This window comes from Stenotrophomonas sp. Steno-Z2 (assembly GCF_056393235.1).
Genome location: NZ_JBWJOY010000001.1, coordinates 788556 through 842847, shown reverse-complemented (window position 1 = coordinate 842847; position 54292 = coordinate 788556). Strand labels below are relative to the sequence as shown.

Sequence of the window (54292 nt, the reverse complement as noted above, 5' to 3'; positions counted from 1 at the left end):
GCTTCGCGCGGGGCCAGCTCCAGGGTGATGTTGGAATAGCCGGGATTTTCCTCATCGGCGGGTTGTTCGCCGATGCGGGTGCCGGTGGCCAGCACGTTGATGTTCTCCAGCAGCGGCAGCACGCGCGCGCCGCCGCCTTCCTCGTCCACGGTCAACAGGATGTCGACGTGGTCACCGGGGGCGACCATGCCGGAGATGGAATTGGTTTCGTCCACCGACATCGTGTAGGCCACGTTGCCGCTCTTGATGACCGAGGAGAACTGGTCGTACAGCGGCACCAGGGCAGCTCCCGGGACCGGTGCGCCCTTGGCAAGCGGTGCGCGCAGGACACGGCCGACGTACTGGTCATAGTTGTCCGGCGTGATCGCGTCGGCAGGTACCAGGTCGACCGGGACCGGGCGCGCGGCGAGGTCATCGGAAGTGATCTGCATGCCTTGTTCGAGGTTCTGCTTGGGGACGGCGACGACAACCGTCTCGCCATCGTCCCGGGTGCGTTCGGCCACGGTCTTCTGTACGTAGTTCACCGCCAGCATCGCGGCCAGGCCGCCCAGCGCAAGGGCGACGAGGATGAAGACGATGTTGCGGTTCGGCTTGATGTTGATCTTCTTCATACCCATCCAAGCGAGAGTGCGTAGACGAAGCTCGAATAGGCCTTGCGCAGCGCCTGTACCAGTTCGAGGATGATGTTGGGCTCGGCCACCAGGACGATGATCCCGAGCGCGGTGATGGCGGTGTATTCGATGAGCGCCGCGCCGCGCTGCGCGCGCCAGCTTGCCGGTAGATGCGTCATGGCGTGGCTATCTCGATATCTGGTTGACCACCATGTCGGTGGTCTCGCCATTGCGGTTGAAGGTAAGGGTCATCTGTTCCTTGCCGTTGCTGTAATTGGCGATGCAGCTCAATGCCATCATCGGGCAGGGCTTGCTGTCCTGGCTGCGCCAGCCACGTCCGGGCAGGCGCGACCGGTAGAACGCATCGGCCTGGAACGGCGACATGCGCACGTTCATGGCCAGCGTCCGCCCAGGTTCGTCGAGGTAGACGGTATCGGTCACCACCTGGGTGCCGGCCGGCTTGAGGAAATCGGCGCCCGGCTCGGTCCTTGGGGCTTCCTTCAGCACCTCGATGATGCCGATCTGGCCTTCGCTGCCGGTGGCGCCGCCGGTGATTTCGATGGTGAAGAAGTGCTTGTTGGTGCCGTGCGCGACGATCCTCTTGCTGCCAAGGTCGGTGACGGTCACCTGCCCGGGCCACAATTGTTCGTAGTACCGCACCAGCTGCGCCGGGGGCAGCTGGCTCTTGAAGCGCGCCGCGCGCATCGGCACGCCGTTGTGGATCATGTGCCGCGACACCCACTCGCCCTGGCTGTCATCGGGCAGCGGCAGGTCCGGCCAGCTGGCCGCGGCCGGGGACGCGCCGGCGAAGCTCAGTGCCAGCACGCACAGGGCATCAAGGGCGCGGCGCATAACGCTCCAGCTTGTCCATGGGAACCACGTCCGGTTCGATATGGCCGGGCTTCAGGTCGCCCAGCACGCCGAACAGGGGCAGCGACGACACTCCCTGCAGCATCTTCGAGCCCTCCTCGAGGTTGCTGGTCGGCACCAGGTTGCGGAGCTGTGCCTTCACCGAGCGCGGGTGGTTGCCGCTGATGCCGGCGCCGGCGGCATTCCACGGATCGGTCAACAGGGCGCTGGTGGTCCGCATGCGCAGGCCGATGGTGTCGAACGGTTCCAGGTAGGTGGCGGCATGGCCGTCGGTGGTGCGCAGGTCGCGGATCCGCATGTCCATGCTGGCCGTGATCAGGCCGCGCTCGTTCGGCGGAAACGGACCGGGCAGTCTGGAGATCACCCCGGTGAGCTTGCCCATGATTCCCGGCTCGCGGTCATTGCGGTACGTGCCGAGGTCGATGTCGCTACGCTGCAGCAGGGGCTGGTCGGAAAAAGTGTTGAGCAGCGGGTCGTCCAGGCGCTCGGTGCTGCTGGCCGGCACGCTGCTGGTGATCTTGCTGTCGGCGGCGCCGAAGTGGCGCGCGATCAGCTGTGGGCGGACCTGCGCGTTGCCGGGCACGGCATACGAACGCGAGGCGGTTGCCTCCCATGCGGCCGCGCGCGTGGCCTGCTGCGCCTGCTGGCGGATGTGGATGTACTTTCCCAGGACCGGAATCAACAGGAACAGCGGGACCAGTACCAGGCAGAGCACGGTCATCTCCACCATGCTCTGGCCGCGCTGCAGGCGGGGGGCGCTCATCGGGGTTTCTCCGTCGCGGCGGCCGGCGCGGCGAAGGCCTGGCCGACACTGAAGGCCTGGGTGGTCACACGGTAGCCGTTGCCATCGCCGGGCTCGGCTTCCAGCACGATGCCGTTGCGCGACGGCCGGTAGTCGTCGCCGCGGGTGGAACCGAATCCCCACGCGCGACCGCCGGACCAGACGCAGAAACGCGCCTGGTCCGGCGAGGTCCATTCGTCACAGGGCTGGCCGGCCACCTGCCTTGCGGCCGGGCCGCGGAAGCCTTCCGGCGCCTGTTCGTCCTCGGCGGCGATGGCGAAACGCTGCAGCGCGTCGGCGCCTTCCTGCGGTTGCTCCTCGCGTTCGCCGGTGGCCAGATCCTGCTCGACGAACGAAGCGGCGGTGGTGCTGGAGAAAGTGCCGTTCAACTCAAGTTTGAACTGGCAGATGCCATCGGGCGCTTCCTGGCCGGCGTCCCAGCTGCGCGTCTGGAAGGTCTCGCTCTTGCCGTCCAGCCACATTTCGTAGCGGGTAACGCCGACCAGGGCCGCGTCCGCCTCGCTCAGGCGGCGGGTGGGAATGCCACCGGCCTCGCAGGCACGCACGGCTTCCAGGTAGGCCGCACGCCGCCCGTTCTGGCCGTCGATGAGCAGCTCGGCGGTCTGGTCCAGGTGGATGGGCGGCATGTCCCTGACTGCAGCGGGCTCGCTGCTGCCGCTGGCGTCGTTGTTGCAGGCAGCCAGCGCCAGGGCGGTGGAAACGGCAAGAGAGGCACAGCGCAGGCTGCGCAGTGGCGGGGGCATGCAGATCATAGGCGGGTGATTCCGAGCAGCACTTCCACAGAGTCCGGCGTGTCGGTCAGACGCGCCTGCCAGTACGGGCTGAACAGGTTGCCCACTTCCAGCCGGTTGTCCCCGCGCCGGAACAACGCATAGTTCGGCGGGCGATTGAAGTAGACCTGCCCGGAGGCATAGGCCGAGATCTTGCCGCCGGCCGCCTTGTCCTCCATCGCCATCGGCGAGCCGGCTGGGCCACCGATGCCATCGATCGCCGCGCTGGTGCGTGCCTTGGCGACATCGGTCTCCACATGCACGGTGAAGATCGGGCCGGTGTTCTTGGCAGGATCGGCGCGGCTGCCCGGCTCGGTGTACGGACGCAGCGCCTGGCCCGGCTTCACGTCGTCATAGTCGCGCAGCCCGTTGTAGCCGGTGAAATACGCGCCCTTCTTCTTGCCGCCATCCAGGCCCACGTTCGGATCGCCGTCGATGAAGCTGCTGGCGATGCGGTTCTCGCCGCGGATGTTGCCGTAGGGGCGGTAGCGGCGGTTGTTGTTGAACGGCGACACCCAGCCGCTGCCGTTGCCGATGCCGGGCATGAAGCGCTGCTGCTGGTAACGTTCGACCGCCTGCGCGCCGCCCCAGCCCAGCGGAATGTCGAAGTCATCCAGCGGCCAGGGCAGGCTGACTTCCAGTCCCATCGCGTCGGCGGCCACCCAGCGGTCGTAGTCGACCATGTCGGTGCCGCCGGACTGGTTGAACTTGATCAGGAACAGGTTCAGGTCATGATCGCTGCGGCTCCACGAGAACGGGTCGCGCGACTGCATCACCACGTTGCGGAAGCGGTCGGCGCCCTGCCGGTCCCGCGCCGAACCGCCACCGCGCGAGCGCGGGATGCGGTAGCTCTGCAGGAAGTTGTTGTTGGCGCTGAACAGCTGGGAGCCAAGCACGCCGGCGCCTACCGCGCTGAGCGTGGCATCGGGTGAGTTCCGGCGGATCACGTCTCTGGCTACGAGAACGCCATCCGCGCCCGCCACGTAATCGAGGATCGTGCGCGACGCGGTGGCCAGGGCGCCATTGAGCGTATCCAGCGCCGTCACCGCCGCCTGCGCCAGCCCGTGATAGGCGCGTCGTATGCCCTTGAGTGTCTGGCCGATGGCCTTGAAGACGCTTGAAAGCGCCTGGAATATCGGCCCCACGTACGGAATCTTGGCCAGTACGCTCATCACCTTTTCCAGCACGATGGTGGTCGTGTGGAACTGGTTCGTCCACGAGTAGAGGCCGATGACCTGCGCGATCGCGACCTCGTTGGCCACCCGCGCACGGTTGGAATAGGCCGCGAAGTTGAGCGCCCGCGCCTGCTGCACGGCAACGCTGTAGGCGGCAGCGTCGGCGGCGTTGACCAGCTCGACCTTCTTGTTGACGGTCTGCCCGGTATCGAACAGCACGATGACGCCAACGCATAACACCAGCAGCATCACCAGGCCGAGCACCATTGCCTGTCCAGCCATGCCGCGTCGCTGGCGGAACGGCTGGATTCTCTGGGTATGGAACGAATGTGCTCTGGCACGAAGTCTCATGACGTTTCACCGGGCATGGACCAGCCGTTGGCGCCCGGAAACGGGCACCTTGGGCGAGTAAAGGCGACGGAAAACATCACGCGCAGCGGCGACTGCGCGTGATGTCAGGAGAAGGGGGGACTTACTTGTTCGAGTAAGCGTCCATGCCCTTGTCTTTGTCGGCTTCCTGCTGGGCCTTGTTGGAGACGTTCTTGGCCCGGTTGATCGACTGCGATGCGCTCTGGCCGGAAAGTTCCTTGGCCATGCCGGCGACCTGGCTGCGTGCGGTGCCGCCGAAATAGGTGAAGGCGGCGATGGCGGCGATGGCTACCAGTGCGGTGATGATGATGTACTCGGTCATGCCCTGACCGCGTTGCTTGAAACCGAACTTGCGGGGCGTGCTGCGCATGATTTTCTCCATTTCTGCATCGGTGCTGTCACGGATCCATGTGTGGCTGTGGCAGAAATCACCGACATTGTCGTGGGATTGAAGACAACGACATCAGTCGAAAATTACGCCCCCTGAACTGATGTGGCAGCGATATAAGCACGGGCGTGTTGCATGTTCAAGACAAAAGTTATTAACAAAAGTGAGTGCGGCGTTAAGTCATGACTTCACCAGTTCGACGCGACGATTGCGTGCCTTTCCTTCTTCGCTGCTGTTGTCCGCGATCGGCTGGGTATCGCCGAAACCCCTTGATTCAAGCCTTTTTTCGTCGATTCCGGCAGTGATGATGAAATCGCGGACAGCCGCCGCGCGACGTTGCGAAAGCTGCAGGTTGTGTTGCGCATCGCCGGTATTGTCGGTGTGGCCGTTGATGGAGAGATGCAATCCGGTATCTTCGTTGAGGAGTGTGACGACCTGCTCAAGTTGCGGCTTGGATGCCGGCAGTATGTTGGCCTGGTCAGTATCGAACTGGACCTGGATGGCGACCCGTCCCGTCGTCTCGATGGATTTCTTCAGCTCGTCCGCCGGAAGTGCCTTGGCCGTCACATCGAGCGGTTTGGTTTCGGCGATGAGCAGGCCGGCGCTGTTGCCGCTGCCGGCAATGTGGATCCAGATGTTGCGGTCCTGGCGGCGGATCACGTAGACCTCGGCGTCCTCGTTGTAGATGTCGCCCAGTGCGTCGACCCGATCCACCGCGGCTTTCGATGCCTGGATGCCATCGATGCCGGCGGCCGGAATCCTGCCGGAGAAGATCTGCTGGCCGCCCAGGCTTGCGATCAGCGCCTGCATGTTGCGGGCCAGTTCCAGTTGCGAGAACGCGTGCCCGTCGTCGGCGACGACGCGCGCGCCGTGCACGCGCCCCTCCACCCATTCCAGGCGGTCTCCGGTCCAGAACGGCACGCGCTCGAACTGGCTGTCGGCGGCGCCTTCCTGGTGATAGCCCGCGGGCATGCCGAGGTAGGGAAACGCGCCCAGCGTGGCATTGGAGAGCGGTACGCTGGCGATATCGAAACCTGCCTGGCTCGCGTCCTGCGGCGCACGGGCCGAGGCTTGCTCCGCAGGTGGTGGCGATCCGGCTGCGTCCTGCGCCGGTGCCGGCGCGGGGGTACGGTTGCAGGCGCTGGCGCAGAGCAGTGCAAGGAGGGACAGGACGAACGTGGCGCGCTTCGGGAGTGGCTTCATGGTGTTCTCCGTCGATGGAGGATGGTCGATGGGGCGTTGCCCGCAGGGACAGGCACGGCCATTTACCGGCAGGGCGACGATGCCATGCCGGTACAGGGGCGGTTCGGGGGAATGGAAGCGAAGGCGTACGCAGCAGGGCGCGGGAGGCCGGGGATGGGGGCAGGTGCCGCTGCGAACATTCAATGCTCCGCTGGTTGGTGATCCAAGAGCCCCCTGCCGGCGCAGCATAACAACACCATCGGATCATCAAAAGACGGATGATCGGAAGGATTCAGGCGGCGCACGCAACCAGTGCCGTCGTTGCAGGCGGCGATATCGGTGGCTGCGGCGCGCACGGGCGCGCGCGTGCCAGCGGATCATCCGGTGTGGCCGCGAGCCGGCGACCGACGGACCGCGCCATTGCCGGAAGGACGGCTCAGGCGCGCGAAGAACGGCTCAGCTGCGCAGCCCCACGCCGCGCCGCAGCAGCCACAGCGACAGCGCGGTGAGCACGACGACGAAGCTCAGCATCAGCGCGTAGGACACCCACGGCGTCACGTCGCTGCTGCCCAGCAGGCCGTAGCGGAATGCGTTGACCATGTAGAAGATCGGGTTGGCCTTGGTCAGCGCCTGCGCCCATCCCGGCAGCAGGGTGACCGAATAGAACACGCCGCCCAGGTAGGTCAGCGGGGTCAGGATGAAGGTCGGCACGATGGCGACGTCGTCGAACTTCTTGGCGTACACCGCGTTGATGAAGCCGGCCAGCGAGAAGATCGTCGAGCCCAGCAGCACCGTGCTCAGGGTCACCAGCGGGTGCGGCACGTGCAGGTGGGTGAAGAGCATCGCGATCAGCAGCACGATGGCGCCGACCATCAGCCCGCGCAGCACCGCGCCGGCGACGTAGCCGCCCAGGATCACCCAGTTCGGCATCGGGCTGACCAGCAGCTCCTCGATGTGGCGGCCGAACTTGGCGCCGAAGAACGAGGAGCTGATGTTGCCGTAGCTGTTCTGGATCACGCTCATCATCACCAGGCCCGGCACGATGAACTGCATGTAGGTGTAGCCGCCCATGTCGCCGATCTTCGAGCCGATCAGGCCGCCGAAGATCAGGAAGTACAGGGTCATGGTGATGGCCGGCGGCACCAGGGTCTGGCCCCAGATGCGCAGGATGCGGTTGACCTCGCGGCGGACGATGGTGCCCAGCGCCACCCAGTTGCGGGCGCGGTCGGTCATGGGGGCGTTGCTCACGGGCGCGGGCGTGCTCATGCGGCGGTGTTCTCCAGGTTGCCGGTAAGGCGCACGAACAGCTCCTCCAGGCGGTTGCTCTTGGTGCGCATCGAGCGCACGCGGATGCCGGCGGCGCCCAGCGTGTCGAACACGCGGTTCAGGTCCATCGCGCGCGGCATCTCCAGGTCCAGGGTGTGCGCGTCGACCGCGCCCAGCTGCGCGCCTTCGATGTGCGGCAGCTGCGCCGGCAGTTCGCCGTCGATGTCGAGCACGAAGCCTTCCACGTCGAGCTTGGCCAGCAGCGCGCGCATCGGTCCCTGCTCGACGATGCGGCCATGGTTGATGATGGCCAGGTTGCGGCACAGCTGCTCGGCTTCCTCCAGGTAATGCGTGGTGAGGATGATGGTGGTGCCGGCGGCGTTGATCTCCTGCAGCGTCTTCCACATGTCGCGGCGGATCTCGATGTCCACGCCGGCGGTGGGTTCGTCCAGGATCAGCAGGCGCGGGCGGGTCATCATCGCGCGGGCGATCATCAGCCGCCGCTTCATGCCGCCGGACAGCGTGCGGCTCATCATCTGCGCCTTGTTCCACAGGTGCGCGCGCCTGAGTTCCTCCTCGGCGCGGACCTCGGCCTCGGCGCGCGGGATGCCGTAGAAGCCGGCGTAGTTGACCAGGATGTCGAACGGCTTTTCGAACAGGTTGAAGTTGATTTCCTGCGGCACCAGCCCGATCAGGCGCATGGTCGCGCTGCGCTCGGCCACCAGGTCGGTGCCGAACACCTGCACCTGGCCCTCGCTCAGGTTCACCAGCGAGGAGACGATGCCGATCAGGGTGGATTTGCCGGCGCCGTTGGGGCCGAGCAGGGCGAAGAAGTCGCCGGGGGCGACCTCCAGCGAGACGCCCTTGAGCGCCTGCACGCCGTTGTCGTAGGTCTTGCGGAGATCGTGCACGCGCAGCGCGGGCGCGGCGGGGGAGATTCGGGAGTCCAAGCTCGGGGCCTTCGCGCCGGGGTGGCGGCGCTGGATGAGTGCGAGCCGCTATTATAGGTGCCCCCGCGGCCCCGGCCCGGTTACACACTGTTGCTCGTGCCTGCACAATTCCCCCTCCGACTGGCCGGTCGCCGCATGCTGGCGCCCACCGTCGGCCACTACCAGTTCATCCGCGACGACGGCCTGCCGCTGGATTTCCAGCCCGGGCAGTTCATCCAGGTGCATTTCGAGTACGCCGACGGCACCGCCACCAAGCGCAGCTATTCGCTGGCGACCATCCACGACCACGTGCTCGGCCCGGGCGATGCGGTGGAGATCGCGGTCAGCTTCGTGCCCGGCGGTGCCGCCACCGCGCTGTTCGAGGGCCTGGAGATCGGCCAGCACGTCACCGCCAGCGGTCCGTTCGGGCGTTTCTGCCTGCAGCCGGGCGACCGCAACGGCCGTTACCTGCTGATCGCCACCGGCACCGGCGTCACCCCGTACCGCTCGATGCTGCCGCTGCTGGCCAGGGCCATGGAAGAGCGTGGCGTCGAGGTGGTGCTGCTGCAGGGCGCGCGCACGCCGGCCGAACTGCTGTACGCCGACGATTTCCGCGCCTTCGCCGACGCCCACCCGGGCTTCCGCTACATGCCCTGCCTGTCGCGCGAACTGCCGGCCGACCCGCACCCGGACGTGCGCAGCGGCTACGTGCAGCAGCAGCTGGCCGGGCTGGCCCCGGACCCGGCGCGCGACATCGCCTACCTGTGCGGCAACCCGGACATGGTCGATGCCTGTTTCGAGGCGCTGAAGGCCGCCGGCCTGCCGGTGCCGCAGGTGCGCCGCGAGAAGTACGTCAGCAGCAAGTAGCGGACGGCCGCTACGGCGGCGAGGAGTTCGCGCCGTTGCTGCCGGGCCCGGCGCGGAGGGGAACGCGGGTCTTGCTGTCCCCGACGGGGCTGTAAAGTCTGCTTGACAGTTGCCGGTCGCCCGCTGCATCCTCCTGTAAAGCGTGCTTGACAGGAGGGGGAGGGTCATGAGCGAAACGGGCAACAGGAAGCAGGCAGGCGCCGCCTGGCTCGGTATCGGAGCGGCCTTCCTGGCCATCGGCGTCGGCGGCCAGACCCCGTTCATCGGTGTCGGCGCGGCCTTCCTCGCGCTGGGCCTGGCCTCCCTGGTGCGTTCGCGCAAGGGCTCCTGAGCCATGGCGCACGCACTCGACCGCTGGATCATCGGCGCTGTCTTCGCCTGCAGCGCGACCGGACTGGCGCTGCTGCGGCTGGTGCCGGGCGACACCGGCCAGACGCTGAGCGGCATCTGCATCGGCATGGCCGTGAGCCTGTCGTTCGTGGCGCTGCTGCGCCGCCAGCTGTCCAGCGCCTGCGACACCGCGCCGCCGGCGCTGCGCCGGCGCTACAGCCGCGAAATGATGGTCGCCATGGGCACCTATGTGGTGCTGCTGGTGCTGTCGATCGCGCTGCTCAAACGCGTGGAGGGCACCGCGCTGCGCGCCTGCATCGCCCTGCTGCCGGTGCCGTCGATCGCGATGACGCTGCGCGCGATGATCCGCTACATCCGCGACGTCGACGAGCTGCAGCAGCGCATCGAGCTGCAGGCGGTCAGCTTCGCCGCGGCCTTCGTGTCGCTGCTCTATCTCACCGGCGGCCTGCTGCAGGCGGCCAGGGTGCTGGACATACCGGCCAGCGCGGCGATGATCTGGGTGTTCCCGATGGTGTGCCTGGCCTATGGCCTGGCCAAGATCGTCGTCTCGCGCCGCTACCACTGAGCGCGCACGCATGGACAACCGACTGCGCGAACTGCGCGAAGCCAGGGGCTGGTCGCAGGGAGAACTGGCCGAACGGCTGGAGGTCTCCCGGCAGACCATCAACGCGCTGGAGACCGGCAAGTACGATCCCAGCCTGCCGCTGGCGTTCCGCATCGCGCGGCTGTTCGACGCCAGGATCGAGGACATTTTCTTTCCCGCCGTCACATGACGCCGCCAGTCGCGTCATGGGCTGGCAGATCCAAAACCGTTCCATCAACCACAAGGGGCCGTTCCGATGATGTCCCGCAAGACCCGTACCCTCCTGGCGGTGGCCGCGCTCGTCGCCGTGCTCGGCTACCGCGCGTTCAAGCCCGCTCCCGACGAGGCCAGGGCCGACAAGGCGCCGTTGCCCGACGCCGCCGTGCAGGCCAGGCCGACGATGCTCGGCAGCCTGGCGTTCCGCCCGTGCACGCTCGACTCGCCGGTCAGCCGCAACAGCCTGGAAGCGCAGTGCACCACCTTCGAGGTCCCCGAGGATCGCAACAACCCGCAGGGCCGGAAGATCGCGCTGAACATCGCGCTGCTGGCGCCGGCCAAGCCGGACGGCGTGCAGCCTGACCCGGTGTTCTTCCTTGCCGGTGGCCCCGGGCAGTCGGCGGTGGAGAGCTATCCGCAGGTGGATCCCGCCTTCGCCGAGGTGCGCAAGCGCCGCAACGTGATCCTGGTGGACCAGCGCGGCACGGGCAGATCGAACCTGCTGTCCTGCGAGGCGCCGGAGAACGATGACATCAGCGTGGAGGCGATGCAGGCCGGCGCCGCCGCGTGCGCGGCGGCGCTGTCGAAGAAGGCCGACCTGCGCCACTACACCACCACCGACGCGGTGGCCGATCTGGAAGCCGTGCGCCAGGCCATCGGCGCGGCGCAGATCAACCTGGTCGGCGTCAGCTACGGCACCCGCGTGGCGCAGCAGTACGCCATGCGCCACCCGGCCAGCACGCGCAGCATCGTGCTCGACTCGGTGGTGCCCAACACCCTGCAGCTGGGCAGCATTTTCGCCCGCAACCTGGACGACGCGCTGGCGCTGCAGTTCGCCCGGTGCACCGGCAACGCCGCGTGCAGGGCGGCGCTGGGCGACCCACGCGCCGAGCTGGATGCGCTGCTGGCCACGCTGCGCGCCAACCCGGTGACGGTGCGCTACCGCGACGCCAGTACCGGCGAGGAGCGCGAGGACGTGCTGCGCGCCGAGACCGTCGCCGGCCTGGTGCGCATGTACGCCTACATGCCGCAGGCCGCGGCGCTGCTGCCCAAGCTGATCCACGAGGCGCGCAACGGCCGCTACGGCGACCTGATGGCGCTGGCGCAGCTGATGCAGGGCGACATGAAGGATGCCATGGCCATGGGCATGCAGCTGTCGGTGATCTGCAGCGAGGACGGCGAGGGCATGGTGGCGCGCGGCGAAGACGAGGGCACCGTGCTCGGCAACCGCATGGCCGAAGGCCTGGCGGCGATGTGCCGGGCATGGCCGAAGGGCCAGGTGCCGGCCGACTTCCACACCGCGCTGTCCGGCGCGGTGCCGGCGCTGGTGCTGGAAGGCGAGTTCGACCCGGTCACGCCGCCGCGCTACGGCGAGGAAGTGGTCAAGGGCCTGTCCAATGGCCGCCTGTTCGTGCTGCGCGGCCAGGGCCACGCGGTGATCGGCGCCGGCTGCATGCCCAAGCTGTTCGCCCAGTTCGTCGACAAGGCCGCCGCCGCCGCGCTCGACGGCACCTGCCTGGAAAAACTGAACTACGTGCCGCCGTTCACCAGCTTCAATGGCTGGGAACCGTGACCGTCCACGCATCACTCAAGGATCCGCTTCCATGATCGTTGCAGAACGACTCCGCAAGACCTTCCCCGGCAAGGGCAAGGACAAGACGCCGGTGATCGCCGTGGACGAGGTGGGCTTCACCGCCCACGACGGCCAGATCACCGGCCTGCTCGGCCCCAACGGCGCCGGCAAGACCACCACGCTGCGCATGCTCTACACGCTGATGACGCCGGAGACCGGCAAGGTGGTGGTGGACGGCGTGGACGCCGCGCTCGACCCGGACACGGTGCGCCGCAGCCTGGGCGTGCTGCCCGACGCGCGCGGCGTGTACAAGCGCCTGACCGCGCGCGAGAACATCGAGTACTTCGGCCAGCTGCACGGCATGGACGCGGCGGCGATCGCCACGCGCGTCACGCGCCTGGCCGCGGCGCTGCAGATGGAGGATTTCCTCGACCGCCCGACCGAAGGCTTCAGCCAGGGCCAGCGCACCAAGACCGCCATCGCCCGCGCGCTGGTGCACGACCCGAAGAACGTGATCCTCGACGAGCCGACCAACGGCCTGGACGTGATGACCACGCGCGGCCTGCGCGGCTTCCTCAAGGAACTGCGCGCCGAAGGCCGCTGCGTGATCTTCTCCAGCCACATCATGCAGGAGGTGGCGGCGCTGTGCGATCGCATCGTCATCGTCGCGCATGGCCGGGTGGTGGCGCAGGGCACGCCCGACGAGCTGCGCGATCACGCCGGCGAAACCAACCTGGAAGACGCGTTCGTCAAGCTGATCGGCAGCGAGGAGGGCCTGCACGCATGAACAAGACCGGATTCATTGGCAGCATGTTCACGGTGATGCGCAAGGAACTGCGCGACTTCGCCCGCGACCGCCGTACCTTCCTGCTGACCCTGTTCACCGCGCCGCTGCTGTACCCGCTGCTGTTCCTGGGCATCGACAAGCTCAGCAGCCTGCGGGTGGAGAACCAGCTGGAGAAGGACATGGCGCTGTCGGTGGTGGGCATGGAGCGCGCGCCCAACCTGGTGGCGTTCCTGGCCAGCCAGGGCATCACCGCCAGCGAGGCGCCGGACGACTACGAGGCGCGCATCCGCGCCCAGCGCGAGGACGTGGCGCTGGTGATCGCCCCGGACTTCGCCGAGGACTGGCACGCCGGCAAGCCGGCCAAGGTCGAGATCGTCGCCGACACCACGCGCCGCACCAGCGACGTGCAGGTGGCGCGCGTGCGCAAGGTGCTGGAAGCCTATGGCCAGTCGGTGGGCGCGCTGCGGCTGCTGGCGCGCGGCGTCAACCCGATGGTGGCCGCGCCGGTCAACGTGGGCACGCGCGACCTGGCCACCGCCGAGGCCAAGCGCGGCATCGTCCTGTCCGTCATCCTGCCGATACTGCTGATGATGTCCGCCTTCATCGGCGGCTCGCACCTGGTCATGGACACCACCGCCGGCGAGCGCGAGCGGCAGTCGCTGGAACCGCTGCTGGCCACGCCGGCGCCGCGTGGCGCCCTGGTCAGCGGCAAGATGCTGGCTTCGACGCTGGTCGGGCTGGCGGCGATCCTGCTGATCCTGCTGTCGTTCAAGTTCAGCGCCAGCATCGCCCGCGGCATGGGTGGCTCGCTGGACGTGAGCTTCATGGCGATGGGCAAACTGGTGCTGGTGCTGCTGCCGCTGGTGCTGATCGGCACCGCGCTGCTGACCTGCCTGGCCGCTGGCGCCAAGAGCATGAAGGAGGCGCAGAGCCACATCGTCTGGCTGATGATGCTGGCGATGATGCCCGGCTATGCGCTGATGGCCTACCCGCTGAAGGACACCCAGCTGTGGCAGTACGCCGTGCCGTTCCTGTCGCAGAACCAGATGCTGGTGAAGGTGACCCGCGGCGAGATGCCGGGCGCCGGGCAGTGGGGCGTCTACCTGGCCGCGTCGCTGCTGCTGACGGTGCTGCTGTGGGCGATGGCGGTGTGGCGCTACCGGCAGGAGAAGCTGGCGATCTCGGGCTGAGCCCGCATCGCCGCCTGGGAAACGAAAGGCCCGGAGCGATCCGGGCCTTTCTGTTTCTGCAGGTGCGCGGCCTGCCGTGCGTGCTTCACCGGGCGCGCTTTCGCCGGCCGGGCGCATGCGGTGCGAGCCCGCATCCATCCATGGAAAATCCCGTACCTGCAGGAAAACAAAGGCCCGGATCGCTCCGGGCCTTTCGTCTTCGCTGGTGCGCAGCCTCGCTGCGCACGCCTGCCGCCGGCAAGCCCCGCGGCTACTGGTTGGGCTGGAACGCCAGCGTGCGGCGGGTGGTGGTGGGGCTGGAGATCGGCTCGAAGCGCCAGCGCTTGACCGCGTTCAGGGCCTCGCGGTCGAACACGCGCGGCGGGTTGGCGCGCAGCACGCGGGCATCGGTGACCGATCCATCGGTGCCGATGGTCAGCTCCACCAGGACTTCGCCGGACGTGCCCGAACGCAGCGCGTCGGCCGGATAGCGCGGCGCCGGCGTGCTCACCGCGCGCAGGCTGGGCGCGGCCGGCTTCGGCGCGGCGGCGACCTGCTGCGCGGCGGCGCGGGCATCGGCCTCGCGCTTGGCGGCGGCCTGGCGCTCGGCTTCCAGCCGCTCGCTTTCCTGGCGCGCCGCTTCCTGGCGTGCGGCCAGCTGCTGCGCGGCGGTGGCTTCGGCCGCCTGCTGCTGCGCCAGGCGCTGCTGTTCGACCAGCTGCTTGGCGCGGGTCTCGGCGTCCTTCCTGACCTTGTCGGTCTCTTCCTGGGTGCGCTTGACCGCCACTTCCATGCCGCGGGTAACGCCCTGCTTGAGCCGCGGCAGCGCAGGCGCCGCCGGGTCCACCTTCTCGATCAGCGCGATCAGGCGCTGCGCCTCGGGAAAGTCCTCGCGCGCCAGGCTCTGCTCGGCGGCGATCAGGGTGTAGGGCTGCAGGTCGGTCAGCGCGCTCTTGACCGCCGCGTCGTCGGGCAGCTTGTCGCGCAGGGCCAGGTAGTACTCCATGGCGTTGTCGCCGGCCGGCGCGTACATGCGGTTCTCGCGCAGGGCGGTGCTGGCCGAATCGCGCAGCTGGTCGGTGCCCATCGACTGCACCTTGGCCGAAACCGCGGGTTCGGCCGGGGGGGCGGCAGCGGGGCCGGCGGGCGCGCCAGCGGCGGCGGCCGGAGCGGAATCGTCCTTGCCCGAGCAGGCCGCCAGGGCGACGGCCAGCAGGGCGGGCGCCAGCAGGCGCGCTTTGCCGTGGATCGTGACGTACGACATCAATCTTCCCCTTGAATCGACGAACGCGAATGGTTGCTCGCCCGGGCCGTCATGGATGCGCGGCGTTTCCCGACGCCGGCCGGACCCGGGGCGAAGGGTGAATCTAGCATTGCCGCCCGGGGTTGCACGAGGCGGGGGCGGCAGACGCCATGGAAACCGATGGCCGCCCCGGGGCGGCGGCCATCGGCAGGACCGGTATCCGGATCAGTGCGCGTTCTGCTTCGAATGCCCGTTGGACATGAGCTTGTCGGTCCAGGCGATGCCCACCGCCGACAGGATGAACACGCAGTGGATGATGGTCTGCCACATCACGCCGGTGGCGGTGAACTTGGTGCAGGTCGCGCCCGTGGCCAGCGCCGACCCGCACAGCGGCAGTCCCAGCTGGCCGGCCTCGATGAAGGTCTTGAGCAGGTGGATCGAGGAGATGCCGATGATCGCCATCGCCAGTTTCACCTTCAGCACCGACGCATTCACGTGGCTGAGCCACTCCGGCTGGTCGGGATGGCCCTGCAGGCCCAGGCGCGAGACGAAGGTCTCGTAGCCGCCGACGATGACCATCACCAGCAGGTTGGAGATCATCACCACGTCGATCAGGCCGAGCACGATCAGCATGATCTGCTGCTCGCCCAGGGCATTGGCGTCGTGGATCAGGTGCCACAGTTCCTTGCCGAACAGGAACACGTAGACGCATTGGGCGACGATCAGGCCGAGGTAGAGCGGCAGCTGCAGCCAGCGCGAGGCGAAGATCAGGGCCGGGAGGGGGCTCAGCGGTTTGTGTTCGGACATGGCAGGGATGCTGCGTTGCGGAAAGGCGGCAGGTTAACGGTCGTCCGGTAGGCTGCCAAGCGCTACCGTATCGATCCCCGGTGACGGTCCCCCACGGAGACGCATTCATGATCGACCTCTACTACTGGCCCACCCCCAATGGCCACAAGATCACCCTGTTCCTGGAAGAAGCCGGGCTGCCGTACCGCCTGGTGCCGGTCAACATCGGCAAGGGCGACCAGTTCCAGCCCGATTTCCTGGCCATCTCGCCCAACAACAAGATGCCGGCCATCGTCGACCACGCCCCGGCCGACGGCGGCGCGCCGCTGAGCGTGTTCGAATCCGGCGCGATCCTGCTGTACCTGGCCGAGAAGACCGGCCGCTTCCTGCCCACCGACCTGCGCGGCCGCGCCGCCGCGCTGGAATGGCTGTTCTGGCAGATGGGCGGGCTGGGGCCGATGAGTGGGCAGATGGGCCATTTCAACGTCTACGCGCCCGAGCGCATCCCCTACGCCATCGAGCGCTACGACAGCGAGGTGCGGCGCCTGCACCGGGTGATGGACAAGCGCCTGTCGCAGTCGCCCTACCTGGCCGGCGACGAATACGGCATCGCCGACATGGCCAGCTACCCGTGGATCGGCGCCTACAGCAAGCTACCGGCCGATTTCGACGCCTTCCCGCACCTGCACCGCTGGCACCAGGCCATCGCCATGCGCCCGGCCACGCAGCGCGCCTACGCGCTGGGCCCGACCGTCAACCCGGACGCGGGCAAGCCGCTGAGCGAGGAGGAGCGGCAGCACCTGTTCGGCAAGCGCTGAGCGGCGGCCGGCATGGGAGGCGCGTCGCCGTGGCTGCGCGCCCGCGTGCCGGCGGCGCGCTCACCACGCCAGCGGCGCGGCTTCCTGTTTCCAGAACAGCCAGCGGCGCAGCTCGCGGTGCGCGCGCACGCCGACCTGCTCGGGGTTGGCCGTGGTGGAGGCCAGGTCGATCAGGTGCACGGTGCCGGAATGGCTGCCCACGGCCAGCATGCGGCCATCGGCGGAAGCCGCCATCGCGCTGATCGTGCTGCCGACATGCTGCTTCCACAGCAGCGTGCCCCCGGCGTCCACCGCGCGCAGATAGCCGTAGGCGTCGCCCAGCACCAGCCCGCCGGCCACCGGCGCACTGGCGTAGATGCGGCCACCGGGATCGACCACGCGCACCGCCGGGTGCTCTTCGTAGAAATCGGTGTCGATCCGGTCGAAAGCTGCAGTGTCCACGGCGATGGTGGCGCCGTTGTAGAAGTGGCAGGCATTGAGCGCCACGTGGCGGCCGTCGGCGAAGAAGGCGGCATGGTGCGGGTACTCGCCATGCGGTCCGATCCCGCAGACGGGCTGGCCGTGACCGTCGAAGATGCGGTGGCGGCCGTCCTGCTGGCCACAGGCGATCCAGTCGCCATCGGGCGAGACCGCCGCATGCACCATGTCCAGGCGCACCGGGTACGGATCTTCCTGGGCCGCCTGTTCCTGCAGCTCGGCGGCGGTCGGCAGCAGGCGCTGGATGCCAGCGGGTCCGCACAGGAACACGCCATCGCCGCGCACCACCACCGCGCGGTGGCCGTCGTTGAACGGAATCAGCTGCTGGATCGCCGCGTCGTCTTCGGCCAGCGCCGCCAGCAACGCAGGAAGCGCTTCATCACCGCGTGGAAGCGGCAGCCTCGCTACTGGAGCAGGTTCGTCGCCGCGCCGGATCTCGATGTGGCCGCCGATGGCCAGGGCGACCAGCTGCCGGTCCGGGCTGGCGCCGAACATGTCCACCGAAGGCAGGGCCTGCGACTCCAGCCCCCGCACCACCAGCACCCGGCCCGGCTCGTACCACGCACCGGTACGCACCAGCAGTCCGCCGTCCGGCAGCCACGCCAGCGCGCCGATGCCCTGGCTGTTGTCCTCCAGCAACGGCAGCAGGGCTTCGTGCAGCGGCGGCCACTGCGCGCGGAACCGCGCGATCGCATCGGCATCCCGCCCGGCATTGGCTGCGCGCAGCTGCTCCATCAGCGTCGGAAGCAGGGCTGACAGGTCGGGCGCGTCGTCGGGGTCGTCCATGCCCTGCCAGTCGCAGGCATCGCCGCGGGCGATGTAGTCGTTGAGGTGGCGGGCATGGGCGTACACGGCGGCCTGCCAGCGCAGGTGCGGGGAGGGAGCGGTCATTGCGGCGGGGGCGTCCGGGGAAACAGGACGGCGATGGAAGCACAGTGGGTTGCTGCCCGTCACGGGCCGGCGGGCGACCCGGCGCGGCGGGCCGATGCGAGCGAGACTGACGGCAGGGGCGCGCGCGGGCGGGCTCGGCTAGGATGGCGCGATCCGTTCTGTCCACGACAGGAAGCCCATGCGCCCCTTGTTCCTTGCCCTTGCCATGATGCTCGCCACGCCCGCCGTCCACGCCGAAAAACTCACCCTGGAAGCCATCACCGGCAACGCGCCGCTGTCCGGGCCGACGCTGATGAAGCCCAAGGTGGCGCCGGACGGCTCGCGCGTGACCTTCCTGCGCGGCAAGGACAGCGACCGCAACCAGCTGGACCTGTGGGAATACGACATCGCCAGCGGCCAGACCCGGCTGCTGGTCGATTCCAAGGTGGTGCTGCCCGGCGCCGAGACCCTGAGCGACGAGGAAAAGGCGCGGCGCGAGCGCCAGCGCATCGCGGCGATGACCGGCATCGTCGATTACCAGTGGTCGCCCGACGCGAAGACCCTGCTGTTCCCGCTCGGCGGCGAGCTGTACCTGTACGACCTGGGCAGGCAGGGCCGCGAGGCGGTGCGCCAGCTCACCCATGGCGAGGGCTTCGCCACCGACCCGAAGATCTCGCCCAAGGGCGGTTTCGTCAGCTTCGTGCGCGAGCGCAACCTGTGGGTGATCGACCTGGCCAGCGGCAGGTCGCTGCAGCTGACCCATGACGGCAGCGCCACCATCGGCAACGGCGTGGCCGAATTCGTCGCCGACGAGGAAATGGACCGCCATACCGGCTACTGGTGGGCGCCGGACGACTCGGCCATCGCCTTCGCCCGCATCGACGAATCGCCGGTGCCGGTGCAGAAGCGCTACGAGATGTACGCCGACCGCGTGGAGATGATCGAGCAGCGCTACCCGGCGGCCGGCGACCGCAACGTGCTGGTCAGGCTCGGCGTGGTGGCGCCGCGCGCCGGTGCAGCGCCGACCTGGGTGGACCTGGGCAAAGAGCAGGACATCTACCTGGCCCGCGTCACCTGGCGCGATCCGCAGCGCCTGACCTTCCAGCGCCAGAGCCGCGACCAGAAGAAGCTGGAGCTGATCGAAACCACGCTGGCCGATGGCCGCCAGCGCACCCTGGTCACCGAGACCAGCCGGACCTGGGTGCCGCTGCACAACGACCTGCGTTTCCTCAAGGACGGGCGCTTCGTGTGGTCGTCCGAGCGCAGCGGTTTCGAACACCTGTACCTGGCCAGCGAGGACGGCGCCACGCTCACCCCGCTGACCTCGGGCGACTGGCCGGTGGACGAACTGCTGGCCGTGGACGAGGACGCCGGCAAGGTCTACTTCCGCGCCGGCGTCGAATCGCCGCTGCGCAGCGAGATCTACGCCGTGCCGCTGGCCGGCGGCGCGCCGGCCAGGCTGTCGCGCGCGGCGGGCATGCACAGCGCCGCGTTCGCCAACAACGCCAGCGTCTACGTGGACAGCTGGTCCAACAGCAGCACGCCGCCGCAGATCGAGCTGTACCGCGCCAATGGCGAAAAGATCGCCACGCTGCTGGACAACGACCTGGCCGACCCGTCGCACCCGTATGCGAAGTACCGCGACGCGCAGCTGCCGGTGGAGTACGGCACGCTCACCGCCGCCGACGGCAGGACCCCGCTGCACTACAGCCTGATCAAGCCCACCGGCTTCGACCCGGCGAAACAGTACCCGGTGGCGGTGTACGTATACGGCGGCCCGGCGTCGCAGACCGTCACCGACAGCTGGCCCGGCCGCGGCGATCACCTGTTCAACCAGTACCTGGCGCAGCACGGCTACGTGGTGTTCTCGCTGGACAACCGCGGCACGCCGCGCCGCGGCCGCGATTTCGGCGGCGCGCTGTACGGCGTGCAGGGCACGGTGGAAGTGGCCGACCAGCTCAAGGGCGTGGAATGGCTGAAGCAGCAACCGTGGGTGGACGCCGCGCGCATCGGCGTGCAGGGCTGGTCCAACGGCGGCTACATGACCCTGATGCTGCTGGCCAAGGCCTCGGACCAGTACGCCTGCGGCGTGGCCGGCGCGCCGGTCACCGACTGGGGCCTGTACGACACGCACTACACCGAGCGCTACATGAACCTGCCGGCGGCCAACCCCGACGGCTACCGCGAAGGGCGCATCCTCAGCCACATCGACGGGCTCACCTCGCCGCTGCTGCTGATCCACGGCATGGCCGACGACAACGTGCTGTTCACCAATTCGACCAGCCTGATGAGCGCGCTGCAGAAGCGCGGCCAGCCGTTCGAGCTGATGACCTACCCGGGCGCCAAGCACGGCCTGTCCGGCAGCAACGCGCTGCACCGCTACCGCATCGCCGAGAACTTCCTCGCGCGCTGCCTCAAGCCCTGAGCGGGCCGGGAGGACACGGATGTCGTCGCTGCCACCTCCGCTGCCGGGCGCGCGGCCGCCCGGCCAGCGGCCGCCGCGCAACTGGCTGCAGCGGAACCTCAGGTGGGCGCTGCCGCTGTTCGCGCTGCTGATCGTCGGCGGCTGGTCGCTGACCTACTGGATGGGGCTGCGGCAGATGGCCGCGCCGCTGGAAAGCAGCGAGCCCTACCGCGAGGCGCTGGCGCGCGCCGGCCGCGACCCGGAAGTGGCCGCCGCGCTCGGCCAGCCGCTGCGGGCCAGGCCGTTTCCGTTCGGCAGCATCAGCCAGTTCGGCGATGGCGGCAGCGCCGAGCTGATGATCCGCATCCAGGGCCCGCGCGGCAGCGGCAGGCTCGACGTGCGCGCGCAGCGCCGCGAAGGGCGCTGGTCCTATCCGCGCCTGGAGGCGGAGCTGCCGGGCCGGCATGCGCCGGTGGACCTGCGCGACGCGCGCGACCGCGACTGCACGATCTTGCCGGGCTGCCGCTGACTGCGTAGGGTCACGGCTCCGCCTCCTGGAGCCGCGCGCATGAAGCCCATCGTCCTCGCTGTCGCCCTTGCCCTGGTCGCGCCGCTGCCGCTGGCCGCGGCCGCCGCGCCTCCCGCCGGCAGCGCTCCCGCCGCGCCGGCCTGGGTAGCGCACAGCAACGAGCTGGCGCAGATCCTGCTGCGCGCGCAGGCACCGTTCCAGCCGGAAACGGCCAGCTTCTTCGGCGTGCCGGGTTATGACGACAAGGTCGTCGACCTGGGCCCGGACAACGCCGCGCGCTACCGCGCCGCGCTGGAGCAGGCACGCGCGCAGCTGCGCGAAAAGCTCCAGCTCGAACGCGACCCCAATGTGCGCCAGGACCTGGAGATCATGATCGCCGCGGCCGAGCGCAACATCGAGGGCAGCCGGCTCGAGGAGCAGCACCTGATGCCGTGGGTGGACGTGCCGCAGGCCGTGTTCGGCGGGCTCAACGGCCTGCTTTCCGACCAGGTCGCGCCGGAACGCCGCGCCCGCGCACTGGACCGGCTCAAGGCCTATATCGGCCAGGCGCCGGGCACGCAGCCGCTGGCCACGCTGGCGCGGCAGCGCTACGCCGGGAAGAGCGGCGTGCCGGGGCTGCTGCAGCCGACCAAGATCGAGGTCGAGCAGGCGCTGGCCAACGTCGATACCTACATCGCCGGCATCGGCAAGCTGTTCGCGAAATACGACATCAAGGGCGCCGACGCGGCGCTGGCCACGCTGTCCACGCAGATGAAGGACTACATCGCCTGGACGCGGCAGGAGGTGCTGCCGCAGGCGCGCGCCGACACGCGCCTGCCGCCGGAGCTGTATGCGTTCCAGCTCAGGAAGGTGGGCGTGGACGTCGACCCGGCGCTGCTGATGCAGCGCGCCCAGCTGGAGTACATGGAAACCCGCGCGATGATGCGCCAGCTGGCGCCGCTGGTGGTGCAGGCCAAGGGCCTCAGGGTGGAGGACGCGAACGACTACGCGGCCGTCATCCGCGCGCTGAAGCAGGACAAGATCGGCGACGACCGGCTCCAGGCGCACTACCGCGGCGTCATCGATGCCATCGACCCGATCATCCGCCAGCAGCGCATCGTCGACGTGCCGCAGCGGCCGCTGCAGATGCGCCTGGGCAGCGAGGCCGAAAGCGCCGCATCGCCGGCGCCGCACTACCTGCCGCCGCCGCTGGTCGGCAACAGCGGCCAGCAGGGCACCTTCGTGCTGCCGCTGGGCAACCCGGCCTCGGGCGGCAAGGCGCAGTACGACGACTTCAACTTCGGCTCGGCGGCATGGACGCTGAGCGCGCACGAGGGCCGCCCGGGCCACGACCTGCAGTTCGCGGCGATGGTCGAGCGCGGCATCTCGCTGGCGCGCACGCTGTTCGCGTTCAATTCGGTCAACGTCGAAGGCTGGGCGCTGTACGCCGAGGCCGAACTGGTGCCGTTCGAACCGCTGGACGGGCAGATGATCGCCCTGCAGTTCCGCCTGCTGCGCGCCGCCCGCGCCATGCTCGACCCGATGCTCAACCTCGGCCTGACCGACCGCGAACAGGCGCGCAGGGTGCTGGTGGATGGCGTCGGCCTGTCCGAGGCCATGGCCACCCAGGAACTGGACCGCTACACCGTGCGTTCGCCCGGCCAGGCCTGCAGCTACTTCTACGGCTACACCCGGATCATGGAACTGCGCATGCGCACCGAACTGGCGCTGGGCGACCGGTTCGACCGCCTGGCCTTCAACAACTTCCTGCTCGACCAGGGCCTGCTGCCGCCGGACCAGCTGGCCGCCGCGGTCGATGAGGTATTCATCCCGGCCCAGCGCCGATAGGAAGAAAGGGCGCCGCGAGGCGCCCTTCCGGCTCTGGCTGGGCCTGGATTCCTCCCGCAGCGGGGCCCTGTGGATACCGGAACCAAAGCTGATTCTCGTAGGAGCGGCTTCAGCCGCGAAACACGCGGAGGTTGAAGCCCCGACAACGTCCCGTCATTGCGATGCGCGTTTCCGCAGGGGCACCACGACACGCAGCAATGAAACGCATCAGCCGTGGGAATCCAGCGCGCAGTGCCCGCCGCTGGAGCCGCTTCTGCCTTGCCGGCTTCGCTACTTGCCCGCGCCCGGCGGCACCCAGATCGCCACGCCCGCGGCGCGCTTCTGCTCGGTGGGGATGCCCATGCTCAGGCCGCCGCCGGTATGCCGGCCGAAACTGCCGGCGCCCACCGACATGCCCACCGGCGAGCGGCCGGCGCCCACGCCCATCAGGATCACGCCATTGGCGCCGAGCGCCGCCGCCTCGCGCTTGAGCCGGGCAATGGCCGCGTCGGTCTGGCCCTGGGTGCCGAAGCCGACCGCGCTGGAGGCTTCCAGCTGGGCGATCTCCACCGAGCCGGCCGGCGGCGTGGAATAGATCTGCACGCTGGCCGGGTCGACCGGCGCGCGCGCCTGGCCCAGCATGACCCTGGAGGTGCTGGCGCAGCCGCCTGCGGCCAGGGCGATGCCCAACGCGATGGCGAACGGGAATTTCATGGTTTCACTCCCCGGTGGGTGTCGGGTGGATCATCGGCGCCCGTGCGTGAATCGGCCGCGAACCGGGCGAACGCTTGATCGCGGCCGTTTCCGGGCTATCTTGCGCGCACTTACCCGCGGAGGAAAGGACATGGGACTGATCAGCCTGATCTGGGGCATCGTGGCGCTGTTGTGGATGGTATTGGCCTTCATCCCGCTGCTGGGCTGGGGCAACTGGTTCCTGATCCCGTTCGCCGCGGTCGGCGCGATCATCGCCGCCGTCGGCCTGCTGTTCACCCGCGCCGGCAACCGTGGCCGGGCCAAGGCCGGGCTTCTGCTGAACGTGGCCGTGATCGTGGTCGGGGTGATCCGCCTGGGCCTGGGCGGCGGCTTCATCTGACCGGCAGGCGTAGAATGGCGGGCCCTGCCGGCAGACGGGTCCGGCGCACAGGGCCCGCAGCAGGCGCGACCACCCCCCGATGATCATCCGACCCCGCCCCCGCGGCTGGCAGCTGCTGTACATCCTGCGCGGTTCGATCGTGCCGGCCATCGCGCCGCGGGTGCTGGCGATCGGCGTGCTGGCGGTGGCCGTGGCCCTGTTCGCCAAGCTGCATCATCCCTTCGCCGCCGATGGCCTGGCGGTGGCGCCGTTCACCCTGCTGGGGCTGGTGCTGTCGATCTTCCTGAGCTTCCGCAACAACGCCTGCCACGAGCGCTGGTGGGAAGGCCGCAAGCTGTGGGGCCAGCTGCTGATCGAGGCGCGCAGCTTCGTGCGCCAGGCCAATGCGCTGCTGGCCGACGACGCGCCGCTGCGCCGGCGCGTGTCGCGGTTGCTGATCGGGTTCGCCCACGCGCTGGCCGCGCGCCTGCGCGGCCGCGACGAGGCCGCCGCGGCCGCGCCATGGCTGGCGCCGGACCAGCAGGCCGCGCTGCAGCGGCGGAACATTCCCGATGGCCTGCTGGCGCTGGTCGCCGCCGAACTGGCCGTGCCACTGCGCACGGGCCGGCTCGATCCCTATCTGTACGCCCGGTTCGAGGAACGCCTGCACGCCCTGTCCACGGTGCAGGCGGCCTGCGAGCGCATCGCCGGCACGCCGCTGCCGTTCGCCTACACCCTGCTGCTGCACCGCTGCGCGTGGCTGTTCTGCGTGCTGCTGCCGTTCGGCCTGGCCGGCGCGCTGGGCTGGGCCACCCCGGTGGTGTCGATGCTGCTGGCCTACGCGTTCTTCGGCCTGGACCAGCTGGGCGAGGAGCTGGAAGAGCCCTTCGGCCTGGAACCCAACGACCTGCCACTGGACGCGATGGTGCGCACCGTCGAGATCGACGTGCTCGACGCGCTGGGCGAACGCCCGCTGCCCGAACCGCTGCAACCGCAGGGCTACCTGCTGCAATAAGCCATTCCCCCGTATCCGGAGTACCGCCATGTTCCATCCCCGCTACCGCCCGCGCCGCATGCGCCACGACGCCTTCTCGCGCCGGCTGATGCGCGAGAACACCTTCACCGCCGACGACCTGATCTGGCCGGTGTTCGTGCACGAACTGGCCGGGCGCGCGCCGGTGGCGTCGATGCCGGGCGTGGAGCGCTTGTCCATCGACGAGCTGCTGCGCGAGGCCGAGCAGGCGCTGGAACTGGGCGTGCCGGTGATCGACCTGTTCCCGGTGGTCGATCCGTCGTGCAAGTCGCTCGATGCCGCCGAGGCCTGGAACCCGGACGGGCTGGCGCAGCGTGCGGTGCGCGCGCTCAAGCAGCGCTTCCCCGAACTGGGGGTGATGACCGACGTGGCGCTGGACCCGTTCACCGTGCACGGCCAGGACGGCATCATCGACGAGCGCGGCTACGTGCTCAACGACGTCACCGTCGATGCGCTGGTGAAGCAGTCGCTGTCGCATGCCGAGGCCGGCGTGGACATCGTCTCGCCCTCGGACATGATGGACGGGCGCATCGGCGCGATCCGCCAGGCGCTGGACGACGCCGGCCACATCAACACGCGCATCATGGCCTATTCGGCCAAGTACGCCTCGGCGTTCTACGGCCCGTTCCGCGACGCGCTGGGCAGCGCCGGCAACCTCGGCAAGGCCGACAAGCACACCTACCAGATGGACCCGGCCAACAGCGACGAGGCGCTGCGCGAGATCGCGCTGGACCTGGAGGAAGGCGCGGACATGGTGATGGTCAAGCCGGGCATGCCGTACCTGGACGTGGTGTACCGGGTGAAGCAGGAGTTCGGCGTGCCGACCTTCGCCTACCACGTCAGCGGCGAGTACGCGATGCTCAAGGCGGCCGCCGCCAACGGCTGGCTGGACGAGCGCCGCTGCGTGATGGAGGCCATGATCGGCTTCAAGCGCGCCGGCGCCGACGGCGTGCTGACCTACTACGCGCCGCAGATCGCGCGCTGGCTGCGGGAAGGCTGAGATGGACGCACCCGGCATGCAGCCCTGGCAGTGGGGGGTGTGGGTGGTCGGCGTGATCGCGTTCGCGCTGGTGATCGGGCTGGTGATCGCCGCCGTGCTGCGCGCCGCGCGGCGTCCGCCGGAACTGCCGTCGGCCGCGCAGCGCCTGCAGCGGCAGTCGCCGCAGCCGCCGGAGATCGAGGCGCGGCTGCGCGAGCTGGCAGGCCTGCGGGAGGCCGGCCGGATCAGCGAGGTCGACTACGAACGGCGCCGTGCCGAAGTGCTCGCCGGCAAGCCGGCCCCGGGCGACGACAGCCGAGCGTAGATGCGGGGCCCGCCCCGCATGAAACCTTGCTCGACGCGCACCACCGCGCGCCATGCACGTGGCGGTGGGCGCATTCGCCTAGCGGCAATCGCCGCCGCCGTCGCTGGCCGGCGCACGCATCCGGTACAGGTCGAAACCGCCGGCGCGCGGCGCGCGCGCGTGGCCGCTGACCAGCAGTTCGCCCGGCGTGCTGGCGTCGGGCAGCGCGGCGCGGGTGTCGCCGTCGGCGGTGTTGAAGGACAGCGCCAACGGTTCGGCGGCGCTCCATTGGCCGTTGCGGCAATGCGACAGCTGCAGCTGCGCGCCACCGCCGCCATTGCCGCGCGCGAACACCAGCGCGCGTCCACCGGCCAGCCAGGCGCCGTCCAGTTCGTCGCCCGCGCCGTTGATGCCGGTCATCGGCCGCGGCGCGGCGAAACCGTCGCCGTCGCGGCGCGCGCTCCACAGGTCCCAGCCGCCGGCCCCGCCGGCGCGGTTGCTGGCCAGCAGCAGGCTGCCGTCGTCCTCGCGCAGGGCGGGCGAGCGTTCGTCGTCGGCGCCGTTGATCGCCGGGCCCAGGTTCTGCGCCGGACCGAAGCCGCCATCGTCCAGCAGCCCCGCGCGGTACAGGTCGAAGCCGCCGTGGCCGCCGCTGCGGTTGGAGGCGAAGTACAGCCAGCGGCCGTCGGCGCTGAGGAACGGATCGACCTCATCGGCCGCGGTAGCGAGCGGCAGCGGGCGCGGTTCGGTCCAGCGCGGGTCCTGCCACGTGGCCTGCCACAGGTCCCAGCCGCCGGCGCCGCCGTCGCGGTTGCTGGCCCAGACCAGGCGCCGGCCGTCGGCCGAGCGCGTGGCGCGCAGTTCGTCGGCGCGGGTGGAGACCACGCCGATGCCTTCGATGCCGAACTCGGCCAGTGCCGTCACCCGCGGCGCAAAGAGTAGACTCGCAGACAGCGCGAGCAGCAGCGATCGGGTCCGCATGGAGGGTTCCGCAAGCCAGGGATCGCGCCAGTCTAGGTCATGCAGAGGATCATCATGAGCGCCGCCCGCTACGCCGTCTTTGGCCAGCCCATCGCCCACTCGCAGTCGCCGCGCATCCAGGCCGCCTTCGGCAGGGCGCAGGGGATCGAGATCGACTACCGCGCCATCGAGGCTTCGCCGCAGGATTTCGCCGCGGCGCTGGAAGCCTTCGCCGCCGACGGCGGCGTGGGCGCCAACGTGACCCTGCCGCACAAGGAAGCGGCGTTCGCGCTGTGCGCCACCACCACCTCGCGTGCGCAGCGCGCCGGCGCGGTCAACACCCTGCTGCGCAAGGGCGCGCGCTGGCATGGCGACAACACCGACGGCATCGGCCTGGTACGCGACCTCACCGGCCGCCACGGCCTGGACCTGCGCGGCCGCCGTGTGCTGCTGCTCGGTGCTGGCGGCGCCGCGCGCGGCGTGGCACCGGCGCTGCTCGACGCCGGCATCCTGGAACTGGTCGTGGCCAACCGCACGCCCGAACGCGCCGACGCCCTGGTCGATGCGATGAGCGAACCAGGCCGCGCCATCTCGGCGTACTGGGATGCGCTGCGCGAGCAGGGCGATTTCGAGCTGATCATCAATGCCACCTCCGCCGGGCGCAGCGACGGCGCGCCCTTCAGCCTGCCGCTGTCGCTGGTCAACAGCCTGACCACGGCGGTGGACCTGAACTATGGCGAGGCGGCGATCCCGTTCCTGGCGTGGGCGCGCGCGGCCGGCTGCCGCAACTACTTCGACGGCCTCGGCATGCTGGTCGAGCAGGCCGCCGAAAGTTTCCAGCAATGGCATGGCGTGCGGCCCGAAACCGACGCGGTCTACGCCGGGCTGCGCGAACGCGCCGCCACCCTGGTCACCGCGGACTGAGCGGCATGGACCAGGCGCAACTGCTCAGCTCGCTGCTGGTATCGGTCGGTTACCGCCTGCCGGTGATGATCGCGCTGGGCGTGGCGCTGGTGCTGCTGCTGGGCGCGCCGAAGGCGATGGCGCGCAGCGCCGCGCTGTGGGCGCTGGCGATCCTGATGGCGACCACGCTGCTCGGCGCGGTGCTGGCGGTGCTGCCGCTGCTGCTGATCGCCGCCGGCAATTTCGACCGCGTCGTCGGGCTCAATACCTGGCTGGGCATCGGCCATTTCGCGCTGTCGCTGCTGGAAGCGGTCGGTTTCGTGCTGCTGGCCTGGGCGCTGGCCAGGGCGCTGCGTAGTCAGGCGAAAGCCTGAGCCGCGCCCGGGTTGGCGCGGACCGGTGCCGGGCGAGCCCGGCACCGAGGGGCGTGTGTCGCGATGTTTCGTACGGGGGCCATGCCCGCCGAGGATGTGGGACCTGCTCCGCATGAACCGTGCCGGTGAAGCCATCCCGGGCGAGCCCGGCACCTGCAGGATTCCAGGCCGGTTGTGCCGGAGCGCTCCATGCGCAGGCAGCCCATGCCCGCCATGGATGCGGGGCTTGCCCCGCATGGAGCTTCGGCTACGGGTCATCGAGTCCCCCATGGCGCGAGATCCATTGGCATCCCCAGTGCGGGTATTCGCGGACGTCGGTTACCAGCCCGGCCCGTAGCGGGTTGGCGACGATGTAGCGTGCCTGTCCCAGCAGGTCTTCATCATCGCGCAGGCGATGGTCGTGGAAGCCGGACTGCCAGATCGCGCCGCCCTGCCCCCGCACCTGGTTGATGGCCCCCGTGGAGCGTGACTTGAAGCGGCGCAGGCAGGCGGAAAGCCCGCCATGGTCGAGGGTGAACAACCAGTGCAGGTGATCGGGCATCACTACCCAGGCGTGGGTCTGGCTGCAGCCCTCCAGATCGCTGCGCAGCATCTGCTGGCGCACGATCTCGGCCAGCGAGGCGTCCCGGAACAACGCCTGCCGGTGGCGGGTGGCAACCGTGACGGCATGGACCGCGCCCTGCGTGGAGTGGTGGCCTTTCCGGAGTCTTGGGCTGGACATGGAGGCACCCTATCGACCAGCAGTGATGGCGTGTATCAGTGATCTCCGTGATGTGTGTCGGAGCGCCATGCGGAGGCATGTACTCGCCATGGATGCGGGGCTTGCCCCGCATGAAGCCGGGCCGGTGAAGGCCCGCGCCGGGCGAGCCCGGCGCCTGCGGGGATGGACCGGGCATCGATATGTTCGTGCCGGAGCCCATGCCCGCCGGGGTGCGGGGCATGAACCCACGCCGGTGAAGCCCTCGTGCCGGGCAAGCCCGGCACCTGCAGGGCGCGTGTCGCGCCGGTATGGGAAAATGCCGGCCATGAACGTAGCAGGCGGCAGGACGGCGTGACGGAGAAAGTGGAAGCGCCGCGGGCGTTGACCGAGGAAGTGAAGGCGGCCATCCGCGACGCCTACGCGAAGCTGCAGGCCAATACCCCCGGTTTCAGCACGCGCCGCTCGCAGAGCCAGATGATCGGGGTGGTCTCGCGCGCGCTGGCCACCGGCGGCGTGGGCGTGGTCGAGGCGCCGACCGGCGTCGGCAAGAGCCTGGGCTACCTGACCGCCGGCGTGCCCATCGCGCTGGCATCGAAGAAGAAGCTGGTGGTCAGCACCGGCACGGTGGCGCTGCAGTCGCAGCTGGTCGAGCGCGACATTCCCAACTTCCTCAAGGCCACCGGCCTGCAGGCCACGGTGGCGCTGGCCAAGGGCCGCACCCGCTACCTGTGCACGCGCAACGCCGCCGAGGCGCAGGGCGAGGGCGCGCAGGACAGCATGTTCGGCGACGACGCGCCGCTCTACGACCGGCCGCTGGCGCCGATCGAGATGGACGTGGCCGGCAGGCTGATGCGCGCCTTCACCGAAGGGCGCTGGAACGGCGACCTGGACAACGCGCCGGAGGCGGTCACGCCCGGCCTGCGCCTGCGCATCACCACGCCGGCCTCGGGCTGCGCCGGACGCCGCTGCGCCTATTCCACGCAGTGCCCGGTGCTGCGCGCGCGCAACGAGGTGCGCGAGGCGCAGATCGTGGTGACCAACCACGCGCTGCTGCTGTCGGCGCTGTCCATCGGCGAGTCCGACAACGGCCAGCCGCTGATCGCCCCGCCCGGCGACATGCTGCTGGTACTGGACGAAGGCCACCACATCGGCAACGTCGCCATCGACCAGGGCGCGGCCAGCCTGCCGCTGGAGGACATGGCGCGGCGTACCGGGCGCCTGCAGATCGTCATCGCCGGCGCGTACCGCGCGGTGGACAAGGACAAGCTCGGCAACCTGCTGCCGAACGAGGCGATCGAAGCGGCCGCGCGCGTCAGCAGGCTGCTCAAGGCCTTCGCCGACGGCATCGCGCAGGTATGGACGCCGGCGCCGGACGAGCGCGAGCCGCTGTGGCGCGCCGCCAACGGCCGCCTGCCGGAGGCATGGAAGCAGCCGATCGAAGAACTGGCCGACGAGACCCGCACCCTGCTCAACTGGGCCACGGCGGCCGCCGCGCAGGTGGCCAAGGGCAAGCCGGAGGACGCCGGCCACGAGCGTCTGCAGCGCAGCCTGGGCATGGCGCTGGAGATGATCCAGCAGCAGTACGACCTGTGGGCCGGCTGGCGCCGCGAGGACAAGGAAGGCCAGCCGCCGATGGCGCGCTGGATCACCCTGACCCGCGACGGCGAGCACGTGCTGCACTGCTCGCCGGTATCGGCGGCGATGGTGCTGCGCAAGCTGCTGTGGGACGAGGTGGATTCGGTGGTGATGACCTCGGCCACGCTCACCGGCGGCGGCGATTTCCAGGCGCTGGCCATCGACAACGGCATTCCGGAAGAGGCGGAGATGGTATCGCTGGCCTCGCCGTTCGACCTGGCCAACCAGGCGCAGCTGGTGGTGCCGCCGTTCCCGGTGACGCCGGACGACCGCGAACGCCACCCGAAGGAGGTGGCGAAGTACCTCGCCGCGGAGCTGGACTGGGACAAGGGCAGCATCGTGCTGTTCACCTCGCGCTGGAAGATGGAGAAGGTGGCCGAGCTGATGCCCGCCACGCTGCGCAGAAAGGTGCTGGTGCAGGGCGAGGGCGCCAAGCAGAAGATGATCGACGAGCACCTGCGCCGCACCGCCGCGGGCGAGGGCTCGGTGCTGTTCGGGCTCAATTCGTTCGGCGAGGGCCTGGACCTGCCGGGCGAGGCCTGCACCACGGTGGTCATCACCCAGGTGCCGTTCGCGGTGCCGACCGATCCGCAGACCTCGACGCTGAGCGAGTGGTTTGAGAGCCGCGGGCTGAATTCCTTCAACCTGATCGCGATCCCGCACGCGCTGCGCACGCTGACCCAGTTCGCCGGGCGCCTGATCCGCACGTCCACCGACACCGGCCGCGTGGTCATCCTCGATTCGCGGCTGCTCACGCGCCGCTACGGCAAACGCATCATCGACGCGCTGCCGCCGTTCAGGCGGGTGATCGGATAGGCGCCCGATGCGCGCAGCCGGATTCGTCGCACGCGCCCCGTAGGAGCGGCTTCAGCCGCGAAAGGGGCTGTACCGCCAGTCCTCGATTCCAGCGAAGGAGGGGGGATTTCAGTAGCGACTTCCCGGGAATGCCCTTTTCGCGGCTGAAGCCGCTCCTACGGCGGCGGGGTCATTCCTCGCGCTTGTTCAGCGCCGAGGTCACCGCCGCGGCGTCCTCGCGCGACAGGAACAGGTATTCCAGCTCGCAGCCGCCGAACCTGTCCTCCAGCTCCTGCATGCGCACCGGATGGCTGCCGAAGCGGTAGTGCTGGCTGCCGTCGTCGGTGTCCTCGACCAGGTAGACGCCGAAGGACGGGGGATTGGTGAGGGTGCCTTCCAGCTTGACGGATGAAGGGTCGATGGCGCGCTGGATGAGGTCTTCGAGGTCGGTCATGGCGTTGCGTGGGGAGTCGGGTCGTGCTTTCGGGGGCAAGTGGAATCGTTGGCGGGGCCGGCGTCAATGCCTTTCGTGCTTCCAGTGGCGGCGCCTGCCCTGTTCCAGCCATTCGATGGCCTGGGCGATGCGCTGCTGGCGGGTGGTTTCGCGCCTGGCCTCGCCGATCCACTCCAGGTAGTCGCGCTGGGCGCCGGGCGCGAAGCCGTCGAACGTGGCCCTGGCCTGCGGTGCCGCGGCCAGCGCCTGCGCGAAGGCCGGCAGCATGGGTAGCGGCGGCCGCGGCGTGCGCTTGAGTGCCGGCGCGCCATCGTCGAGGCGCTGCATGGCCTGGCGCAGCTGGGCGGCGAATTCGCGTTTGCCGGGCAGGTCGGCGACCGACAGCAGCCGGCCGTACTGGCCCATGCCCTCGCCGGCGCCGCGGTCCCCGCCGTCGCGCGACCACAGGTTCAGCGCGGCATGCGCCTTGAACGCGGCCATGCCGCACAGCAGCCTGCCGCGACGCAGGAAGGCGGGCATGCCCCATTTGATAGCTTCCTCGGCATCGGGGCAGGCGGCGTGCACGCGCTGGCGGATCTCGCGCAGGATCGGCTGCGCGAAGGCGGCGGCGCTGGCGATGTAGGCATCGACGCGGGGATCGGGAGTCGGCATGGCGGGCCTCGGTTGGGCGGAGCCTGCCCTCACCCGCGCGCCAATACAAGCCCGCCGCGGAACGGGCCCGGATTTCCGGGCCCGGCGGCGTGCTCAGCCGCCGCGCAGGCGCCGCGCCAGGCCGCTGACCACGGCGATGGCGGCGGTGAGCGCGGCCATCGACAGGAACTGCAGGCGGGTTTCCGGCGCCGACAGCAGCAGCGCGAAGATCAGCACCAGGATCGCCAGCGCCAGCACCGTCAGGTACGGGAAGCCGGCCATGCGGAACGGCAGCGGCGTGCCCAGGCGCTCGGCGCGGCGGCGCAGGATCAGCTGCGAGACCAGGGTGATGGTCCACACCAGCAGGCAGGTCGAGCCGACCACGTTCAGCAGCACCGGCAGCACGCGGTCCGGGTACAGCAGCTCCAGCACGGTGGCGGCGAAACCGAACAGCACGCTGGCCAGCACCGCCAGCACCGGCACCTGGCTGCGGCTGACGCGCGCCAGCCAGCGCGGTGCTTCGCCGCGCGCGGCCAGCGAGTGGATCATGCGCGAGGCGCCGTAGAGGTTGGCGTTGAGCGCCGACAGCAGGGCGATCACCGCGATCAGGGTGATGGCCGCGGCCGCACCGGGGATGTTGGCGACCTGCAGCACCGCGGCGAACGGCGACTTCAGCGATTCGCTGGTCCACGGCACCACGGCGATGATCACGCCGATCGAACCGATGTAGAACACCAGGATGCGCCAGGCCACGGTGCGGATCGCGCGCGCCAGGCTGCGCTCGGGGTCCTGGGTCTCGGCCGCGGCCACCGCCACGATCTCGGTGCCGCCGAAGGCGAACACCACCACCAGCAGCGCCGCGCCGACGCCGGCCAGGCCCTTGGGCGCGAAGCCGCCGTGGTCGAACACGTTGGACAGGCCCGGCGAGGCCACGCCCGGCAGCAGCCCGCACAGCAGGGCGATGCCGACCAGGATGAAGGCGACGATCGCGGCGACCTTGAGGATGGCGAACCAGAACTCGAACTCGCCGTAGTTGCGCACGCCCATCAGGTTGATGACGGTGAACACCACCATGAACGCCAGCGAGGTCAGCGGCACCGACAGCTGCGGCCACAGCGTCGCCAGCAGGCCGGCCGCGCCCACCGATTCGGCGGCGATCACGATCACCAGCTGCACCCACCACAGCCAGCCGATGGTGGCGCCGGCGGTGGCGCCCAGCGCGTCGGCGGCGTACACCGAGAATGCGCCGCTGGCCGGCCGCGCCGCGGCCATCTCGCCCATGGCGTGCATCATGATGATCACCAGCGTGCCGGCGACCAGGTAGGACAGCAGCACCGCCGGGCCGGCGGCCTGGATGCCCACGCCCGAGCCGAGGAACAGGCCGGCGCCGATCGCGCTGCCCAGGCCCATCATGATCAGCTGGCGCGGTTTGAGCGCGCGTTCCAGTTTCTGCGACGGCGGAGCCGGGTCGGCAACGGACGGATTGGCAGGCATCGGCGGGCTTCGGAGGGCGGAAAGGGCGACACCATACCGCGTCGGCCGCCGACCGTGCCTGTTCCGTTGGTTGGGCTGCGCCGTGGCGGGCAGGGGCGCCAGTCCTCCCGTGGAACCGCCTGGAGCGCCGGCCGGCCTGGCCGCCGGCGTCTGTCAACGTGCGGCCGCAGCAATCTTCCCGGCACGGATGGACTACCTTATCCGTCCAACCTTCCGGCCGTGACGGCATTTTCCGAGACAGCAATGACTTTGAAGACCCTCAATCCGTTCGACCTGTTCGATGTGCGTTCGCTGCTGAGCGAGGAGGAGCGCGCCGTGCAGGACTCCGTGGCCCGCTTCACCGACGAGCGCGTGCTGCCGATCATCGGCGACTGCTTCGACCAGGGCCGCTTCCCCACCGAACTGATCCCCGAGATCGCCGACATGGGCCTGCTGGGCAGCTCGCTGCCGGAGCAGTACGGCGGCGCCGGCCTCAACGGCGTCAGCTACGGCCTGATCTGCCAGGAGCTGGAGCGCGGCGACTCGGGCCTGCGCAGCTTCGTCTCGGTGCAGAGCTCGCTGTGCATGTATCCCATCTACGCCTACGGCTCGGAAGAGCAGCGCATGCGCTGGCTGCCGGACATGGCGCGCGGCAAGGTCATCGGCTGCTTCGGCCTGACCGAGGCGCACGGCGGTTCGGACCCGGCCAGCATGAAGACCCGCGCGGTGAAGGACGGCGGCGACTGGGTGATCAACGGTTCCAAGATGTGGATCACCAACGGCTCGGTGGCCGACATCGCCATTGTCTGGGCCAACACCGACGACGGCGTGCAGGGCTTCGTGATCGAGAAGGGCACGCCGGGCTTCACCGCCCAGGAGATCAAGCACAAGATGAGCCTGCGCGCCTCGGTGACCGGCGCGCTGTTCTTCGACAATGTGCGCGTGCCCGATGCCAACCGCCTGCCCAACGTGAAGGGACTGAAGGGCCCGCTGGGCTGCCTGACCCAGGCCCGCTATGGCATCACCTGGGGCCCGATCGGCGCGGCCATCGCCTGCCTGGACGAAGTGCTGGCCTACACCAAGGAGCGCATCCTGTTCGGCCGCCCGGTCGCGGCGACCCAGAGCGCGCAGATCAAGATGGCCGACATGGCCCGGCGCATCACCGCCGGCCAGCTGCTGGTGCTGCAGCTGGGCCGCCTGAAGGACGCCGGGCAGATGCAGCCGCAGCAGGTATCGCTGGCCAAGTGGAACAACTGCCGCCTGGCCATCGACATCGCCCGCGAATGCCGCGACCTGCTCGGCGGCGCCGGCATCACCACCGAGCACGGCGCCATCCGCCATGCGCTGAACCTGGAATCGGTGATCACCTATGAAGGCACCGAGACCGTGCACCAGCTGGTGATCGGCCGCGAGCTGACCGGCATCAACGCGTTCTGAGCAAAGGGCGGCCTGCATGCGATCATGCCGGCCGCTTTTCCCTTGACTGGACATGAAGATACCCCCGCAGTTGCAGGCGCTCGTCGACGACGGCGTCATCGACGAAGTGCTGCGCCCGCTCAAGAGCGGCAAGGAAGCGGCGGTCTATGTCGTCCGCAGCGGCGATGAGATCCGCTGCGCCAAGGTCTACAAGGACATGGCCCAGCGCAGTTTCCAGCAGCGCGTGCAGTACCAGGAAGGGCGCAAGGTGCGTGGTTCGCGCGAGGCGCGCGCCATCGGCAAGGCCAGCAGGTACGGCCGCAGGCAGCAGGAAGCGGCGTGGAAGAACACCGAGGTGGATGCCCTGTACCAGCTGCGCCAGGCCGGCGTGCGCGTTCCCGAGCCGTTCGGCTACTTCCATGGGGTGCTGGTGATGGAACTGGTCACCGATGCTGAAGGCTTCAGCGCCGCGCGCCTGGGCGAGGTCGACCTCGATGGCGGGCGGGCCCGGCAGTTCCACGCGCTGCTGGTGCAGCAGGTCAAGCTGATGCTGTGCTGCGGGCTGGTCCACGGCGACCTGTCGCCCTATAACGTGCTGATCGGCGCGGACGGTCCGGTGGTCATCGATTTTCCGCAGGTGGTCAGCGCGGGCGGCAACAATGCCGCCCGCGCGATGCTGCTGCGCGACGTCAACAACCTCACCGCCTGGCTCGGGCGTTCGGCGCCGGAGCTGTTCGACACCTGGTACGGCGAGGAAATGTGGGAGCTGTTCCAGACGGGTGACCTGCGGCCGGACAGCGTGTTGACCGGTAGATTCACCCCGGATCTGCGCGCGGTCGACCTGGATGGCGTGCGCGACGCCATCAACAACGCCCGTGAGGAGGCCCTCATCCGCCAACAAGGGCGCGAGGCCGCGGAACAGGATTGCTGAGGGGAGATGGGCCGCGCCGGGCGGAGCCACCGGCCGCGGGCAGGGCATGGCGGTGTCATCGCCGGTGCCTGCATGGCAACCTTCGTGTTCCCGGACTGTGCTGCGTGGTGGTCGGATGATGTTGCTCGAAGGAATCCGCGTACTCGACCTGTCGCGCATCCTGGCCGGGCCGTGGGCCACCCAGGTGCTGGCCGACTTCGGTGCCGACGTCATCAAGGTCGAGCGCCCCGGCGCGGGCGACGACACCCGTGGCTGGGGGCCGCCGTTCCTGAAGGATGCCGACGGCCACGACACCACCGAGTCGGCGTATTACCTGTGCGCCAACCGCGGCAAGCGCTCGGTCGCCATCGACTTCACCCTGCCGGAAGGGCAGGCGTTGATCCGCGCGCTGGCCGCGCAGTGCCAGGTGCTGGTGGAGAACTACAAGGTCGGCGGGCTGGCGAAGTACGGGCTGGACTACGCCAGCCTGCGCGCGCTCAACCCGGCCCTGGTGTACTGCTCGATCACCGGCTACGGGCAGGACGGCCCGTACGCGCAGCGCGCCGGCTACGACGCGGCGATCCAGGCCATTGGCGGCCTGATGAGCGTGACCGGCGAGCCGGACGGCACGCCCGGCGGTGGACCGCAGAAGGTAGGCGTGGCCGCCACCGACCTGATGACGGGCATGTACGCGGCCACCGCGATCCTGGCCGCGCTGCGCCATGCCGAACGCAGCGGCCAGGGCCAGCACATCGACCTGGCGCTGCTGGACACGCAGGTGGCATGGCTGGCCAACCAGGCCTCGAACTGGCTGGTCGGCGGCGTCGTGCCGGACCGGCAGGGCACCGCGCATCCGAACATCGTGCCGTACCAGGTGATGCCCGCGGCCGACGGCTATTTCATGCTGGCGGTCGGCAACGACGCGCAGTTCGTGCGCCTGTGCGGGGTGATCGGCGAGCCGCAGCTGGCGGCCGATCCACGTTATGCCACCAACGCCGCGCGCGTGGCGCACCGCACCGGGCTGGTGCCGCTGCTGCAGCAGCGCCTGCGTACGCGCCCGGCCGCGCACTGGCTGGCCGCGCTGGAACAGGTGGGGGTGCCGGCCAACCCGGTCAACCGCATCGACCAGGTGTTCGAGGATGCGCAGGTGCAGGCGCGCGGGCTGCGCATCGAACTGCCGCACGCCGGTGGCGGCAGCGTGGCGATGGTGCGCAACCCGCTGAAGTTCTCGGCCACGCCGCTGCGCTACGGGCACGCGGCGCCGGTGCTGGGGGAGCACACCGAACAGGTGATGCGGGAAATATTGTCGCTGGACGACATCCGTCTGCAGGAACTGCGACTGCAGGGAGTGCTCGGTCGCCAGCGCTGAGCTGGCGAACCGGGCAGCGACCCGTCAGGGCCGGTTTTCGGGCTGGCTGAAGCCGGTCTTGCGCATCGCCTCCATACTGCGCTCGCGCGCGGCATCGCGTTCGGCCACGGTCATGCAGACGGTCTGGGCGCGGTTGCTGCCGGTCAGCTTCTCGCGGCGGCATACCAGGCGGCTGTCCGCACGTGCCTTGGCGAGCAGGGTGTTGACCAGCTCCTGGTCGTTCACGACTTCCACCTGCGCGGTCGGGTGCAGGCTGGACAGGACGGCGTCGTCGCCGAGCGTGCCGCTGATCCGCGACAGCGCATTGACGACCTGGGCGCGGTCGCCCTGGCTCAGCTCGCTATAGGTCCTGTGGTCGGCGAGGTCGGCATGGATGCGCTGGATCTGCGCGGCTGTCGGCTTGCTGGTATCCAGGGCTGGCGCCGTCGTGGAGGCGTGGGCCGGGCCGGCCAGGGCCACTCCAAACAGGGCTGCAACAACAGTGGCTCGAAACATGGTTCTTCCGTGATTGGCGCAGGGATCCGCGCGGAGTGCGGAGCATACTGCATCAATGCAGCGGCGACCCCTGCACCTGCGGAGCTCAGTTCCCGCCGGGAAACCCATGCTGGCGCCAGGCCTCGAACACGACCACGGCGACCGAGTTGGAGAGGTTGAGGCTGCGGTTGTCCGGCTGCATCGGCAGGCGCAGGCGCTGGCCGGCGGGCAGGCTGTCGAGCAGGTCCTGCGGCAGGCCGCGTGTTTCCGGGCCGAACAGGAAGGCATCGCCGTCGGCGAAGCGCACGGTGTCGTAGCGCACGCTGGCGCGGGTGCTCATGGCGAACAGGCGGTTGGGCGCGATGCGCGCCAGCGCGGTGTCCAGGTCGGGGTGGACCTGCAGGCGCGCGTATTCGTGGTAATCCAGGCCGGCCCGCTTGAGCTGCCTGTCGCTGAGGTCGAAGCCGAGCGGTTCGATCAGGTGGAGCCGGGCGCCGGTGTTGGCGCAGAGCCGGATCACGTTGCCGGTGTTGGGCGGGATCTCGGGCTGGAACAGCAGTACATGGAAAACGGGAGGAACGCTCATCGGCGCAGTTTACGCCGGGGTCGTCTCGCTAGAACCTGTCCGCGCCGCCGTGGCCGTTGACGGACGGGGGAGCGGGGCATGCACCGTGCGGATGCGGCACGGACAGGTCCGGATCGGGACGAGGACTCACTTGGCGACCATCCCGTTGGCGACCTGGCCCAGGGTGTCGGCGGCCAGCTCGCCGGCCAGCGCCTTGACCTGCTGGGCGTCCGGGCGAACGGTGATGGCCGGCAGCGAGACCATCCACTGGCCGATGCTGGCGCCGATCGCCACCGGGGTATGCGCGGCCAGCTGGGCGGCGGCCTGCTCGGCAGCCAGTTCGACGATCTGGCCGGCGGTCGGGCGCACCTGCACCGACGACAGGGTGGGAATGGCGCTGGTGCGCTCGTGTTCGGCCTGGGCCAGCTGGTCGGCGGACGGGCGCACCTGCACGGTTTCCAGGGTGACGATGTTGGAGGCATGCGCGGAGGCGGCGAAGCCGGCGGCGACGATGAGGGCGATGGCGAAGGACTTGGTGTTCATGGCGGGGCCTGTTTGGTGTGTGTGAACGGTGGTGTGGTAGTAAGGTAGTACACCAAATCTCGGGATGCAAGGAATTTTTTGCTTTCCTTTGATTTGTTCAGCTTCCAGTCATGAATTGTTTGATTCACCCCGGGCTGCAGGGGTAGATAAAGCAGGATGCGTGCCAACTTTATCCCGTTGATTTGTATGGATATTTCATCGAGAAAAGTGTCCGCTGTCCGGACACCGCCGCCTGGGGCCCTGTGTCCGCGGACAACGGACGGCTGTGCAGGCGGGTCTCCAGCCCGGCGGCCGATGGCGGCCGATGGCGGCCGGGGAGGCGCGGGACGCGGGAAAGGAGGGCGTCTGCGCGCGTCACACCCCACACACCGCCGCGCCGCGGCATGCGCTCACCCATGACCCATGGCGTATGCCGCCCGCTGCGCGCGCGGTTAGGATCGCCGTTCACATTCATTGCTCAAGGAAAGTGGGATGAACGCAGCAACACCCCGGACCGCCCTTCTCGCCGCCGCGCTCGGCATCGCCCTCGGTGGATTCGCCGGCATGCCGCTGGCCGCCGCGGCGAAAGCCCCGGCCGCCGCGCCGGCGGTGGACATCCCGTTCGAGGAGTTCACCCTGCCCAACGGCCTGCGCGTGGTGGTGCACACCGACCGCAAGGCGCCGATCGTGGCGGTCAACATCTGGTACCACGTCGGCGCCAAGGACGAGCCGTCCGGCCGCACCGGCTTCGCCCACCTGTTCGAGCACCTGATGTTCCAGGGCAGCGAGAACCACCATGGCGAGTTCTTCGAGCCCTTCAAGCAGGTCGGCGCCACCGACCAGAACGGCACCACCAACACCGACCGCACCAACTACTTCCAGAACGTGCCCACCACCGCGCTGGACATGGCGCTGTGGATGGAGTCCGACCGCATGGGCCACCTGCTCGGCGCGATCGACCAGGCCGCGCTCGACGAACAGCGCGGCGTGGTGCAGAACGAGAAGCGCCAGGGCGAGAACCAGCCCTACGGCCAGGTGTGGGACAAGCTGACCCGCGCCCTGTACCCGGCCGGCCACCCGTACCACCACGGCGTGATCGGTTCGATGAACGACCTCAACGCCGCCTCGCTGGACGACGTGAAGACCTGGTTCCGCACCTGGTACGGCCCGAACAACGCGGTGCTGGTGCTGGCCGGCGACATCGACGTGGCCACCGCGAAGGAGAAGGTCGCCCGTTACTTCGGCGACATCCCGGCCGGCCCGAGCATGGCCCAGCCGAAGGTGGACGTGGCCCAGCGCGCCGCCTCCACCCGCGAGGTGATGACCGACAAGGTGCCGCAGGCGCGCATCTACCGCGCCTGGAACGTGGCCCAGGTCGGCACCACCGACATCGACCAGCTGCAGCTGTTCGCGCAGGTGCTGGGCGGCGCAAAGTCCTCGCGCCTGGACCAGCGCCTGCTGCACCAGGACAAGCTGGTGGACAACATCGGCACCATGGTCGGCCCGTCGCAGCTGGGCTCGAACTTCATCATCATGGCCACGGTCAAGCAGGGCGTGGACCCGGCAAAGGTCGAAGCGGTCATCGACGAGGAGCTGAAGAAGCTGGTGGCCGAAGGCCCGAGCGCCGATGAGCTGGCGCGCGCCAAGACCGCGTTCCGCGCCGGCTTCATCCGCGGCATCGAGCGGATAGGCGGCTTCGGCGGCAAGGCCGACGCGCTGGCCGAATGCGCCGTCTACGAAGGCGACCCGGGCTGCTTCCGCACCTCGCTGGCCAACATCCAGAACGCCAGCGCCGCCGACCTGAAGGCAGCCGGTGCGAAGTGGCTGGGCGTGGGCGACCACACCCTGGTGGTCGAGCCGGGCGAGCGCGTGGCGCTGGAGGAACTGCCCTCGGGCAAGCCGGCGCCGTTCAACGTGCCGGCGGTCGATCCGAAGTACCAGGCGCTGCCCTCGCAGGTGGACCGCAGCGCCGGCGTGCCGCAGACCACGACCTTCCCGGAGCTGAAGTTCCCGCAGCTGCAGCGCGCCACGCTGAAGAACGGCACGCAGGTGGTCCTGGCCGAGCGCCATGACATCCCGGTGGTGCAGTTCAGCTACGAGTTCCAGGGCGGCTTCACCGCCGACCAGGGCCGCAAGCCGGGCACCGCCAACTTCACCATGGGCATGCTCGACGAAGGTGCCGGCAAGCTCGGCTCGCTGGCCTTCGCCGACGCCGCCGACGCGCTGGGTGCGCGCATCGGTGCCGGCGCTTCGCTGGACGGCGCCAACGTCTACCTGTCGGCGCTGAAGGAAAACCTGGCGCCGTCGCTTGCCCTGTATGCCGACGCGCTGCGCGCGCCGCGCTTCGACCAGAGCGAGATCGACCGCATCAAGGCCACCTGGATCGCCGGCATCAAGCAAGAGAAGGTCAACCCGAACGCGGTGGCGATGCGCGTGCTGCCGCCGCTGCTGTACGGCAAGGGCCACCCGTACGCGATCCCGTTCACCGGCAGCGGCGACGAGGCCGCGATCCAGGCGCTGGGCCGCGACGACCTGGTGTCCTTCCACAAGGACTGGGTGCGCCCGGAGAACGCGACCCTGATCGTGGTCGGCGACACCACGCTGAAGGAGATCGTGCCGCTGCTGGAGCGCCAGTTCGGCGACTGGAAGGGCGAGGGCGCGGCGCCGGAGGTGGGCGCGCCGTCCGCGGTCGCCCGTCCCGACAAGGCGCGCGTGTACCTGATCGACCAGCCCGGCGCCGTGCAGGCCAACCTGTTCGCCGGCCAGGTCGTGCCGTCGACCATGGACCCGGGCACGACCCGCTTCGACATCGCCAACGGCGTGCTGGGCGGTGACTTCACTTCGCGCCTGAACATGAACCTGCGCGAGGACAAGCACTGGTCCTACGGCGCGCGTTCGAGCGCCAGCGGCGCGCTGGGGCAGCGGCCGTGGATGGCGGTGGCGCCGGTGCAGATCGACAAGACCGGCGAGGCCATGAAGGAAATGCAGGCCGAGATCAGCCAGTTCGCCAGCGGCCAGCGTCCGCCGACGGCCGACGAGGTCGCGCGCATCCGCAACATCCAGACGCTGAGCCTGCCAGGCGCCTACGAGACTGCCTCGGCGGTGATGAACACCATCGGCGGCATCGTGCGTTACCAGCGCCCGGACGATTACGTGTTCAAGCGCAAGGCCGAGATCGAGGCGATGACCCCGGCGCAGGTGGCCGAGGCGGCGAAGACGCTGGACCCGTCGAAGCTGACCTGGGTGGTGGTCGGCGACCTCAAGCAGACCGAGGCGCCGGTGCGCGCGCTGGGCCTGGGCGAGGTGATCGTGGTCGACAGCGACGGCAACCCGGTGCCGGCCGCGAAGTAAGGCATTGCCGCGGCCCGCCCCCCGCAGGGCGGGCCGCGGATCATCATCGATTCATCCCTGCCCGGCACAATCCCCTCTGATCTCCACAAGGACCCGTCCATGCGCGCTCTGATCCTTTCCGCCCTGATTGCCAGCACGGCCGCCTGCACCTGGGTGCCGATCGAAAGCGGCGGCAAGGCGGTGCGCGTGCTGCCGGCCGGCCCGGTGGCACCGGGCTGCGTGGCCAAGGGCGAGATCGTGGTCTCGGTCAAGAGCAAGGTGGGTTTCTACAACCGCAACCCGCTGCGCGTGCAGGAAGAACTGGAAACCCTGGCGCGCAACGAAGCGCCCAGCGCCGGCGCCAACGCGATCCAGGCGGCGGCACCGCCGGCGGACGGCAGCCAGCGTTTCAGCGCCTGGCAGTGCCGCTGACCGCTGCCGGCGCGCGCCGGCGCCTTTGCACCATGCCTTGAATGAGGGCGGTCGAGGAATCAGGCCGCTCGTGGGCGCTGCCGTGGTTGCGGCCGGTGCTCCGGCTTGGGTGACGCTTCCTGCCGCGCACCTTCCAATCGGCGGTTTCCCGGCCCGGAGCGTTCCTGTCGTCGCCCGGTTGTCCCGGCGGAAGGCCTGCGCCGGAGCGCATGCGGCGCAGGCCTTCCGCCGGCCCGCATCCATACGCACGACCCAGAAATCGTTAAAGATGCGTCAAGGACGGCCAGCCGCTAGAATAGCGCCCCCTTCGCCTGAGTCCTGGCGCCTTCCGATGCCTTTCCAGAATGTCTCGATCGCGGGACTGGCGCATGTCGACGCGCCGCATACCCTGACCTCCAAGGAAATCAACGAGCGGCTGCAGCCGACGCTGGACCGTCTGGGCATCCGTGCGGACATGCTGGGCGATGTCGCCGGCATCCACGCGCGCCGCCTGTGGGACCAGGGCACGCAGGCCTCGGACGCGGCCACGATGGCCGGGCGCAAGGCGCTGGAAGACGCAGGCGTGTCGGCCGACCGCATCGGCCTGCTGGTCAACACCTCGGTCAGCCGCGACTACCTGGAGCCGTCCACCGCTTCCATCGTCTCGGGCAACCTGGGCATCGGCGACGACTGCGTCACCTTCGACATCGCCAATGCCTGCCTGGCCTTCATCAACGGCATGGACGTGGCCGCGCGCATGATCGAGCGCGGCGACATCGACTACGCGCTGATCGTCGACGGCGAGAGTTCCAACCTGGTCTATGAAAAGACCCTGGAACGCATGAGCGCCCCGGACGTGACCGCGCAGCAGCTGCGCGACGAGTTCGCCGCGCTGACCACCGGCTCCGGCGCCGCCGCCATGGTGCTGGCGCGCGCCGAGCTGGTGCCCGACGCGCCGCGCTACAAGGGCGGCGTGACCCGCGCGGCCAACCAGTGGAACAAGCTGTGCGTGGGCAACCTGGACCGCATGGTCACCGATACCCGCCTGCTGCTGATCGAAGGCATCAAGCTGGCCACCAAGACCTTCGAGGCCACCCGCCAGGCGCTGGGCTGGGCGGTGGACGAGATCGACCAGTTCGTCATCCACCAGGTCAGCCAGCCGCATACCAATGCCTTCATCAAGGCCTTCGGCATCGACCCGAAGAAGGTGATGACCATCTTCGGCGAGCACGGCAACGTCGGCCCGGCCTCGGTGCCGATCGTGCTGAGCAAGCTGCGCCAGCTGGGCAAGCTCAAGAAGGGCGACCGCGTCGCGCTGATGGGAATTGGTTCGGGCCTGAACTGCACCATGGCCGAAGTGGTCTGGTAAGCCAGGCCACCGCGCCACCCGGCAATACCGCAGACGCCCGCAGGTTTTCCCGCGGGCGTTTTGCATGGGGGTCTAGACGGCCGCCAGTTCGAAACGGAGCGTGCAGCCCACGGCCGCCGCCGCCCGGCTCAGGGTGTCCAGCGTCAGCGCCGTGTCGTTCTCGTCCAGCACCCGGTTCACCGCCGCGCGGCTGGTGCGCATGCGCGCGGCCATCTCGGTCTTGCTGACGCCCGCCTGTTTCATGGCCTCGGCCAGCTGCCAGGCGATCACCCGCTTGGCGGCGATGGCATTGGCTTCTTCCAGCAGGCCTTCCCCGGCGAGGAAGTCGTCGAAGCTGGAGCCGATGTGCTTGTTTGCGTTCATGCGTGGACCTCGTTCCTGCGTTGTTTCGCCCGTTCCAGTTCGTCCCGTGGCGTCCTGTCCGATTTCTTGATGAATCCGTGCAGCAGCACCATGTCCGCCCCCGCCAGCGTGAACAGCACGCGGGCGATGCCCTCGGGGATGTGGCTGCGTATTTCCCACAGCTGCGCATCCAGCTTGCGTACCAGCGGCATGCCGAGCGGCCAGCCTTCCTGCGTGGTCTTGATGTCCGCACCGATGCATTGGCGCGCGCCCAGGGAAAGTTCGTGTTTCAGCCATTCGCGCACCGGCTCGCGGCCGGACCGGGAGCGGTAGAAGCAGACGGAAAGCGTCGATGGAGGCATGGCGATTGTACCAATATAGATACGTTTGGCAAGCAGCCTCCAACCTGCCGGCCCACGGCGCATGGCGGTATCGGCCCTCCGCCCGCCTACGAACAAGGGAATGCCGCGCCCTTCAGTCGCCCAGCGCTTCGGCCACCCGCTTCCGCAATACCGGCAGCAGGTCGCTTTCGAACCAAGGGTTGCGCGCCAGCCACAGCCGGTTGCGCGGGCTGGGGTGGGGCAGCGGCAGCACGCCATGCTGCAGGTGCCGTTGCCAGCCCTGCACGGTCTCGGGTGAGCGTGCGTCCGCGCTGCCCGCCGAGCAGGCCGGCCTGCGCGTACTGGCCGATTGCCAGCGTCAGGCGCAGTCGTTCCAGGCGTGGCAGCAGCTGCGGATGCCAGGCGGGAGCGCATTCGGGGCGGGGCGGCAGGTCGCCGTTGCTGCCGGTGCCGGGGAAGCAGAAGCCCATCGGCACGATGGCGACTTTGCCGGCGTCGTAGAACGTCGGCTTGTCGATGCCCAGCCAGTCGCGCAGGCGCTCGCCGCTGGGATCGTTGAAGGGAATGCCGGTCTCGTGCACCTTGCGCCCCGGCGCCTGGCTGACGATCAGCAGGCGTGCCCGCGGCGAGGCCTGCAGTACCGGGCGGCAACCCAGCGGAAGCCGGCTTTCGCACAGGCGGCAGGCGCGGATGCGCGCCATCAGGGTATCGAACGTTGCGCTCACGGTGGTTCCATCCTCGACCGCCGCCATTGTGCCGCCATCGGCCGCGGCGGGGCCGGCAGCCGCATTGGCCTACAATGCGCGCCCTGTCCGCGATTGCGTGAAGCGCCGATGCAGTTCCCCGGTTACCCCGCCACCACCCGCCGTTTCGAGGTCCGCCCCGGCCTGTCGATGAACTACGTCGACGAAGGTCCGCGCGACGGCGAAGTGGTCGTCATGCTGCACGGCAATCCGTCGTGGAGTTATCTGTGGCGGCACCTGGTCAACGGCTTGAGCGACAGCTACCGCTGCATCGTGCCGGACCACATCGGCATGGGCCTGTCCGACAAGCCCGACGACAGCCGCTACGACTACACGCTGCAGTCGCGGGTGGACGACATCACCGCGCTGCTCGACCACCTGGGCATCACCGGGCCGATCACCCTGGCCGTGCACGACTGGGGCGGCATGATCGGTTTCGGCTGGGCGCTGTCGCACCACGCGCAGGTCAGGCGGCTGGTCATCACCAACACCGCCGCCTTCCCGCTGCCGGCGGAAAAGCCGATGCCGTGGCAGATCGCCATGGGCCGGCACTGGAAGCCGGGCGAGTGGTTCATCCGCACCTTCAACGCGTTTTCGGCGGGCGCCTCGTGGCTGGGCGTTTCGCGCCGCATGCCGGCCGACGTGCGCCGCGCCTACGTGGCGCCCTACGACAGCTGGGACAACCGCATCGCCACCATCCGCTTCATGCAGGACATCCCGCTGTCGCCGGCCGACCGGGCCTGGCCGCTGCTGGAGCGTGCGGCCGCCGCGTTGCCGTCCTTCGCCGACCGGCCGGCGTTCATCGCCTGGGGCCTGCGCGACATCTGCTTCGACCACCACTTCCTCGCCGGCTTCCGCAAGGCGCTGCCGCAGGCCGAGGTGATGGCCTTCGAGGATGCCAACCACTACGTGCTGGAAGACAAGCACGAGGTGATCGTGCCAGCGGTGCGGGCGTTCCTGGAGCGCAATCCGATCGGCTGAACGCCGATGTGCCTCACCCATCCTACGGCGCGATGGCCTGGCGCCATGTGCGACCGACGAAGAGCCTCCCTTGAGTCAAGGGGGCGCGCCGACAGGCGTGGGGGATGCGGGGAACGATGAGCCGGGGCCCGCGGTTTGCAATGCAAACCGTGGGGCGGCGTAGCGCGGACTCGCGCTCAGGCCGCGCGTGGCGAGGACGGGCTGTTGCCGCTGTCGTCGGGATGGTCGTCATCGTTGTCCGCCCCGTCGCGCCAGCGCCAGTCGGCCAGGGTGAGCGGTGCCATGCCGTGGGCGATGCGTGCGCGGTCGCACTGCGAACTGGCCTTGCCGTACTCCCACGAGGCATCGACTTCGCGGCATACGCTGGGCCGGTTGGGGTGGATGCTGCAGCGCGAATACACGCCGATCTCCGAATCCAGCGCCACACAGCGGATCGGGTCCGAATAGGTGCCGCGCATGCACAGGCGGTGCGCGTCCAGGCGCTCGGTCAGTTCGTGCGGCACGCCGCCTTCGGTGACCTCGTCCGATTCCATCCAGTGGAAGGCGACGCGGTACTGGGTGCAGCAGGCGCCGCAGGTGAGGCAGGGATGGAGCATGGCGGCCGGCCTTCGGGCGGCGGGATGGGCAGGGGAGGCGGAAAATTTTCCACGCGCCCGGGCCGCGCGCAAGAATTTTCTTCAGCGGCGACAATAGGAAGATGAACGAACCGTGCAACATCGCCGCGCGCCTGCCGCAACTGGCGCGCGAACGGCCCGACCAGGTCGCCATCCGCTGCCCGGGCCGGCCCGGCGCCGGCGGCATGGCCGCCTACGACGTCACCCTGGACTACCGCAGCCTGGACGCGCGCAGCGACGCCATCGCCGCCGGCCTGGCCGCGCATGGCATCGGCCGCGGCGTGCGTACGGTGGTGATGGTGCGCCCGGGGCCGGAGTTCTTCCTGCTGATGTTCGCCCTGTTCAAGCGCGGCGCGGTGCCGGTGCTGGTCGATCCGGGCATCGACAGGCGCGCGCTGCGCCAGTGCCTGGACGAGGCGCAGCCGCAGGCTTTCATCGGCATCCCGCTCGCGCACGTGGCGCGGCTGCTGCTGGGCTGGGCGAAATCCGCCACGCGGCTGGTCACGGTCGGCACCCGCTGGGGCTGGGGCGGCACCACGCTGGCGAAGATCGAGGCCGCCGGGGCTGGCGCCGGCAGCCAGCTGGCGGACACCGCGCCCGACGACGTGGCCGCGATCCTGTTCACCAGCGGCTCTACCGGCGTGCCCAAGGGCGTGGTCTACCGCCACCGCCATTTCGTCGGCCAGGTCGAACTGCTGCGCAACGCCTTCGGCATGGAGGCCGGCGGCGTGGACCTGCCGACCTTCCCGCCGTTCGCGCTGTTCGACCCGGCGCTGGGCCTGACCTCGGTGATCCCGGACATGGACCCGACCCGGCCCGGCAGCGCCGACCCGCGCAAGCTGCACGACGCCATCGCCCGGTTCGGCGTGACCCAGCTGTTCGGCTCGCCGGCGCTGATGCGGGTGCTGGCCGAATACGGCCAGCCGCTGCCGACGGTGACGCGGGTGACCTCGGCCGGCGCGCCGGTGCCGCCGCAGACCGTGGCGAAGATGCGCCAGCTGCTGCCGGAGAACGCGCAGTTCTGGACGCCCTATGGCGCCACCGAATGCCTGCCGGTGGCGGTGATCGAAGGCCGCGAACTGGAGGACACCCGCGCGGCGACCGAAGCCGGCGCCGGTACCTGCGTCGGCCGCGTGGTGGCGCCCAACGTGGTGCGCATCATCGCCATCGACGACGCGCCCATCGCCGACTGGAGCGGCGTGCGCGAACTGCCCGCAGGCCAGGTCGGCGAAATCACCGTGGCCGGCCCCACCGCCACCGACAGCTACTACAACCGCCCGCAGGCCACCGCCGCGGCCAAGATCCGCGAAACCCTGGCCGATGGCGGCGCGCGCATCGTGCACCGCATGGGCGACATCGGCTGGTTCGACGACCAGGGCCGGCTGTGGTTCTGCGGGCGCAAGACCCAGCGCGTGGAAACCGCCGCCGGGCCGCTGTACACCGAACAGGCCGAGCCGGTGTTCAACACCGTGCCCGGCGTGCGCCGCACCGCGCTGGTCGGCGTGGGCGAACCGGGCCGGCAGTTGCCGGTGCTGTGCTACGAACTGCTGCCCGGCGCCGACGCGGCAGCGGTCGAACCGCAGCTGCGCGCCGTGGCCGCGCGCCATCGGCACCTGGCCGGCATCGCCCACTACCTGCGCCACCCCGCGTTCCCGGTCGACATCCGCCACAACGCGAAGATCGGCCGCGAGAAACTGGCGTCGTGGGCGGCCGGCCTGCTGTGAGACAGGGCATCTCCCTCCCGGCCCCGCCTGCGCCGCGCGCAGGCGAGGGGTAGGAACATTGCGCGGCGGACTGTGGGCGTTCCTCTCTCCCTTCTGCCGAGGGCCACGGGGAGGGGCGGCGAGGCGTTAGCTTCTGCTCCTGCTTCCCGATGGAAAGGCCATCATGGACGAGCGTCGTCATCGCGCCCGGCAACTGCGCAACACCGCTGCCGACGCCGAGCGCCACCTGTGGCGGTATCTGCGCAGTTGCCGCCCCGGTGGCCATCGTTTCCGCCGGCAGATGCCGCTGCCCGGTTACGTGGCGGACTTCGCCTGCCCGGGTCTGAAGCTCGTGATCGAGCTCGATGGCGGGCAGCACCTGCAGAACAGCGGATACGACCGGGTGCGTGCCGCCATGCTGGAGCGCCAGGGCTATCGGGTGCTGCGCTACTGGAACGACGACGTGCTGATGAGGACGGCGGACGTCCTGGAAGATATCCTGCGCGCTGTTTCGCAGAACAACGGCACCGCTCCCCGGCCCTCCCCTGCGCTGCGCGCAACGGAAGGGTAAACGCCACAGCATCGTGCACCCTTCCTTTCGCCGCAGGCGAGGGGAGGACCGGGGAGGGGGAGCCCTCCAACAGGGACATCCGGAAGAATGAAAATCCTCGTCACCGGTGGCGGCGGTTTCCTCGGCCAGGCGCTGTGCCGCGGGCTGGTCGAGCGTGGGCATGACGTGCTCAGTTTCAACCGCGGCCATTACCCGGCCCTGGCCGCGCTGGGCGTGGGCCAGATCCGCGGCGACCTGGCCGATGCCAATGCGGTGCGCCACGCCGCCGCCGGCGTGGACGCGGTGTTCCACAATGCCGCCAAGGCCGGTGCCTGGGGCAGCTACGACAGCTATTTCCAGGCCAACGTGGTGGGCACCCGCAACGTGCTGGACGCCTGCCGCGCGCACGGCATCGGCCGGCTGGTCTACACCTCAACGCCCAGCGTGACCCACCGCGCCACCCATCCGGTGGAAGGGCTGGGCGCGGACGAAGTGCCCTACGGCGAGGATTTCCAGGCGCCGTACGCGGCCACCAAGGCCATCGCCGAGCGCGAGGTACTGGCCGCCAACGGCCCGGAGCTGGCGACCGTGGCGCTGCGCCCGCGGCTGATCTGGGGGCCGGGCGACAACCAGCTGGTGCCACGCCTGGCCGAGCGCGCGCGCGCCGGGCGCCTGCGCTTCGTCGGCGACGGCCTGAACAAGGTGGACACCACCTATATCGACAATGCCGCGCAGGCGCATTTCGACGCCTTCGACCACCTGGTGGCGGGCGCGGCCTGCGCCGGCAAGGCCTATTTCATCTCCAACGGCGAGCCGCTGCCGATGCGCGAACTGCTCAACAGGCTGCTCGCGGCGATGGGCGCGCCGGCGGTGGAGAAGTCGATCTCGTTCAAGGCGGCTTACCGCATCGGCGCGGTCTGCGAAAAACTGTGGCCGCTGCTGCGCCTGCGCGGCGAACCGCCGATGACGCGTTTCCTCGCCGAGCAGCTGTGCACGCCGCACTGGTATTCGATGGAGCCGGCGCGGCGCGATTTCGGCTATGTGCCGCGGGTGTCGATCGAGGAAGGGCTGCGCCGCCTGCGCGACAGCGTGCGGGCGGCGGGCTGAGGCGCGCCGGCACCCATCATCTGGCGATCACGTTCCCGTCACCATGCCGCCACCGCGGTTTGCCGAGGATGGGGCCCGAGTTCTCACACACGGGAGACCCCAATGCTCCACTACGCCATCGTCTTCTTCGTCATCGCCATCATCGCCGCGCTGCTGGGCTTTTCCGGCATCGCCGGCGCGGCCAGCAACATCGCCTGGATCCTGTTCGTGGTGTTCCTGATCCTGGCGGTGATCTCGCTGTTCCGCAGGAAGGGATGACGTATCCCGGCGTCGGAGCCGGCAGGCGCATCGCGCCGTCGGCTCCGGCCGTCCTCCCGCTCAGCCGCCGGTGATCGAACTGCGCAGCGCCTTGTCGGCGGCATGGCGCTCCAGCGCCAGTTCCACCAGGCGGGTGATCAGCGAGGTGTAGTCCAGGCCGCTGGCGCCCCACAGCTTGGGATACATGCTGATGCGGGTGAAGCCGGGCAGGGTGTTGATCTCGTTGATGACGACCTCGCCCGCCGGGGTCAGGAACACGTCCACGCGCGCCATGCCGGCGCAGTCCAGCGCCTGGTAGGCGCGGATGGCGATCTGGCGGATGCGCTCCTGCGCCTCGGCCGGGATGTCGGCCGGGATCACCGTCTCGGCGCCGTTGGCGCTGATGTACTTGGTGTCGTAGGCGTAGAAGTCGTCGTGCACCACCACCTCGCCGCAGACGCTGGCCTCGGGGTGGTCGTTGCCCAGCACCGCGCATTCGATCTCGCGCCCGACGATGGCCGATTCCACCAGTACCTTGTGGTCGAAGGACAGCGCCAGCGCCATCGCCTGGCGGAATTCGTCCACATCGCGCACCTTGCTCACGCCCACCGACGAACCCTGGTTGGCCGGCTTGACGAACAGCGGCGTGCCCAGCTGCGCCACCAGCGCATCGTAGTCGGCCGTGGCCGCGCTGGCGCGGTTGAAGCATACGCACGGCGCCACCGGCAGGCCGGCATCGCGCAGCAGGCGCTTGGCCACGTCCTTGTCCATCGCCACCGCCGAGCCGAGCACGCCGGAGCCGACGAAGGGCAGGTTGGCCATGCGCAGCAGGCCCTGCAGCGAACCGTCCTCGCCCAGCGTGCCGTGCACGATCGGGAACACCACGTCGATCTGCGCCAGCGCCGTGGCCGGATCGCTGGGCACCAGCTGCGCCTGCTCGCGGCCGGGCAGCACCGCCAGCGCGTTGCCGGAGCGGTTCAGCGCGATCTTCGCCGGGTCGCCCGGGTTGAGCAGGAACTGCTGCGGGTCGCTCAGGTGCCAGTGGCCCTGCTTGTCGATGCCGATCAGGCTGACGTCGAAGCGCTCCTTGTCCAGCGCGTCGAGGATGTTCTTCGCCGACTGCAGCGAGACCTCGTGCTCGGCCGAACGACCGCCGAAGATGATGCCGACCCGGGTCTTGCCCATTGCCTGTTGCTCCTGCCGATTGCGCTGATGCGGGTGTGCATAGCATGGGGGAACGGCAGGGAATGGGGAACAGGGAAAGGGGAGGGTGGGGTTGCCGGTGCTGCGCGCGTTCACCTCTCCGCCCGGAAGCACGGCAAGGCCCGGCAAACGGGATTCCGTCATTCCCCGTTCCCGGTTCCCCATTCCCGCATCCCCGCTTCGGTAGAATGCCGCGCATGCCTGCTTCCCCCTTCAAGTTCATCAAGCCGCTGGCCGGCCGCGCGCTGGAAACGGCGCTGAACCGCGCGCTGGCGCTGGACCCCGACACCCGCGCCGCGCTGGCGCCGCTGGATGGCCAGCGCATCGCCCTGACCCTGGAATCGCCGTCGCTGGCGCTGCAGATCGGCGTCGACGGCCAGCGCCTGACGGTCGGCCCGGTGGATGCCGCGCAGGAGCCGGACCTGGCCGTGCGCAGCACGCTGGGCGGGGTGCTGGCGCAGCTGCCGTTCCTGGCCAACGCGCGGCGCAGCCCGGGCGCGGCGCCGGCCGGGCGGGTGAAGGTGTCCGGCGACGCCGAACTGGCGCGGCGCCTGCAGCAGCTGGCCACGCGCTTCGACCCGGACTGGCAGCAGCCGTTCGTGGCGGTGTTCGGCGAGGTGCTGGGCGTGCAGGTCGCGCAGACCCTGCGCGCGGCGCTGGCGCAGGCCCGCCGCAGCGCCACCGACCTGGCGCAGACCGCGGCCGAATACGTGACCGAGGAATCGCGCGACGTGGTGCCGCGCGCCGAGCTGGACGCCTTCCACGACGACGTCGATGCGATCCGCGACGACGTCGAACGCCTGGCCGCGCGGGTGGCGCGCCTGCGCAGCGGAGGCCGCGCATGAAGGCGACCCGCGCGATGTTCCGCGCCAGCCGCATCGGCCGGGTGATGCTGCGCTACCGGCTCGACGACCTGTTCGACGGCACCCCGGCCGAGCGCTGGCTGCGCATCGCCAGGCCGTTCGTGCCGCGCGCCCGTGGCGACATCGCCTCGCTGCCGCGCGGCGCGCGCCTGCGCCTGGCGCTGCAGGAGCTGGGGCCGATCTTCGTCAAGTTCGGGCAGATTCTTTCGACCCGCCGCGACCTGGTGCCGCCGGACGTGGCGGTCGAGCTGACCCTGCTGCAGGACCGGGTCAAGCCGTTCGACGGCGAGCGCGCGCGGCAGATCGTCGAGCAGGCGCTGGGCCTGCCGGTCGCCGAGGCGTTCGCCAGTTTCGACACCGCGCCGCTGGCCTCGGCCTCGATCGCGCAGGTGCACGCGGCCACGCTGCACGACGGCCGCCAGGTGGTGGTCAAGGTGCTGCGCCCGGACATCGAGCGGCAGATCGACGCCGACATCGCCCTGCTCAGGTCGCTGGCCGCGCTGGTCGAGCGCACCCATCCGCGCGCGGACAAGATCCGCCCGCGCGAGGTGGTGGCCGAAATCGAAACCACCCTGGCCGCCGAACTGGACCTGCAGCGCGAGGGCGCCAACGCCAGCGTGCTGCGCCGCTTCTGGCAGGACTCGGACGACCTGTACGTGCCCGAGGTGATCTGGACCCACACCGCCGAGCGCGCGCTGACCCTGGAGCGGGTCTGGGGCATTCCCTCCGACGACATCGCCGCGCTGGACGCGGCCGGCATCGACCGCCGCGCGCTGGCCGCCAAGGGCGTGCGCGTGTTCTACACGCAGGTGTTCCGCGACAACTTCTTCCACGCCGACGCGCACGCCGGCAACATCTGGGTCGATACCGACCCGGCGCGCCGCGACAACCCGCGCTTCATCGCGCTGGATTTCGGCATCATGGGCCAGCTCTCGGAAGAGGACCAGTACTACCTGGCCGAGAACTTCATGGCCATCTTCAACCGCGACTACCGCCGCATCGCCGAGCTGCACGTGCAGGCGCGCTGGATGCCGGCCACGGTGCGCATCGACGACCTGGAGGCGGCGGTGCGCGCGGTGTGCGAGCCGT

Annotated in this window: 58 protein-coding genes (2 of these 58 only partly in view); 31 read left to right on the top strand and 27 right to left on the bottom strand. The window is 69.6% G+C overall.

Annotated elements, in window-relative coordinates; genetic code table 11:
- The 10 genes from cpaB to AC06FP_RS03745 all read right to left on the bottom strand — a co-directional run.
- Positions 1–611 carry the 5' portion of a Flp pilus assembly protein CpaB gene (cpaB, locus tag AC06FP_RS03790; protein WP_478074544.1) on the bottom strand. 178 nt of this gene lie to the left of the window's left edge, so 611 of the gene's 789 nt are visible here — the first part of the coding sequence; its start codon is at positions 609–611; its stop codon lies off the left edge, out of view.
- Positions 608–790 carry a hypothetical protein gene (locus AC06FP_RS03785; protein WP_456117438.1) on the bottom strand — a complete coding sequence of 61 codons (183 nt, stop codon included), beginning with the start codon at positions 788–790 and terminating at the stop codon, positions 608–610. The genes cpaB and AC06FP_RS03785 overlap by 4 nt, the downstream gene beginning before the upstream one ends.
- A 7-nt stretch (positions 791–797) precedes the next feature.
- Positions 798–1463, bottom strand: coding sequence for a hypothetical protein (locus AC06FP_RS03780; protein WP_456117437.1), 666 nt, complete (start codon positions 1461–1463; stop codon positions 798–800).
- Positions 1447–2244 (bottom strand): TadE/TadG family type IV pilus assembly protein, encoded by a 798-nt coding sequence (locus AC06FP_RS03775; protein ID WP_478074543.1) that lies wholly within the window; start codon positions 2242–2244, stop codon positions 1447–1449. The genes AC06FP_RS03780 and AC06FP_RS03775 overlap by 17 nt, the downstream gene beginning before the upstream one ends.
- Positions 2241–3026, bottom strand: a complete 786-nt coding sequence (locus AC06FP_RS03770; protein WP_478074542.1) for a hypothetical protein — start codon at positions 3024–3026, stop codon at positions 2241–2243. Before AC06FP_RS03770 ends, AC06FP_RS03775 begins: the two co-directional genes overlap by 4 nt.
- Before the next feature lie 5 nt (positions 3027–3031).
- On the bottom strand, positions 3032–4510 hold the full coding sequence (locus AC06FP_RS03765) for a pilus assembly protein TadG-related protein (RefSeq protein ID WP_478074541.1): 1479 nt from the start codon (positions 4508–4510) through the stop codon (positions 3032–3034).
- Between the two features lie 190 nt (positions 4511–4700).
- On the bottom strand, positions 4701–4967 hold the full coding sequence (locus AC06FP_RS03760; RefSeq protein ID WP_456117433.1) for a pilus assembly protein: 267 nt from the start codon (positions 4965–4967) through the stop codon (positions 4701–4703).
- A gap of 198 nt (positions 4968–5165) precedes the next feature.
- Positions 5166–6188, bottom strand: a complete 1023-nt coding sequence (locus AC06FP_RS03755) for an OmpA family protein (RefSeq protein WP_478074540.1) — start codon at positions 6186–6188, stop codon at positions 5166–5168.
- A 435-nt stretch (positions 6189–6623) separates the two neighbouring features.
- Positions 6624–7433, bottom strand: coding sequence for an ABC transporter permease (locus tag AC06FP_RS03750; RefSeq protein WP_456117431.1), 810 nt, complete (start codon positions 7431–7433; stop codon positions 6624–6626).
- Positions 7430–8383 (bottom strand): ABC transporter ATP-binding protein, encoded by a 954-nt coding sequence (locus AC06FP_RS03745; protein ID WP_478074539.1) that lies wholly within the window; start codon positions 8381–8383, stop codon positions 7430–7432. Before AC06FP_RS03745 ends, AC06FP_RS03750 begins: the two co-directional genes overlap by 4 nt.
- A gap of 135 nt (positions 8384–8518) precedes the next feature.
- Here AC06FP_RS03745 and AC06FP_RS03740 point away from each other — a divergent pair, with 135 nt between their 5' ends.
- The 7 genes from AC06FP_RS03740 to AC06FP_RS03710 all read left to right on the top strand — a co-directional run bounded on the left by AC06FP_RS03740 (position 8519) and on the right by AC06FP_RS03710 (position 13929).
- The gene (locus tag AC06FP_RS03740) at positions 8519–9229 is read left to right on the top strand and encodes a ferredoxin--NADP reductase (RefSeq protein ID WP_478074538.1); all 711 of its coding nucleotides are present in this window, start codon (positions 8519–8521) and stop codon (positions 9227–9229) included.
- 166 nt (positions 9230–9395) lie between these two features.
- Entirely contained in the window at positions 9396–9560 is a 165-nt protein-coding gene (locus AC06FP_RS03735) for a hypothetical protein (RefSeq protein WP_478074537.1), read from the top strand.
- Between the two features lie 3 nt (positions 9561–9563).
- The gene (locus AC06FP_RS03730) at positions 9564–10145 is read left to right on the top strand and encodes a hypothetical protein (protein ID WP_478074536.1); all 582 of its coding nucleotides are present in this window, start codon (positions 9564–9566) and stop codon (positions 10143–10145) included.
- A 10-nt stretch (positions 10146–10155) separates the two neighbouring features.
- Positions 10156–10353 carry a helix-turn-helix transcriptional regulator gene (locus tag AC06FP_RS03725; protein WP_456117426.1) on the top strand — a complete coding sequence of 66 codons (198 nt, stop codon included), beginning with the start codon at positions 10156–10158 and terminating at the stop codon, positions 10351–10353.
- A gap of 69 nt (positions 10354–10422) precedes the next feature.
- Complete coding sequence (locus AC06FP_RS03720) at positions 10423–11952, top strand: alpha/beta hydrolase (RefSeq protein ID WP_478074535.1); 1530 nt, start codon at positions 10423–10425, stop codon at positions 11950–11952.
- A 31-nt stretch (positions 11953–11983) separates the two neighbouring features.
- Complete coding sequence (locus AC06FP_RS03715; RefSeq protein ID WP_478074534.1) at positions 11984–12739, top strand: ABC transporter ATP-binding protein; 756 nt, start codon at positions 11984–11986, stop codon at positions 12737–12739.
- Entirely contained in the window at positions 12736–13929 is a 1194-nt protein-coding gene (locus AC06FP_RS03710; protein ID WP_478074533.1) for an ABC transporter permease, read from the top strand. Before AC06FP_RS03715 ends, AC06FP_RS03710 begins: the two co-directional genes overlap by 4 nt.
- 250 nt (positions 13930–14179) lie before the next feature.
- Here AC06FP_RS03710 and AC06FP_RS03705 read toward each other — a convergent pair whose 3' ends face one another.
- The gene (locus AC06FP_RS03705) at positions 14180–15172 is read right to left on the bottom strand and encodes an energy transducer TonB (protein WP_478074532.1); all 993 of its coding nucleotides are present in this window, start codon (positions 15170–15172) and stop codon (positions 14180–14182) included.
- 204 nt (positions 15173–15376) lie between these two features.
- A complete protein-coding gene (locus AC06FP_RS03700) occupies positions 15377–15958 on the bottom strand; it encodes a TIGR00645 family protein (protein WP_478074531.1) in 582 nt (193 codons plus the stop codon).
- 107 nt (positions 15959–16065) lie between these two features.
- On the opposite strand from AC06FP_RS03700, the gene AC06FP_RS03695 reads away from it, so the two are divergent.
- Positions 16066–16755 carry a glutathione binding-like protein gene (locus AC06FP_RS03695; protein WP_456117420.1) on the top strand — a complete coding sequence of 230 codons (690 nt, stop codon included), beginning with the start codon at positions 16066–16068 and terminating at the stop codon, positions 16753–16755.
- 60 nt (positions 16756–16815) lie between these two features.
- Here AC06FP_RS03695 and AC06FP_RS03690 read toward each other — a convergent pair whose 3' ends face one another.
- Complete coding sequence (locus AC06FP_RS03690) at positions 16816–18123, bottom strand: WD40 repeat domain-containing protein (RefSeq protein WP_478074530.1); 1308 nt, start codon at positions 18121–18123, stop codon at positions 16816–16818.
- A 178-nt stretch (positions 18124–18301) separates the two neighbouring features.
- Here AC06FP_RS03690 and AC06FP_RS03685 point away from each other — a divergent pair, with 178 nt between their 5' ends.
- Genes AC06FP_RS03685 through AC06FP_RS03675 form a run of 3 tightly spaced genes read left to right on the top strand, consistent with a single transcriptional unit; the run spans position 18302 to position 22862 of the window.
- Complete coding sequence (locus AC06FP_RS03685; RefSeq protein WP_478074529.1) at positions 18302–20527, top strand: S9 family peptidase; 2226 nt, start codon at positions 18302–18304, stop codon at positions 20525–20527.
- A gap of 19 nt (positions 20528–20546) precedes the next feature.
- Positions 20547–21035 (top strand): cytochrome c oxidase assembly factor Coa1 family protein, encoded by a 489-nt coding sequence (locus tag AC06FP_RS03680; protein ID WP_478074528.1) that lies wholly within the window; start codon positions 20547–20549, stop codon positions 21033–21035.
- Between the two features lie 39 nt (positions 21036–21074).
- Positions 21075–22862, top strand: a complete 1788-nt coding sequence (locus AC06FP_RS03675; RefSeq protein WP_478074527.1) for a DUF885 domain-containing protein — start codon at positions 21075–21077, stop codon at positions 22860–22862.
- Positions 22863–23132: 270 nt separating this feature from the next.
- Here the strand turns inward: AC06FP_RS03675 and AC06FP_RS03670 are convergent, their stop codons facing one another.
- Positions 23133–23555, bottom strand: coding sequence for a hypothetical protein (locus tag AC06FP_RS03670; protein ID WP_478074526.1), 423 nt, complete (start codon positions 23553–23555; stop codon positions 23133–23135).
- Positions 23556–23691: 136 nt separating this feature from the next.
- Between AC06FP_RS03670 and AC06FP_RS03665 the strand changes: the two genes are divergently transcribed.
- The 4 genes from AC06FP_RS03665 (at position 23692) to AC06FP_RS03650 (ending at position 26250) form a co-directional block, all read left to right on the top strand.
- Entirely contained in the window at positions 23692–23934 is a 243-nt protein-coding gene (locus AC06FP_RS03665) for a hypothetical protein (protein ID WP_456119495.1), read from the top strand.
- Positions 23935–24013: 79 nt separating this feature from the next.
- Positions 24014–24928: a bestrophin family protein gene (locus AC06FP_RS03660; RefSeq protein ID WP_478074525.1), complete on the top strand. Its 915-nt coding sequence runs from the start codon at positions 24014–24016 to the stop codon at positions 24926–24928.
- A 28-nt stretch (positions 24929–24956) separates the two neighbouring features.
- A complete protein-coding gene (gene hemB, locus AC06FP_RS03655; protein WP_478074524.1) occupies positions 24957–25946 on the top strand; it encodes a porphobilinogen synthase in 990 nt (329 codons plus the stop codon).
- Between the two features lies 1 nt (position 25947).
- Positions 25948–26250 carry an SHOCT domain-containing protein gene (locus tag AC06FP_RS03650; RefSeq protein ID WP_478074523.1) on the top strand — a complete coding sequence of 101 codons (303 nt, stop codon included), beginning with the start codon at positions 25948–25950 and terminating at the stop codon, positions 26248–26250.
- Between the two features lie 78 nt (positions 26251–26328).
- Here AC06FP_RS03650 and AC06FP_RS03645 read toward each other — a convergent pair whose 3' ends face one another.
- Positions 26329–27210 (bottom strand): TolB family protein, encoded by an 882-nt coding sequence (locus AC06FP_RS03645; protein ID WP_478074522.1) that lies wholly within the window; start codon positions 27208–27210, stop codon positions 26329–26331.
- 54 nt (positions 27211–27264) lie between these two features.
- Between AC06FP_RS03645 and aroE the strand changes: the two genes are divergently transcribed.
- Both aroE and AC06FP_RS03635 read left to right on the top strand, forming a co-directional pair.
- Positions 27265–28113, top strand: coding sequence for a shikimate dehydrogenase (aroE, locus tag AC06FP_RS03640; protein WP_478074521.1), 849 nt, complete (start codon positions 27265–27267; stop codon positions 28111–28113).
- Between the two features lie 5 nt (positions 28114–28118).
- Complete coding sequence (locus AC06FP_RS03635) at positions 28119–28466, top strand: hypothetical protein (protein WP_478074520.1); 348 nt, start codon at positions 28119–28121, stop codon at positions 28464–28466.
- A gap of 247 nt (positions 28467–28713) precedes the next feature.
- Here AC06FP_RS03635 and AC06FP_RS03630 read toward each other — a convergent pair whose 3' ends face one another.
- On the bottom strand, positions 28714–29187 hold the full coding sequence (locus AC06FP_RS03630; RefSeq protein WP_478074519.1) for an REP-associated tyrosine transposase: 474 nt from the start codon (positions 29185–29187) through the stop codon (positions 28714–28716).
- 330 nt (positions 29188–29517) lie between these two features.
- Here AC06FP_RS03630 and dinG point away from each other — a divergent pair, with 330 nt between their 5' ends.
- Complete coding sequence (dinG, locus tag AC06FP_RS03625) at positions 29518–31617, top strand: ATP-dependent DNA helicase DinG (protein WP_478074518.1); 2100 nt, start codon at positions 29518–29520, stop codon at positions 31615–31617.
- 169 nt (positions 31618–31786) lie between these two features.
- Here the strand turns inward: dinG and AC06FP_RS03620 are convergent, their stop codons facing one another.
- The 3 genes from AC06FP_RS03620 to AC06FP_RS03610 form a co-directional block, all read right to left on the bottom strand.
- Complete coding sequence (locus AC06FP_RS03620) at positions 31787–32050, bottom strand: hypothetical protein (RefSeq protein WP_433852880.1); 264 nt, start codon at positions 32048–32050, stop codon at positions 31787–31789.
- Between the two features lie 63 nt (positions 32051–32113).
- A complete protein-coding gene (locus AC06FP_RS03615; protein WP_478074517.1) occupies positions 32114–32701 on the bottom strand; it encodes a YdeI/OmpD-associated family protein in 588 nt (195 codons plus the stop codon).
- A 93-nt stretch (positions 32702–32794) separates the two neighbouring features.
- Entirely contained in the window at positions 32795–34174 is a 1380-nt protein-coding gene (locus AC06FP_RS03610) for an amino acid permease (protein WP_478074516.1), read from the bottom strand.
- Positions 34175–34417: 243 nt separating this feature from the next.
- Between AC06FP_RS03610 and AC06FP_RS03605 the strand changes: the two genes are divergently transcribed.
- The 3 genes from AC06FP_RS03605 (at position 34418) to AC06FP_RS03595 (ending at position 37848) form a co-directional block, all read left to right on the top strand.
- Positions 34418–35590, top strand: a complete 1173-nt coding sequence (locus AC06FP_RS03605; RefSeq protein WP_456117405.1) for an acyl-CoA dehydrogenase family protein — start codon at positions 34418–34420, stop codon at positions 35588–35590.
- 52 nt (positions 35591–35642) lie between these two features.
- Positions 35643–36500, top strand: coding sequence for a PA4780 family RIO1-like protein kinase (locus AC06FP_RS03600; protein WP_478074515.1), 858 nt, complete (start codon positions 35643–35645; stop codon positions 36498–36500).
- Positions 36501–36618: 118 nt separating this feature from the next.
- The gene (locus AC06FP_RS03595) at positions 36619–37848 is read left to right on the top strand and encodes a CaiB/BaiF CoA transferase family protein (RefSeq protein WP_478074514.1); all 1230 of its coding nucleotides are present in this window, start codon (positions 36619–36621) and stop codon (positions 37846–37848) included.
- A gap of 24 nt (positions 37849–37872) precedes the next feature.
- Here AC06FP_RS03595 and AC06FP_RS03590 read toward each other — a convergent pair whose 3' ends face one another.
- The 3 genes from AC06FP_RS03590 to AC06FP_RS03580 form a co-directional block, all read right to left on the bottom strand.
- Positions 37873–38343 carry a hypothetical protein gene (locus AC06FP_RS03590; RefSeq protein ID WP_478074513.1) on the bottom strand — a complete coding sequence of 157 codons (471 nt, stop codon included), beginning with the start codon at positions 38341–38343 and terminating at the stop codon, positions 37873–37875.
- An 85-nt stretch (positions 38344–38428) separates the two neighbouring features.
- On the bottom strand, positions 38429–38908 hold the full coding sequence (locus tag AC06FP_RS03585; RefSeq protein ID WP_456117401.1) for a tRNA (cytidine(34)-2'-O)-methyltransferase: 480 nt from the start codon (positions 38906–38908) through the stop codon (positions 38429–38431).
- Positions 38909–39034: 126 nt separating this feature from the next.
- Entirely contained in the window at positions 39035–39430 is a 396-nt protein-coding gene (locus tag AC06FP_RS03580; protein ID WP_456117400.1) for a hypothetical protein, read from the bottom strand.
- 471 nt (positions 39431–39901) lie between these two features.
- On the opposite strand from AC06FP_RS03580, the gene AC06FP_RS03575 reads away from it, so the two are divergent.
- The 3 genes from AC06FP_RS03575 (at position 39902) to AC06FP_RS03565 (ending at position 44519) form a co-directional block, all read left to right on the top strand.
- A complete protein-coding gene (locus tag AC06FP_RS03575) occupies positions 39902–42760 on the top strand; it encodes a M16 family metallopeptidase (RefSeq protein WP_478074512.1) in 2859 nt (952 codons plus the stop codon).
- 99 nt (positions 42761–42859) lie between these two features.
- Positions 42860–43171, top strand: a complete 312-nt coding sequence (locus AC06FP_RS03570) for a DUF4156 domain-containing protein (RefSeq protein ID WP_456117398.1) — start codon at positions 42860–42862, stop codon at positions 43169–43171.
- 331 nt (positions 43172–43502) lie between these two features.
- Positions 43503–44519, top strand: coding sequence for a 3-oxoacyl-ACP synthase III (locus AC06FP_RS03565; protein ID WP_456117397.1), 1017 nt, complete (start codon positions 43503–43505; stop codon positions 44517–44519).
- Between the two features lie 72 nt (positions 44520–44591).
- Here AC06FP_RS03565 and AC06FP_RS03560 read toward each other — a convergent pair whose 3' ends face one another.
- Genes AC06FP_RS03560 through AC06FP_RS03550 form a run of 3 tightly spaced genes read right to left on the bottom strand, consistent with a single transcriptional unit; the run spans position 44592 to position 45927 of the window.
- Entirely contained in the window at positions 44592–44882 is a 291-nt protein-coding gene (locus AC06FP_RS03560; RefSeq protein ID WP_456117396.1) for a helix-turn-helix domain-containing protein, read from the bottom strand.
- Complete coding sequence (locus tag AC06FP_RS03555; protein WP_478074511.1) at positions 44879–45286, bottom strand: type II toxin-antitoxin system RelE/ParE family toxin; 408 nt, start codon at positions 45284–45286, stop codon at positions 44879–44881. The genes AC06FP_RS03560 and AC06FP_RS03555 overlap by 4 nt, the downstream gene beginning before the upstream one ends.
- A gap of 23 nt (positions 45287–45309) precedes the next feature.
- Complete coding sequence (locus AC06FP_RS03550) at positions 45310–45927, bottom strand: uracil-DNA glycosylase family protein (RefSeq protein ID WP_478074510.1); 618 nt, start codon at positions 45925–45927, stop codon at positions 45310–45312.
- Between the two features lie 108 nt (positions 45928–46035).
- Between AC06FP_RS03550 and AC06FP_RS03545 the strand changes: the two genes are divergently transcribed.
- Positions 46036–46926 (top strand): alpha/beta fold hydrolase, encoded by an 891-nt coding sequence (locus tag AC06FP_RS03545; RefSeq protein ID WP_456117393.1) that lies wholly within the window; start codon positions 46036–46038, stop codon positions 46924–46926.
- Positions 46927–47102: 176 nt separating this feature from the next.
- On the opposite strand, the gene AC06FP_RS03540 is transcribed toward AC06FP_RS03545, so the two are convergent.
- Positions 47103–47522, bottom strand: coding sequence for a YkgJ family cysteine cluster protein (locus tag AC06FP_RS03540; protein ID WP_478074509.1), 420 nt, complete (start codon positions 47520–47522; stop codon positions 47103–47105).
- 101 nt (positions 47523–47623) lie between these two features.
- Between AC06FP_RS03540 and oleC the strand changes: the two genes are divergently transcribed.
- From oleC to AC06FP_RS03520, 4 genes are all read left to right on the top strand, one after another.
- Positions 47624–49264, top strand: a complete 1641-nt coding sequence (gene oleC / locus AC06FP_RS03535; RefSeq protein ID WP_478074508.1) for an olefin beta-lactone synthetase — start codon at positions 47624–47626, stop codon at positions 49262–49264.
- A gap of 163 nt (positions 49265–49427) precedes the next feature.
- A complete protein-coding gene (locus tag AC06FP_RS03530) occupies positions 49428–49814 on the top strand; it encodes an endonuclease domain-containing protein (RefSeq protein WP_478074507.1) in 387 nt (128 codons plus the stop codon).
- An 87-nt stretch (positions 49815–49901) separates the two neighbouring features.
- Positions 49902–50900: a 2-alkyl-3-oxoalkanoate reductase gene (oleD, locus tag AC06FP_RS03525; RefSeq protein WP_478074506.1), complete on the top strand. Its 999-nt coding sequence runs from the start codon at positions 49902–49904 to the stop codon at positions 50898–50900.
- Positions 50901–51002: 102 nt separating this feature from the next.
- The gene (locus AC06FP_RS03520) at positions 51003–51158 is read left to right on the top strand and encodes a DUF1328 domain-containing protein (RefSeq protein ID WP_082443529.1); all 156 of its coding nucleotides are present in this window, start codon (positions 51003–51005) and stop codon (positions 51156–51158) included.
- Positions 51159–51218: 60 nt separating this feature from the next.
- Here AC06FP_RS03520 and ddlA read toward each other — a convergent pair whose 3' ends face one another.
- Entirely contained in the window at positions 51219–52322 is a 1104-nt protein-coding gene (gene ddlA / locus AC06FP_RS03515) for a D-alanine--D-alanine ligase (RefSeq protein ID WP_478074505.1), read from the bottom strand.
- A 215-nt stretch (positions 52323–52537) separates the two neighbouring features.
- On the opposite strand from ddlA, the gene AC06FP_RS03510 reads away from it, so the two are divergent.
- A complete protein-coding gene (locus AC06FP_RS03510) occupies positions 52538–53185 on the top strand; it encodes a ubiquinone biosynthesis accessory factor UbiJ (protein WP_433852820.1) in 648 nt (215 codons plus the stop codon).
- Positions 53182–54292, top strand: the 5' portion of a protein-coding gene (ubiB, locus tag AC06FP_RS03505) for a ubiquinone biosynthesis regulatory protein kinase UbiB (RefSeq protein ID WP_478074504.1). 557 nt of this gene lie beyond the right edge of the window; the window shows 1111 of its 1668 coding nt (coding positions 1–1111); it begins with the start codon at positions 53182–53184; the stop codon falls past the right edge of the window. The genes AC06FP_RS03510 and ubiB overlap by 4 nt, the downstream gene beginning before the upstream one ends.

Excerpts from the sequence above, each read along its gene's own strand:
- AC06FP_RS03670 (WP_478074526.1), bottom strand. The coding sequence starts at position 23,555 with ATGAAATTCCCGTTCGCCATCGCGTTGGGCATCGCCCTGGCCGCAGGC.
- AC06FP_RS03620 (WP_433852880.1), bottom strand. The coding sequence starts at position 32,050 with ATGACCGACCTCGAAGACCTCATCCAGCGCGCCATCGACCCTTCATCC.
- AC06FP_RS03580 (WP_456117400.1), bottom strand. The coding sequence starts at position 39,430 with ATGAACACCAAGTCCTTCGCCATCGCCCTCATCGTCGCCGCCGGCTTC.
- AC06FP_RS03510 (WP_433852820.1), top strand. The coding sequence starts at position 52,538 with ATGCCTGCTTCCCCCTTCAAGTTCATCAAGCCGCTGGCCGGCCGCGCG.
- AC06FP_RS03540 (WP_478074509.1), bottom strand. The coding sequence starts at position 47,522 with ATGCTCCATCCCTGCCTCACCTGCGGCGCCTGCTGCACCCAGTACCGC.
- AC06FP_RS03755 (WP_478074540.1), bottom strand. The coding sequence starts at position 6,188 with ATGAAGCCACTCCCGAAGCGCGCCACGTTCGTCCTGTCCCTCCTTGCA.
- AC06FP_RS03650 (WP_478074523.1), top strand. The coding sequence starts at position 25,948 with ATGGACGCACCCGGCATGCAGCCCTGGCAGTGGGGGGTGTGGGTGGTC.
- AC06FP_RS03645 (WP_478074522.1), bottom strand. The coding sequence starts at position 27,210 with ATGCGGACCCGATCGCTGCTGCTCGCGCTGTCTGCGAGTCTACTCTTT.
- AC06FP_RS03785 (WP_456117438.1), bottom strand. The coding sequence starts at position 790 with ATGACGCATCTACCGGCAAGCTGGCGCGCGCAGCGCGGCGCGGCGCTC.
- AC06FP_RS03710 (WP_478074533.1), top strand. The coding sequence starts at position 12,736 with ATGAACAAGACCGGATTCATTGGCAGCATGTTCACGGTGATGCGCAAG.
- AC06FP_RS03740 (WP_478074538.1), top strand. The coding sequence starts at position 8,519 with ATGCTGGCGCCCACCGTCGGCCACTACCAGTTCATCCGCGACGACGGC.
- AC06FP_RS03675 (WP_478074527.1), top strand. The coding sequence starts at position 21,075 with ATGAAGCCCATCGTCCTCGCTGTCGCCCTTGCCCTGGTCGCGCCGCTG.
- AC06FP_RS03595 (WP_478074514.1), top strand. The coding sequence starts at position 36,619 with ATGTTGCTCGAAGGAATCCGCGTACTCGACCTGTCGCGCATCCTGGCC.
- AC06FP_RS03570 (WP_456117398.1), top strand. The coding sequence starts at position 42,860 with ATGCGCGCTCTGATCCTTTCCGCCCTGATTGCCAGCACGGCCGCCTGC.
- AC06FP_RS03565 (WP_456117397.1), top strand. The coding sequence starts at position 43,503 with ATGCCTTTCCAGAATGTCTCGATCGCGGGACTGGCGCATGTCGACGCG.
- oleC (WP_478074508.1), top strand. The coding sequence starts at position 47,624 with ATGAACGAACCGTGCAACATCGCCGCGCGCCTGCCGCAACTGGCGCGC.
- AC06FP_RS03545 (WP_456117393.1), top strand. The coding sequence starts at position 46,036 with ATGCAGTTCCCCGGTTACCCCGCCACCACCCGCCGTTTCGAGGTCCGC.
- AC06FP_RS03715 (WP_478074534.1), top strand. The coding sequence starts at position 11,984 with ATGATCGTTGCAGAACGACTCCGCAAGACCTTCCCCGGCAAGGGCAAG.
- AC06FP_RS03720 (WP_478074535.1), top strand. The coding sequence starts at position 10,423 with ATGTCCCGCAAGACCCGTACCCTCCTGGCGGTGGCCGCGCTCGTCGCC.
- AC06FP_RS03760 (WP_456117433.1), bottom strand. The coding sequence starts at position 4,967 with ATGCGCAGCACGCCCCGCAAGTTCGGTTTCAAGCAACGCGGTCAGGGC.
- AC06FP_RS03775 (WP_478074543.1), bottom strand. The coding sequence starts at position 2,244 with ATGAGCGCCCCCCGCCTGCAGCGCGGCCAGAGCATGGTGGAGATGACC.
- AC06FP_RS03730 (WP_478074536.1), top strand. The coding sequence starts at position 9,564 with ATGGCGCACGCACTCGACCGCTGGATCATCGGCGCTGTCTTCGCCTGC.
- oleD (WP_478074506.1), top strand. The coding sequence starts at position 49,902 with ATGAAAATCCTCGTCACCGGTGGCGGCGGTTTCCTCGGCCAGGCGCTG.
- AC06FP_RS03605 (WP_456117405.1), top strand. The coding sequence starts at position 34,418 with ATGACTTTGAAGACCCTCAATCCGTTCGACCTGTTCGATGTGCGTTCG.
- AC06FP_RS03520 (WP_082443529.1), top strand. The coding sequence starts at position 51,003 with ATGCTCCACTACGCCATCGTCTTCTTCGTCATCGCCATCATCGCCGCG.
- AC06FP_RS03705 (WP_478074532.1), bottom strand. The coding sequence starts at position 15,172 with ATGTCGTACGTCACGATCCACGGCAAAGCGCGCCTGCTGGCGCCCGCC.
- AC06FP_RS03700 (WP_478074531.1), bottom strand. The coding sequence starts at position 15,958 with ATGTCCGAACACAAACCGCTGAGCCCCCTCCCGGCCCTGATCTTCGCC.
- AC06FP_RS03630 (WP_478074519.1), bottom strand. The coding sequence starts at position 29,187 with ATGTCCAGCCCAAGACTCCGGAAAGGCCACCACTCCACGCAGGGCGCG.
- AC06FP_RS03750 (WP_456117431.1), bottom strand. The coding sequence starts at position 7,433 with ATGAGCACGCCCGCGCCCGTGAGCAACGCCCCCATGACCGACCGCGCC.
- AC06FP_RS03690 (WP_478074530.1), bottom strand. The coding sequence starts at position 18,123 with ATGACCGCTCCCTCCCCGCACCTGCGCTGGCAGGCCGCCGTGTACGCC.
- hemB (WP_478074524.1), top strand. The coding sequence starts at position 24,957 with ATGTTCCATCCCCGCTACCGCCCGCGCCGCATGCGCCACGACGCCTTC.
- AC06FP_RS03615 (WP_478074517.1), bottom strand. The coding sequence starts at position 32,701 with ATGCCGACTCCCGATCCCCGCGTCGATGCCTACATCGCCAGCGCCGCC.
- AC06FP_RS03660 (WP_478074525.1), top strand. The coding sequence starts at position 24,014 with ATGATCATCCGACCCCGCCCCCGCGGCTGGCAGCTGCTGTACATCCTG.
- aroE (WP_478074521.1), top strand. The coding sequence starts at position 27,265 with ATGAGCGCCGCCCGCTACGCCGTCTTTGGCCAGCCCATCGCCCACTCG.
- ddlA (WP_478074505.1), bottom strand. The coding sequence starts at position 52,322 with ATGGGCAAGACCCGGGTCGGCATCATCTTCGGCGGTCGTTCGGCCGAG.
- AC06FP_RS03735 (WP_478074537.1), top strand. The coding sequence starts at position 9,396 with ATGAGCGAAACGGGCAACAGGAAGCAGGCAGGCGCCGCCTGGCTCGGT.
- AC06FP_RS03770 (WP_478074542.1), bottom strand. The coding sequence starts at position 3,026 with ATGCCCCCGCCACTGCGCAGCCTGCGCTGTGCCTCTCTTGCCGTTTCC.
- AC06FP_RS03600 (WP_478074515.1), top strand. The coding sequence starts at position 35,643 with ATGAAGATACCCCCGCAGTTGCAGGCGCTCGTCGACGACGGCGTCATC.
- AC06FP_RS03780 (WP_456117437.1), bottom strand. The coding sequence starts at position 1,463 with ATGCGCCGCGCCCTTGATGCCCTGTGCGTGCTGGCACTGAGCTTCGCC.
- AC06FP_RS03590 (WP_478074513.1), bottom strand. The coding sequence starts at position 38,343 with ATGTTTCGAGCCACTGTTGTTGCAGCCCTGTTTGGAGTGGCCCTGGCC.
- AC06FP_RS03585 (WP_456117401.1), bottom strand. The coding sequence starts at position 38,908 with ATGAGCGTTCCTCCCGTTTTCCATGTACTGCTGTTCCAGCCCGAGATC.
- AC06FP_RS03610 (WP_478074516.1), bottom strand. The coding sequence starts at position 34,174 with ATGCCTGCCAATCCGTCCGTTGCCGACCCGGCTCCGCCGTCGCAGAAA.
- AC06FP_RS03765 (WP_478074541.1), bottom strand. The coding sequence starts at position 4,510 with ATGGCTGGACAGGCAATGGTGCTCGGCCTGGTGATGCTGCTGGTGTTA.
- AC06FP_RS03560 (WP_456117396.1), bottom strand. The coding sequence starts at position 44,882 with ATGAACGCAAACAAGCACATCGGCTCCAGCTTCGACGACTTCCTCGCC.
- AC06FP_RS03635 (WP_478074520.1), top strand. The coding sequence starts at position 28,119 with ATGGACCAGGCGCAACTGCTCAGCTCGCTGCTGGTATCGGTCGGTTAC.
- AC06FP_RS03555 (WP_478074511.1), bottom strand. The coding sequence starts at position 45,286 with ATGCGCCGTGGGCCGGCAGGTTGGAGGCTGCTTGCCAAACGTATCTAT.
- AC06FP_RS03680 (WP_478074528.1), top strand. The coding sequence starts at position 20,547 with ATGTCGTCGCTGCCACCTCCGCTGCCGGGCGCGCGGCCGCCCGGCCAG.
- AC06FP_RS03575 (WP_478074512.1), top strand. The coding sequence starts at position 39,902 with ATGAACGCAGCAACACCCCGGACCGCCCTTCTCGCCGCCGCGCTCGGC.
- AC06FP_RS03725 (WP_456117426.1), top strand. The coding sequence starts at position 10,156 with ATGGACAACCGACTGCGCGAACTGCGCGAAGCCAGGGGCTGGTCGCAG.
- AC06FP_RS03530 (WP_478074507.1), top strand. The coding sequence starts at position 49,428 with ATGGACGAGCGTCGTCATCGCGCCCGGCAACTGCGCAACACCGCTGCC.
- AC06FP_RS03695 (WP_456117420.1), top strand. The coding sequence starts at position 16,066 with ATGATCGACCTCTACTACTGGCCCACCCCCAATGGCCACAAGATCACC.
- AC06FP_RS03685 (WP_478074529.1), top strand. The coding sequence starts at position 18,302 with ATGCGCCCCTTGTTCCTTGCCCTTGCCATGATGCTCGCCACGCCCGCC.